Origin of the sequence: Streptomyces tanashiensis, assembly GCF_014648895.1 — a bacterium.
Lineage (GTDB): Bacteria > Actinomycetota > Actinomycetes > Streptomycetales > Streptomycetaceae > Streptomyces > Streptomyces tanashiensis.
In genome coordinates, this window is record NZ_BMRZ01000019.1 from 1 (window position 1) to 57,671 (window position 57,671).

Here is a 57,671-nt window from a genome sequence, read left to right on the forward strand (position 1 = left end):
TCCTTCGTTTCCGACTCTATCAGATCTTTCCGATCCGATTTCCTCGGTGCTTTCCGGTCTCGAATTTGTTTTCTTCGAGGCCTTCCGGCGTGTTCCGACTTTATCAGAAGTTCTGAGTCGGATTTCCCGCCTCCCGGTTCATCCTCCTGGCGCACGGCGGCGCCGGGGACTTCCCGATCTGGCGGAGCCGTAAACGTACTGGAGCGGGGCGCCCCGATGCAAATCGAGGGGCCCCGCTCCGGTGACGCGCTGGTCAGACCTCCACGACGACCGGGAGGATCATCGGGCGCCGGCGGTAGGTGTCGGAGACCCACTTGCCGACGGAGCGGCGGATCAGCTGCTGGAGCTGGTGGGGTTCGACGACGCCGTCCTGGGCCGACTTGTTGAGGGCCTGGTCGATCTTCGGGATCACCGCGTCGAACGCGGAGTCGTCGATCCCGGAGCCGCGGGCGTGGATGTGCGGGCCGGCCGTGATCTTGCCGGTCGAGGAGTCCACGACCACGAAGACCGAGATGATGCCCTCCTCGCCGAGGATCCGGCGGTCCTTGAGGGAGGTCTCGGTGACGTCGCCGACCGAGAGGCCGTCCACGTACACATAGCCCGCCTGGACCTTGCCGGTGATGCGGGCGCGGCCGTCGACCAGGTCGACGACGACGCCGTCCTCGGCGATGACGATGTGGTCCTTGGGGATACCCGTCATCGCGCCGAGCTCGGCGTTGGCACGCAGGTGGCGCCATTCGCCGTGGACCGGCATGAGGTTCTTCGGCTTGCAGATGTTGTAGAAGTACAGCAGCTCGCCGGCCGAGGCGTGGCCCGAGACGTGGACCTTGGCGTTGCCCTTGTGGACCACGTTCGCGCCCCATCGGGTCAGGCCGTTGATCACGCGGTAGACCGCGTTCTCGTTGCCCGGGATGAGGGAGGACGCGAGGATCACCGTGTCGCCGGGGACGATCCGGATCTGGTGGTCGCGGTTGGCCATGCGGGACAGGGCCGCCATCGGCTCGCCCTGGGAGCCCGTGCAGACCAGCACGACCTCGTCGTCCGGCAGGTCGTCGAGGGTCTTCACGTCCACGACGAGGCCGGCCGGGACCCGGAGGTAGCCCAGGTCACGGGCGATGCCCATGTTGCGGACCATCGAGCGACCGACGAAGGCGACCCGGCGGCCGTACTCGTGGGCGGCGTCGATGATCTGCTGGATGCGGTGCACGTGGCTGGCGAAGCTGGCCACGATGATGCGCTTCGGGGCGTTCGCGAAGACGTTCCGCAGGACGTTCGAGATGTCCCGCTCCGGCGGGACGAAGCCCGGGACCTCGGCGTTCGTGGAGTCGGAGAGGAGGAGGTCGATGCCCTCCTCGCTCAGCCGCGCGAACGCGTGGAGGTCGGTGAGGCGACCGTCCATCGGGAGCTGGTCCATCTTGAAGTCGCCGGTGGCGACGGCCATGCCCGCGGGGGTGCGGATGGCGACGGCCAGGGCGTCCGGGATGGAGTGGTTGACCGCGACGAACTCGCAGTCGAAGGGGCCCAGGTTCTCGCGGTCGCCCTCCTTCACCTCGAGGGTGTAGGGGCGGATGCGGTGCTCCTGGAGCTTCGCCTCGATCAGGGCGAGGGTCAGCTTGGAGCCGATGAGCGGGATGTCCGGCTTCAGCCGGAGCAGGTACGGGACGGCACCGATGTGGTCCTCGTGGCCGTGCGTGAGCACGATGCCCTCGATGTCGTCGAGGCGGTCCCGGATGATGGTGAAGTCCGGCAGGATCAGGTCGACACCGGGCTGCTCCTCCTCCGGAAAGAGGACGCCGCAGTCGACGATCAGCAGACGGCCGTCGAACTCGAAGACCGTCATGTTCCGGCCGATCTCACCGAGGCCGCCGAGCGGGATGACGCGCAGGCCGCCCTTGGGCAGCTTCGGCGGGGCGCCGAGTTCAGGATGCGGATGACTCAAAAGACTCTCCTCACCATACGCGCCACGTACCGGTCGGGCACGTGGCGCGCATGACAATCGTGCACTTGCTGTTGTCAGTGTTCAGTTGTGAAGTCTGTTGTCAGAGTTCTACCCCGCCGGCGGCCAGGTCGACCTTGAGCTGCTCGGTCTCCTGCGCGGAGAGCTCGACGAGCGGCAGTCGCAGCGGGCCGGCCGGGAGGCCCTGGAGGGCCAGGGCGGCCTTGGTGGTCATGACGCCCTGGGTGCGGAACATTCCGGTGTAGACCGGGAGCAGCTTCTGGTGGATCTCGGTGGCCTTCTGGACCTCTCCGCCGAGGTGGGCGTCGAGGAGGGCGCGGAGCTCCGGGGTGACGAGGTGGCCGACGACGGAGACGAAGCCGCAGGCGCCGACGGAGAGCAGCGGCAGGTTGAGCATGTCGTCGCCGGAGTACCAGGCGAGGCCGGAGCGGGCGATGGCCCAGCTGGCGCGGCCGAGGTCGCCCTTGGCGTCCTTGTTGGCGACGATGCGCGGGTGCTCGGCGAGGCGGACGATCGTCTCGGTGTCGATCGGGACGCCGCTGCGGCCGGGGATGTCGTAGAGCATCACGGGGAGGCCGGTGGCGTCGGCGATGGCCGAGAAGTGCCGGTACAGGCCCTCCTGCGGGGGCTTGTTGTAGTAGGGCGTCACGGCGAGGAGGCCGTGGGCGCCGTCGCGCTCGGCCGTCCGGGCGAGTTCGATCGAGTGGTGGGTGTCGTTGGTGCCGATGCCGGCGACGACGTGGGCGCGGTCGCCGACCGCCTCCAGTACCGCTCGTACGAGCTCCGATTTCTCCGCGTCGCTGGTGGTGGGGGACTCGCCGGTGGTGCCGTTGATGACGAGGCCGTCGTTGCCTGCGTCCACCAGGTGGGTGGCCAGTCGCTGGGCACCGTCGAGGTCGAGTGCGCCGTCCGCCGTGAAGGGCGTGACCATGGCGGTGAGGACCCTCCCGAAGGGGGTCTGCGGAGTGGAGATCGGAGCCATGGGTAACACGCTACTCGCTGCTCAGCGCCGGGTGTCCCCGAGGGGGACAGGAGAAAAGGAGCCCGGCGCTGCCTGCTCGGGGGTTCAGGCAGCGCCGGGTCCGTTTGATCAGCCTAGATGAACTTCGTGAAACGTCGCAATACGGACACTTCGCATGGTGTGTTCGGACATGTGTGCCCTGTGGGGCCACTTGGCCGCCCCTGTCGCGGACGACACACGCGCGGTCGTACCCGAGGCGTCCTACTGGAGGATGAGATTCGGCCGCTTTGATGAAAAAGGGCACCAAAACCCCGGTTCTGTCGTCTGTACCTGTGACGCATGACGACGAAGAAGGAGAGTGGCTCTGATGTTCAGCCGGAGAGAGGCCGTACCGTTCGCGTTCGTCGCGGAGGCCGACCACTTCCGCAGTAACGTCACTCCACCGCCCCGGGAGCGCCTCAGCGCCTCGCAGATCGTGGGCCGCGCCCTGCTCGGGCTGACCGTCGTGGCCGGCCTCGCCGGGTCCCTGATCTTCGGGATGCCCTCGCTCCAGTCGGGTGACTCGGGCACTCGTCAGCAGCAGTCCGAGGCCTCCGACAACCGCTGAGGTAGCCTCACCGGGCACTGCCCCTTCGAGCGTGCTTGTGAGTGAGGACCTGTCGTGCCCCTGCCCTTCCTGACGGCCGACCGTGCTTTTGACACGACCGACCATGTCGCCCTGCCGTTCGACGACCACGATCAGTGGCGCCGTCCGTACCGGCCGGGGTCGTGGCGGGTGGGGGCGGCGGCACTCGCGCTGCTGCTCGCCTCGTTCGTGCTGCTCGCCGCCGTGATCATCGCGGTGGCCGGTGCCTTCGGCGGCGCGGGCGTCACGTTCGGCGTCGCCGTGCTCGTGATCGCGTCCGCCCTGCGGATGCTGCGCATGGGCACCTGGGTGAGCCGCGCCGGCGTGCGGCGCGTGGGCTTCTTCGCGACCGTCACCGTGCCCTGGTCCAAGGTGACGTCCGTCCGGACCGCCCAGCAGCCGGTGCGCTGGCTGGGACTCCCCCGCACGGTCCAGGGCCAGGCCCTGGTGCTCGACCGGCGGGGTGGTGAGCAGCTGATGCTGCTCACCGACCACAACGCCGACTTCCTCTCCCGCGTCGAGGCCTTCGACCGGGCGGCCGACACGGTCGAGGCCTGGAACGCCGAGTACGGCACGGCCCCGGCCGCTACGCGCTGACCGGACGCCCCGCGTGGAGCGCGATGGCCCGCTGCATCGCCTTGCGGGCCCTGGGGGTGTCCCGGGCGTCGTGGTAGGCCACCGCGAGCCGGAACCAGCAGCGCCAGTCCTCGGGTGAGTCCTCCGTCTCGGCCTTGCGCCGGGCGAAGACCTCGTCGGCCGAGTCCCGGTCGATCCGGCCGCCCTGGGTGCGCTGCAGCTCGTCGACGGGCAGGCCGCCCTCGGCCTCCAGCTCCGCGGCCAGGCGGTTCGCCCGGCGCGCGAAGCTGGTGTTCTTCCAGAGGAACCAGCCGCCGACGAGCGGCAGCAGGAACGCCACCGCGCCCATGCCCATCGCCGCCGGCTCGCCGGTCAGCAGGAGCAGGACGCCCTCCATGGCCACCACGCCGAAGACCAGGACGAGGACGGTGGCCAGGAAGACGTACGTGATCTTTCCGCCCATGACCGTCAGCCCAGGTCCAGGAAGTGCTCCAGGCCGAAGGTGAGGCCCGGAGCGGTGCTGACACGGCGGGCGCCCAGGAGGATGCCCGGCATGAAGCTGGAGTGGTGCAGGGAGTCGTGCCGGACGGTGAGGGTCTCGCCCTCGCCGCCGAGCAGCACCTCCTGGTGGGCGAGCAGGCCCGCCAGGCGTACGGAGTGGACGCGGACGCCGTCGACGTCCGCGCCGCGCGCGCCCTCCAGGCCATGGGTGGTGCTGTCCGGCTGGGCGCCGAGGCCGGCCTCGGCGCGGGCCGCGGCGATCAGCTGCGCCGTACGGGTGGCAGTGCCCGAGGGGGCGTCCACCTTGTGCGGGTGGTGCAGCTCGACGACCTCGACCGACTCGAAGTACGGGGCCGCGATCTGCGCGAACTTCATGGTGAGGACCGCGCCGATGGAGAAGTTCGGCGCGATGAGGACGCCGGTCTCCGGAGAGGCGGCGAGCCAGCCGTCGAGCTGCGCGAGGCGGTCCTCGGTCCAGCCGGTGGTGCCGACGACGGCGTGGATGCCGTGGCGCACGCAGAAGTCGAGGTTCTCCATCACGGAGGCCGGGGTGGTCAGCTCGACGACGACCTGGGCGCCCGCCTCGGTGAGCGTCTCCAGGTCGTCGCCGCGGCCGAGGGCCGCGACCAGTTCCATGTCCTCGGCGGCCTCGACGGCCCTGACCGCCTCGGAGCCGATGCGGCCCTTGGCTCCGAGGACCGCGACGCGCAGCTTGCTCATTGCTCTTCCTTAGGGGACTCGTGGGTCAGGAGACCGCGTGGTGGAGGCGGTCCGCCTGCTTGTCCTTCAGCGGGCCGATCACCGACAGCGAGGGCCGCTGCTCCAGTACATCGCGGGCGACCTCGCGGACATCGTCCGGGGTGACCGCCGCGATGCGGGTGAGCATGTCGTCGACCGACATCTGGGTGCCCCAGCACAGCTCGCTCTTGCCGATGCGGTTCATCAGCGCGCCGGTGTCCTCCAGGCCGAGCACGGTCGAGCCGGAGAGCTGGCCCACGGCGCGGGTGATCTCCTCGTCCGTGAGTCCGTCGGAGGCGACCTTGTCGAGCTCGTCCCGGCAGATCTTCAGGACGTCGTGGACCTGGCTGGGCCGGCAGCCCGCGTACACGCCGAAGAGGCCGCAGTCGGCGAAGCCCGAGGTGTACGAGTACACGCTGTAGGCCAGACCGCGCTTCTCCCGGACCTCCTGGAAGAGGCGGGAGGACATGCCGCCGCCTAGGGCGGTGTTCAGCACGCCGAGGGCCCAGCGGCGCTCGTCCGTGCGGGCCAGGCCCGGCATGCCGAGGACCACGTGGGCCTGCTCGGTCTTGCGGTTCAGGAGCTCGACGCGACCCGCCGTGCGCAGGGTGCGCCGGCCGTCGCGGGGAGCGACGGGGACGGCGTCGGTACGGGTGAGGGCGCCGGCCTTCTCGAAGGCGCGGCGGACCTGGCGTACCACCGTGGCGTGGTCGACATTGCCCGCGGCGGCGACGACCAGGTGGGTCGGGTCGTAGTGCTTCTTGTAGAAGCGGGCGATCTGGCCGCGGCTGAGCGCGTTGATCGTGTCGACGGTGCCGAGGACCGGGCGGCCCAGCGGGGTGTCGCCGAACATCGTCTGCGCGAACAGCTCGTGCACGACGTCACCGGGGTCGTCCTCGGTCATCGCGATCTCTTCGAGGATGACACCGCGCTCGGCGTCCACGTCCTCTTCGAGGATGAGCGAGTCGGTGAGCATGTCGCAGACGACGTCGATCGCCAGCGGCAGGTCGGTGTCGAGGACCCGGGCGTAGTAGCAGGTGTACTCCTTCGCCGTGAAGGCGTTCATCTCGCCGCCGACCGCGTCGATCGCGGCGGAGATGTCGAGGGCGGACCGCTTGTGGGTGCCCTTGAAGAGGAGGTGCTCCAGGTAGTGGGTCGCTCCGTTGAGCGTCGGGGTCTCGTCGCGGGAGCCGACGTGCGCCCAGATGCCGAAGGTGGCGGAGCGCACGGAGGGGAGGGTCTCGGTGACGATCCGCAGGCCCCCGGGGAGGGTCGTGCGGCGGACCGTGCCGATGCCGTCCTTGCCGGGAAGAAGCGTTTGGGTACGGGCGACGGCCCGCCCCTCCGAGGAGGGGCGGGCCGTCGCGCGGGAACTACGGGACGTCACTTGGCAGCGTCGTCCTTGTCACCCTCGGCGTCCTCGTCCGCGATCACGGGGATCAGGGAGAGCTTGCCGCGCTGGTCGATCTCGGCGATCTCGACCTGGACCTTGGAGCCGATCGCCAGCACGTCCTCGACGTTCTCCACGCGCTTGCCACCGGCGAGCTTGCGGATCTGCGAGATGTGCAGCAGGCCGTCCTTGCCCGGGAGCAGGGAGACGAAGGCACCGAAGGTGGTGGTCTTGACGACCGTACCCAGGTAGCGCTCGCCGACCTCCGGCATGGTCGGGTTGGCGATGCCGTTGATCGTGGCGCGGGCGGCCTCGGCGGCCGGGCCGTCGGCGGCACCGATGTAGATGGTGCCGTCGTCCTCGATCGTGATCTCGGCGCCGGTGTCCTCCTGGATCTGGTTGATCATCTTGCCCTTGGGGCCGATGACCTCACCGATCTTGTCCACGGGGATCTTGACGGTGATGATCCGCGGGGCGTTCGGGGACATCTCGTCCGGCGTGTCGATCGCTTCCATCATCACGTCGAGGATGTGGAGGCGGGCGTCGCGGGCCTGCTTGAGGGCCGCGGCCAGGACGGAGGCCGGGATGCCGTCCAGCTTGGTGTCGAGCTGGAGGGCGGTGACGAACTCCTTCGTACCGGCGACCTTGAAGTCCATGTCGCCGAAGGCGTCCTCCGCACCGAGGATGTCGGTGAGGGCGACGTAGTGCGTCTGGCCGTCGATGTCCTCGGAGATCAGACCCATGGCGATACCGGCGACGGGGGCCTTCAGCGGCACACCGGCGTTCAGCAGCGACATGGTCGAGGCGCAGACCGAGCCCATGGACGTCGAACCGTTGGAGCCGAGGGCCTCGGACACCTGGCGGATCGCGTAGGGGAACTCCTCGCGGGTCGGGAGGACCGGCACGAGGGCGCGCTCGGCGAGGGCGCCGTGGCCGATCTCGCGGCGCTTGGGCGAGCCCACGCGGCCGGTCTCGCCGACGGAGTACGGCGGGAAGTTGTAGTTGTGCATGTAGCGCTTGCGGGTCACCGGGGAGAGGGTGTCCAGCTGCTGCTCCATGCGGAGCATGTTGAGGGTGGTGACGCCCAGGATCTGGGTCTCGCCACGCTCGAACAGCGCCGAGCCGTGCACGCGCGGGATGGCCTCGACCTCGGCGGCGAGCGTACGGATGTCCGTGATGCCGCGGCCGTCGATGCGGACCTTGTCCTTGATGATGCGCTCGCGGACCAGCTTCTTGGTCAGCGCGCGGTACGCACCGGAGATCTCCTTCTCGCGGCCCTCGAAGGCCGGGAGGAGCTTCTCGGCGGCGAGCTCCTTGATGCGGTCGAGCTCGGCCTCGCGCTCCTGCTTGCCGGCGATGGTGAGCGCCTGGGCGAGCTCACCCTTGACGGCGGCGGAGAGCGCCTCCAGGACGTCGTCCTGGTAGTCGAGGAAGACCGGGAACTCGCCGGTGGGCTTGGCAGCCTTGGCGGCGAGGTCCGACTGGGCCTTGCAGAGGACCTTGATGAACGGCTTCGCGGCCTCGAGACCGGCGGCCACGACCTCCTCGGTCGGCGCCTCGGCGCCGCCCTTCACGAGCTCGATGGTCTTCTCGGTGGCCTCGGCCTCGACCATCATGATCGCGACGTCGCCGTCCTCCAGGACGCGACCGGCGACGACCATGTCGAAGACGGCGTCCTCGAGCTCGGTGTGCGTCGGGAACGCGACCCACTGGCCCTTGATCAGCGCGACACGGGTGCCGCCGATCGGGCCGGAGAAGGGCAGGCCGGCCAGCTGCGTGGAGCAGGAGGCGGCGTTGATCGCGACCACGTCGTACAGGTGGTCGGGGTTGAGCGCCATGATCGTCTCGACGATCTGGATCTCGTTGCGCAGGCCCTTCTTGAAGGAGGGGCGCAGCGGCCGGTCGATCAGGCGACAGGTGAGGACGGCGTCCTCGGAGGGGCGGCCCTCACGGCGGAAGAAGGAGCCGGGGATCTTGCCGGCCGCGTACATCCGCTCCTCGACGTCCACCGTCAGGGGGAAGAAGTCGAGCTGGTCCTTGGGGCGCTTCGAGGCGGTGGTCGCAGAGAGGACCATCGTGTCGTCGTCCAGGTAGGCGACGGCGGAGCCGGCGGCCTGCTTGGCCAGACGGCCGGTCTCGAAGCGGATGGTGCGGGTACCGAAGACGCCGTTGTCGATGACGGCCTCGGCGTAGTGGGTCTCGTTCTCCACTATGGGTTTCTCCTACGTGTTCGTCTTTGCGTCCTTCGGCCCGTGTGGCCGGGGACGGTGTGCGACGGCGGCGGAGAAGCTCGCCTCGGGTGCGGGCCGGTCTTCGATCGAAGCACCCGGGCATTCGTTTCCGGGGGCCACTACCGAGGACCGGCGGCTGGCCGGCGGCTTCGCGCTCGTCGTATGGGGTTGTGCGACCAGACTAAGTGCCGATGCGCACTTTGTGCACGTACAGCAAAGGGAGCGGCCCCCTGAAAGTGGGAACCGCTCCCTCCGCAGCGTTCACCGTGGAACGGACTTACTTGGCGCCACCGGCCGCACCGCGGCGGATGCCGAGGCGGTCGACCAGCGTACGGAAGCGCTGGATGTCCTTCTTGGCCAGGTACTGCAGCAGGCGGCGGCGCTGGCCGACCAGGATCAGCAGACCACGACGGGAGTGGTGGTCGTGCTTGTGCTGCTTGAGGTGCTCGGTCAGGTCCGAGATGCGGCGGGACAGCATCGCGACCTGGACCTCGGGAGAGCCGGTGTCGCCCTCCTTGGTGCCGAACTCGGCAAAGATCTGCTTCTTGACAGCGGCGTCGAGAGCCACGCGGTTCTCCTCGTTGGTTCGTGCGCCCGCGAGTGCCCCTGGTCTAGGTCTCAGGGGAAGCTTCCGTGACTCGACGGGCGAAGGTCCGATGGGCGCAGCTTCCAGAGGCGTCCGAGTGATCTCGGTTGCTTTCCGGGAGCGCGTACACAAACGGCCGTCACACAGCGTACCAGCTCGCCGGAGCGGCCCCGTATCGCTTTCCTACTTGCTGGTCAATGCGCGCACCGAGGTGAAGACGTCGAGGACCGCGAGGCAGAGCGGGACGAGGGAGAGCAGGACGAAGCCCTCGGTCAGGTCGAGGAGCCGGCCCCAGAAGGGCGAGAGGCCCTTCCTCGGGATGATCAGGCCGATCGCCGTGATCAGCGCGGCGCCGGCGGCGACGGCGGCGGTGAGCCAGATCGTCCGGACGTCGAGGCCGCCGCGGTCCCCGTACATCAGGAGGTCCTTGACCAGGTCGGCCGGCGGGTTGAGGGAGAGGCCCAGGACGAGCAGCGCGATGGCGGCGATGCCGGCGACGAGGACGCAGGCGACCTGCGAGGTGTACCGGAAGAGGCGGGCGCGCAGCAGCATCGCGAGGCCGGCGGCGAGGGCGAGGAACTGGCCCCAGACGTTCCCGGCGAAGCCGAGGACGGCGGCGGAGCCGACGACGACCGCCGCGCAGCCGCCGACCAGGCCGAGGAGCATCTCGTGGCCGCGGCGGGCCTGGAGCGCGATGCGCTCGCCGTCGACGGGCTGCGCCTCCTCGCCCTGCTGCTCGCCGGAGAACTCGTCGTCGGCGGCGCTGCGCGGGGCGGCGTAGCCGATGGGCAGCCGGGCGAAGCGGGCGGAGAGGCCGGGCAGGAAGGCGACGAGGCCGATGGCGACCGGCGCGCAGACGGCGGCCGTCTCGGTGGCGGAGGTCTCGGTGAGGATCTCCAGGAAGGTGGCGAGGGTGCCGACGCCGGCGAGGAAGGTGGCGGCGACGAAGGGGGCGTCGCCGCTGGGGGTGAGCGCGACGAGCGCCACGGAGGCGACGAGGACGGTCACGCTGCCGAGCAGGAACTGCAGGCGGCCGGGGCCCTGACCGGCGTCGGCGGCGATGATGCCGGAGCCGGCGATGAGGAGCAGGGGCAGCGCGCCGAGCCCGAGGGCGACGGCCGTGGCCCGGTCCGCGTAGACGCGGGCGCGGACGCCTGCGAAGGCGGTGAGGAGGAGGCCGGCGGCGCCCGCGATGATCCCCGGGAGGCTGTGCATGTCGTGGCGGACCGGATCGGCGAACCACAGGACGAAGCCCATGAGGACGAGGAGCAGGACGCCGCCGACGAGGCCGGCGCCGCGCAGCAGCTCGTCGCTCCACAGGTGCCGGTCGCGGGTGACGGCGGAGGCGACGGCGTCGGAGACGTCGTCGTAGACGGCCGGCGGGAGCGACTGGGCGAAGGGGCGCAGGGAGAGCACCTCGCCGTCGAGGACCTGCTGGGCGGCGAGGGTGCGGGCGCCGTCGAGGACGGATCCGTCGCGGCGGACCAGGTGGTAGCCGGTCGGGGTGCCCGCCGCCTGGGTCTGCCCGGTGAGCCGCAGGATCTCCGGGTAGACGTCGGCGACGGCGATGTCCTCGGGGAGCGCGACGTCGATGCGGCTGTCCGGCGCCACGACGGTGACGCGGCAGAAGCCGGTCGCTGCGGTCGTACTCACGTGTGTGGACCCCCTGATTCGCGGTTGCGCCCGTTCTGATTCGCGGTTGCGCACGATGCGCGCGCCACCCTACCGGGGACGGCCGGTGGGGGCTGCAAGTAGGATCGCCGTCCCATGGGGGAAGTCCGCGCACTCGGCTGCCGACAGGGGTCGCGTGCGGATGCTCCCGCCACGAGCCCGCCTCCAACGAGGGATTGATGCGCCGGTGAGCCAGATCGTCGTCAAACGCCCGCCGAGGTCCCTTCCTCCGGAAGTGCCCGGTGAGGAACTGGTCCTGGAGTCTCCGCCGGAACTTCCGCGGGGACAGCAGGAGTCGGCGTTGATGCAGCTCCTGCCGATGCTCGGCATGGGCTCGTCGGTCGTCTTCTTCTTCATGACGCCGTCGCCGATCATGCGGATCATGGGCACGCTGATGCTGGCGTCGACGGTCGCTATGGCCGTGGCCCAGTTCGTGAGATTCCGTCGCGGTACGCAGGGGCAAATGGCCGATGTCCGCCGCGACTACCTCAAATACCTCGCGCAGACCCGGCGTACGGTCCGGCGCACCGCGCGCAAGCAGCGGGACGCGCAGCTGTATCTGCACCCCTCCCCCGAGCAGCTGTGGTCGGTGGTGGCCGAGGGTTCCCGGGTGTGGGAACGCCGGGTCGGCGACCACGACTTCGGGCAGGCGCGGATCGGCCTCGGGGCACAGCAGTTGGCGACGCCGCTGGTGGCGCCGGACACGGCTCCGGTGGACGAGCTGGAGCCGCTGTGCGCGGGTGCGATGCAGCAGTTCCTGGCGGTGCACGGCACGCTGGACGGGCTGCCGATGGCGGTCTCGATGCGGGCGTTCTACCACGTGACGGTGTCGGGCGAGCCGGAGTCGGCGCAGGCGGCGGCGCGTGCGCTGGTGGCGCAGCTGGTGACGCTGCACTCCCCCGACGACCTGATGCTCGCCGTCGTGGCGGCGCGGCCGGCGCAGGAGCGCTGGGACTGGACGAAGTGGCTGCCGCACACGCAGGTGCCGGGGCAGGTCGACGGGGCGGGCACGAAGCGTCTGTTCGGCGACGACCTCGGTGAACTGGAGCAGCTGGTCCGCTCGAAGCTGGACGGGCGGACGCGGTTCTCGCGGGAGAGCCAGCCGGTGCTCGACCAGCCGCACGTGGTGGTGGTCCTGGACGGCGGGATGGTGCCGCCGGACTCGCTGCTCGCGGCGGCCGAGGGTCTCCAGGGCGTGACGATCGTGGAGGTCGTCTCCGGTGAGCTCGACGAGCCGCGCGGTGGCCTCTCGGTGGTCGTACGGCCGGGCCGGCTGCGCCTGGAGTCGGGCGGCGGCTTCGCGTACGAGGGGCTGCCGGACGGCATCTCGCTGCCGGCGGCCGAGGCGCTGGCCCGGCAGCTGGCGCCGCTGCGGATGGGCGGCGGGGACGACGACGAGCCGCTGCTGGCCAACCTGGACTTCACGGATCTGCTGAACCTGGGCGACGCGGCCTCGGTGGACGTGACGCGGACCTGGCGCCCCCGGTCGGTGGCCGAACGGCTCCGGGTGCCGATCGGCGTCGGCGAGGACGGCCTGCCGGTCATGCTGGACCTGAAGGAGGCGGCGCAGGAGGGCATGGGCCCGCACGGTCTGTGCGTCGGTGCGACGGGTTCCGGAAAGTCGGAGCTGCTGCGCACGCTGGTGCTCGGTCTGGCGGTGACGCACTCCTCGGAGACGCTGAACTTCGTCCTCGCGGACTTCAAGGGCGGCGCGACCTTCGCGGGCATGTCGCAGATGCCGCACGTGGCGGCGGTCATCACCAACCTCTCCGACGACCTGACGCTCGTCGACCGCATGGGCGACGCGATCCGCGGCGAGCTCCAGCGGCGGCAGGAGCTGCTGCGCTCGGCGGGCAACTACGCGAACATCCACGACTACGAGAAGGCGCGGGCGGCGGGCGCTCCCCTCGAACCGCTGGCCTCGCTGGTCCTGGTGATCGACGAGTTCTCCGAGCTCCTCACCGCCAAGCCGGACTTCATCGACATGTTCATCCAGATCGGCCGCATCGGCCGTTCGCTCGGTGTGCATCTGCTGCTGGCCTCGCAGCGCCTGGAGGAGGGCAAGCTGCGCGGCCTGGACACGTACCTCTCGTACCGGATCGGTCTGCGGACCTTCTCGGCGGCGGAGTCGCGCACGGCCATCGGTGTGCCGGACGCGTACCACCTGCCGTCGGTGCCGGGTTCGGGCTATCTGAAGTTCGGTACGGACGAGATGACCCGCTTCAAGGCCGCGTACGTCTCGGGGACGTACCGGACGGGCGGGCCGCGTCTGGAGATCGGTCAGCTGCCGGTGGAGCGGCGGCCCGCGCTGTTCACGGCGGCGCCGGTGCCGGTGGTGTACGCGGCGCCGGACCCGGCCTATCTGACGGCGCAGCGCGCCGAGGAGGACGACGCGCTCGCGGACACGGTCCTCGACGTGATCGTGCGGCGTCTGGAGGGACAGGGGGTGCCGGCGCACCAGGTGTGGCTGCCGCCGCTCGACCAGGCGCCCTCGCTGGACCAGCTGCTTCCGGGGCTCGCGCAGACGGCGGACCGGGGGCTCACGGCGACGGAGTACACGCGTCAGGGCGGGCTCACGGTGCCGCTCGGGCTCATCGACAAGCCGTTCGAGCAGCGGCGCGAGGTGCTGTACCGGGACTTCTCGGGCGCGGCCGGTCACATGATGGTGGTCGGCGGTCCGCAGTCCGGCAAGTCGACGATGATGCGGACGCTCGTCTCCTCGTTCGCGCTCACGCACACCCCGGCCGAGGTGCAGTTCTACTGCCTGGACTTCGGTGGCGGCGGCATGGTCTCGCTGGCCGACCTGCCGCACGTCGGCGGGGTCGCGTCCCGGCTCGACCCGGAGCGGGTGCGCCGGACGGTCGCGGAGGTCATGGGCGTCCTGAACCGGCGGGAGGAGTTCTTCCGCTCGCACTCCATCGACTCGATCGCGACCTACCGGCGCAAGCGGGCGGCGGGCGAACTGCCGGGCGAGGCCTGGGGCGACGTCTTCCTGATCGTGGACGGCTGGGGCGGCTTCCGCAACGACTACGACATGCTGGAGCCGATCGTCGCCGACATCGCGGCGCGCGGTCTGGGCTACGGCATCCACGTGGTGATCACCGCCGCCCGCTACATGGAGGTGCGGGCGGCGCTCAAGGACCAGATGCTGGGCCGCCTCGAACTGCGGCTCGGTGACGTCATGGACTCCGAGTTCGACCGCAAGGTCGCGGCGAACGTGCCGACCGGCGTGCCGGGTCGCGGCCAGGTGCCGGAGAAGCTGCACTTCATGGGGGCGCTGCCGCGGATCGACGGGTCGAGCTCGGCCGCCGACCTGGCGGAGGGCACGTCGGCGTTCGTGCAGGCCGTGAAGGCGAGCTGGACCGCCGCCCCGGCCCCGGCGGTGCGGCTGCTGCCGCGCAGGCTGCCGGCGGAGCAGCTGCCGAAGGGCTTCGAGTACCCGCAGCACGGCATCGCGATCGGCATCGACGAGACGAACCTGGAGCCGGTGTTCGTCGACTTCGAGTCGGATCCGTTCTTCCTGATCTTCGGTGAGAGCGAGTCCGGCAAGACGGCGCTGCTGCGGCTGATCGCCAAGCAGCTGTGCGAGCGGTACTCGCCGGAGCAGGCGCGGATCGTCGTGGGCGACTACCGGCGGACGATGCTGGAGGCCGTGGCGCCCTCGCACCTCCTGGAGTACGCGCCGATGGCCTCGGCCATGCAGATGCACATGGACGCCATCAACACGGTGATGACGAAGCGGGCGCCGAAGCCCGACATCACGCCGCAGCAGCTGCGCGACCGCAGCTGGTGGACGGGTCCGCAACTGTTCGTGCTGATCGACGACTTCGAGCTGGTGGCCACGAACTCGGGCAACCCGCTGGCGGTCCTGGTGGAGAACCTGCCGTTCGCGCGGGACGTCGGCATCCGGTTCATCGTGGCGCGCAGCCAGGGCGGTGCCTCCCGGGCGATGTACGAGCCGTTCATGCAGCGGATGCGGGAGCTGGGCGCGCAGGGCGTGATCCTCTCCGGCGATCCGCAGGAGGGCGACATCCTCGGCAGCGTCCGGGCGCGGCCGATGCCTCCGGGCCGGGGCACGTTCGTGTCGCGGAAGCGCGGGACGCCGCTGGTGCAGCTGGGCTGGCTGCCCGAGCAGCACTGAGCTGCCGCAACAGCCCTGAGCGGAGCGGTCCCTCCCACTACTGTGGGAGGGACCGCTCCGTCGTACCACCGCGAAGGGAAAGCGCCGATGACCGACGCCGCCGAGACCACCACCGAGAGCGCGGACGCCGCCCTGGCCGCCGAGAAGGAGCGCCAGAAGGAGGAGTTGTACGCGCTCGACATCTCGGGCGTCGCGTGGGAGGGCGCTCCGGGGACGAGCCCGGACGAGGAGCGCGTGGAGATCGCGCGGCTGCCCGGGGGCGCGGTGGCGATGCGCTCGTCGCTCGACAAGGCGACGGTGCTGCGCTACACGAAGGCCGAGTGGGACGCGTTCGTCCTGGGCGCCAGGGACGGCGAGTTCGACCTGCGGTGAGGCACGACGCGTGAGGGGGTGGCCCGTAGGAACGGGCCACCCCCTCAAGCGTGCTGGCAAGGACTCACATCATGCGGAAACGAGCCGCGTTGCCCTTGTCGGTGTCCTGGTAGCCGGCGACCGACTCGTCGAGGAGCTGGGCGATGCGCGCCAGGTCCTGGTTCATGCCGGCCATGTCGCGGGTCAGGCGGTCCTGGCTCTCGCGGTAGGCGACCTTCGCCTCGCCTTCCCAGTTGGAGGCGACACGGTTGACCTCGGCCATGAGGTCGTCGAGCTTCTGCGTGAGCGTGCTGGAGGTGAGGCGGGTGTCGGCCGCCGCCTGCGTCACGGTGTCGTAATTGACCGCAGTGGTCATGGTGATGACTCCTGAAGTGAGAGTGGCGCGGAGGACTGGTCGGGTCGGACGGCTCAGACGCCGAGGATGGCGCTCTGGCCACCACCGGAGCTGCTGTCCATCTGACGGAAGGACCGCAGACGGTCCTCCTCCTCCTGCGAGAACCCGTCGGCGCTCATGCGCATGATCTCCTCGAGCTTCGTGAGCTCGGCACGCATGCTGCGCAGACGCTGGTTCAGGTCGTTCTGGACCCGGTCGTACTCCTTGCTCGCAGCGCCCTGCCAGCCCGCCTGAACGCGGTCCACCACACTGTTGAGGGAGGTGATGCGGGCCTGGAGCTCGTCGGAGAAGTCCTGGATCCGGCCGGCGAGCTTGACTTGTTCGGCACTGGTTACGTTCAGGTCTTTCGACATCTTGCCCCTTCTTCCTTCGGTGGCTGCGACGGACCGGCCGTCGGGCCTTCCGGTCTTGATGCGGACGGGAATCTTCTGATGCCGCCCCCGTGCTGGGTTCGCACTGCCGTGCCCCCAGCGGTCACTGTAGCCATTGACGGCGGCAGTTCCAACTGCAAAGGAAGGTCCCGATACTTGACCGAGACACGCGTCACCGGGCCTCCCTTCTGCGGCGGCTGTCGCGGATCACGGTGGCGGTCCCGGCGACCACGGCCACCAGGACACCTCCGATCCCCAACGTGTAGGTGGCGAGCCGTTCGGAGCGCTCCTGGGGCGTCTCCGACAGCGCCAGACGGGCCGGCTCGGGAGCCGGCGGCTTGGGCGGGGCCGGGTCGGGCACGGGCGAGGAGGCCGGCGTGCCGGGGAGGTCGGCCAGCGCCCGCACCGGGTCGACCACGCCCCAACCCACGTAGCCGTCACGGCCGTTGATGGAGCGGACGGCGGTCTGCTCGATCCGGGTGACGACCTGGGCCGCGGTCCACTTCGGGTACTTGGCGCGGATCAGGGCGGCGACGCCGGCGACGTACGGGGCGGAGAAGCTGGTGCCGTTGTCGACGCACTGGCCGCCGCCGGGGACGGTGGAGACGATGTCGACGCCGGGCGCCGCGACGCCCACGAAGGTCCCCGGCTGGGAGAAGACGGCGCGTTCGTTGTTGCGGTCGGAGGACGCGACGGCGAGGACCCCGGGGAAGGCCGCGGGGTAGGTCTTCTTGAACGTGCCGTCCATGCCGTCGTTGCCCGCGGAGGCGACGACGACGATGTTCTTCGCGATCGCGCGGGCCACGGCCTTGGCCATGGGCGAGTCGGGGCCCAGCGGCTGGGTGGTGTCCTGCGAGATGTTGATGACGTCCGCGCCCTTGGCGACGGCCCAGTCGATCGCCAGGGCCATGGTGTCGGACTTGCCGCTGTTCTTCTCGTCGTTCTGCCGGATCGGGATGATCGTGGCCTCGGGGGCGAGGCCGACGAAGCCGGTGCCCGGGCGGGGGCGGGCGGCGATGATGCCGGCGACCTTGGTGCCGTGGCCGACCTCGTCGACGGTGCCGTCGGTCTTGCCGCGCTTCTCGTCGCCGAAGGACGGGTTGTTCTTGTCGGGCTTGAGGTAGTCCTTGCCCGACTTGGCGTCGACGGCGTCGCGGAGCTGCGGGTTGACGTCGTCGACCCCGGTGTCGATGACGGCGACCTGGACGCCCTTGCCCTTGGTGTCCTGCCACAGCTCGTCGAGGAGGACCCGCTGGAGCGGCCAGGGGATGCCCTCGATCTGCTTCTTCATGGGGAAGGTGCACTCGCCGCTGCCGTCGAGGGCCGGGCCGTCGTGGCCCGCCCGGCCGGGCGCGGCGGCCGCCGCGGGGGCGGCGAGGAGGGCCGTGAGGGTGCCCGCGGCGAGCAGGGCGGCCGTGCGGTGGGTCGTCGTCGTCACCGGTGCCACCCCCTAGGAACCCTGCGGCTGACGCGCGCTGTTGGTGTCGAGCCGCGGGCCCTTCGACAGGAACTCCGACCATTCGATCGGGACGAGGACCGGGACGACCTTCTCGTAGCCGAGACGCTTCTGGGCGTCGCTGGGTTCCGGCCGCCCGTCGGTCTGCTTCTGCTCGCCGGCGCCGATCTCGGAGCGGGCGGAGTCGCTGTCCCCGTTGGCCTGGACGGCGTACCGCAGGCCGGTGTCGGTGACGAGGAAGAGGGAGCCGGAGCTCTCGGGCGTCTTCTGCCTGCCCTGGATCTGCGTGTAGAGGAGGCCGGTGCCGGGGGTGACGTACGTGCTGGAGCCGCCCGCCGTGATGTCGGCCGGGTAGTCGGTGCCGGCCCAGGTGGTGAGCGTGGTGTCGCCCTTCTCGCCGACGGCGGTGAGGACGTTGCACACCGTGTCCCGGGCACCGGTGCCGGTGGAGGCGTTGATCGGCTTGGACTGCTTGGACTGCTGCGTCGGCCAGTGGACGCCACCGTTGAAGACGGTGGGATCCGGGACGAAGGAGGAGGCGTCGACGTTCACGCGCTCGCCGTCCATGTCGAGGACGCCGGTCTGCGGGGAGTTGATGAGCAGCCAGGCCGTGAAGGGCGTGACGGGCTGGACCTTGCCCGCGAGCACGACGTAGTCCTGGGGTCCCGCGCCGGTCTGGGCGCGGAGGACCATGCCGATCCGGTTCTCGGTACCGGTGAGGGTGTTGCCGGGGATGCCGGCGGAGTCGCCGACCTTGCCGTCGATGTGCGGGAAGTCGATCGGGTCGCCGGTCTTCAGGGTGGCGAGCCAGTCGTCGGTGACGGCCTGCGGCTGCGTGCCGAGACCCACGAGGGCGGTGAGGAGCCCGGGCCGATCGGCCTGCACCGGGTACTTGGTGCCGGTGTGGTCGATGAGGAACTGGGCGTTCCCCTTCTGGCCCTTGACGTACAGGATCTGGCCGTCCTTCAGCCGGCCGGCGCCCTCGGTCCGTGCGGCGTCGCGCTTGGCGAAGAGGAAGGTCGCCTTCTGGACGCTGGCGCCCTTGCCGCCGCCGGGCTGCTCGCAGACTGCCCAGCGCTTGGCCGTGCCCGCGTCGTCCGCGACGGGCAGCCGGTCGGGGGCGTACGGGATGCCGAGGATGGGGCCGCGCGGCGGCTTCCCCTCGTCGAGCTTCTTGTCGTCGACCTGGATGACCTGGAACTGGTCGGGGTTGAGGAGCAGCCGGGCCGAGGCGAGGTTGAGGACGGGGTGGAGCAGGGTCTTCTTGTCCTTGCCCTTGCCGGTCTCGAGGACGACGTACCGGGTCGTCGACTGCTTGCCGACGATGACCCGGGTGCCGGGAGTGTCCCAGCCCTTGGGGGCGCTGGGCTTGAACATGCCCCAGGCGCCGAATCCGGCGACGACGAGCGCGGCGACGATCAGGCCGGGGATGACGGCGCGCAGCGGCTTCGGCGCCCCCTCCTCCGTACCGGAGGGCGAGGGTTGGAGGAATGCCGCCACCGTGCGCTTCTTCGCAAAGGTGTACGCGTTGAGCTCGTCCCGCCGCGATGCCATGAGTCCCCATTCTCGTCAGGCTCGATCTTCGCGCGGAGCCCCGGGGTGGTGACACCCGGGCTCCGGCCTTCGGACCGGCCCCCTACTATGCCTGCTGTCCCGTGGGGTTCGTGGGGCGGGTAGGGTGATCCGGCCGCCAAAGCCCTGGCGGGCCAGGGTCATCGGGATGAATTGAGGGGGATTCTCCATCATGGCTTCCGCGAGGCGGAGGCGGCCCGCCGCGGCCGCTGCCTCCACACCCCCGTCCACGGGACCCGTCCCCGCGGTCTCACCGAGGCTCCAGGCACGTCCCGGACACTTCGGTTCGTTCCGATTGCAACAGCTCGTACTGGTCGAAGTGGCCGCGGCCCTTCTGCTGCTGGCCTGGGTCGTCGAGCCGATGCTGCTCGTGCCCGCCGGCGTGGTCGCCGTCGTGCTGGTGCTGCTCGCCGTGGTGCGCCGGCACCGGCGTTCGCTGCCCGAGTGGCTCGGCACCTTCCTCGCGCTGCGGGCCCGCTCGCGCCGGGCCTCCTCGTTCACGGTGCCGGAGGGCACGGAGCCGGGGCTCGCGCCGCTCGTGGAGTGCGACCCGGCGCTGCGCACGTACGCGTACAGCGACCGTGACCGTCGTCCGGTCGGGATGGTCGGCGACGGCACCTTCCTGACGGCCGTCCTGCGGGTCGAGTCCGACGGCACGGCGCTGCGCCCGGACCGCGCGGCGAATCCGCTGCCCGTCGGTCTCGTCCGGGACGTGCTGAGCGTGGACGGCATCCGGCTGGAGTCGGCGCAGATCGTGCAGCACACGCAGCCGGCGCCCGCGCCGCACCTGCCCGCCCAGTCGATGGCCGCCCGCAACTACGGGCCGCTCCAGGCGCAGACGGGTTCGCCCGCGGTGCGGATCACCTGGATCGCCCTCAAGCTCGACCCCGAACTCTGCCCGGAGGCGGTCGCCGCGCGCGGCGGCGGCATGACCGGCGCGCAGAAGTGCGTGGTGCGGGCGGCGGACCAGCTGGCGAGCCGGCTCGCGGGCGCCGGGTTCCGGGCGAGCGTGCTGACGGAGCAGGAGCTGACCTCGGCGCTGGCCACGTCGAGCTGCGCCAGTCCGATGGCGATAGCGCAGGCGGGCCGGGGGCAGGCGCAGGGGCGCCGGACCCAGGAGACCGCGCGGACCTGGCGGGTCGACGACCGGCGGCACACCACGTACTGGGTGGGGCGCTGGCCCCAGTTGGGCGGCCGGAGCGGCGGCGCGGGCGCGTCGATGCCGCAGCTGGTGGCTCTGCTGACCTCGCTGCCCGCGCTCGCGACGACGTTCAGCCTGACGCTGAGCGGCGGGGACCGGCAGGAGGTGACGGTGACCGGACACGTGCGGATCACCGGGCGCAGTGACGAGGAACTGGTGGCCGCGCGGCACGAGCTGGAGCGTGCGGCGCGCGGAGTGAGGACGGGTCTGGTGCGACTGGACCGGGAACAGGTGCCCGGCATCCTGGCGACGCTTCCGCTGGGGGGTGCGCGCTGATGTCCACCGCTTCCTTCGGTACGTCACCGGCCTCGGGCGCGCCTTCCGCCCGGCGTACGGGGCGGGTCGCCCGGCCCCGGTTCGGATTCGGGCTCGTCGGGCCGCGCCGTGACCGGCACTCCGTCCCCCTGGAGCAGCTGGAGGCGCTGGCCCTGCCGGTCGGCGACGACGGCATGGTGATCGGCGTGGACGCCGAGAACCGCCCGGCCGTGCTCGGCATCAACCGGCCCGTCCCGTACGACGTCACCCTCATCGGCGGTCTGTGGACCGCGCAGGTGCTGGCCCTGCGGGCGGCGGCGACCGGCGCCCGGGTGGCGGTCGAGACCGGCCGCGCGCAGGCGTGGACGGCCCTCGCGCAGGCCGCGGGCGGCGGCCAGCCGTGCATCACGCTGCACGACGTGGGCCGGGTGCCGCCGCAGGGCGCCTCGGCCGGCAGTCCGGTGGTCGTGGTGCGCGACTGCGGCATGCGGCCGCCGCGCGGCCGTGTCGTGTCGGCGCCCTGGCAGTCGGTGGTGACGCTGCTGCCCTATCTGAGCCCGGTCGCGCCCCGGCTTCTGGAGAAGTCCTCGCTCGTCGGGGTCCAGCGGGTGTCGCCCGACGAGGCGGCCCAGATCGGCCGCATCATGAGCCTCCCGCAGCACGAGTACGAGGCGCTGTCCACGCTCGCCGACGGGGTGACCCTCTGGTGCACGCCGAACGACCGGCAGTTCGTGATGACGCAGGCGACGGACGCCGAGACCGGATTGTTGGGCGGCGCGCGCCGGATGGACTGAGCGGCGACCGCACGGCATGAAGTCGTTCAAGTACGTCCGTTTTTGGATCGTTTTGGACGGTGGAGCTTCTCACTCTGCGGCGCGGCCGGGTCACTTGGGGCCCGGACCCGGTCGCGGAGGCGGGCGCGGAGGGGCCGTCGGCCCTGCCCGGGGGCGGCCCGCGGCGTTTAGGGTGGAAGGGCCCCGCCCACAACGGCACAAGGGTGCTCGACCACACCAGGAGGCAAAGTGAACGGCGATCGCGACGAGATCCACGGGGGTTGGAATCCGCCCGCCGACGATCAGTCCGACGCGGATCCCGCCGAGATGACGGGTGAGTTCACCATCGACTACACCCCGCCCGCCTGGTACACGCAGAACGCGTCGGGCGGTACGGGGGCGGGCGGAGCCACTCCGCCGCCGCCGAGCGGGGCGCCGGTCGCCGTGCCCGGGCTCCCGGCGGGCGGCGGCTTCGAGCCCAGCTGGAACGTCGCCCCGCCGGCCCCGCCCGTGGTGCCCGCCGCTCCTGCGCCCACGCCCGTTCCGCCGGTCGCGCCCGCCCCGGTGCAGCCCGCCGCCGTGATGCCCCCGGCGGGAGTTCCTCCGTACGGCGCGCCGGACGTGCCCGCGGCCGCCGCGCCCGGTCCCGTCACTCCCGGTCCGGTCACTCCCGGTCCCGTCACTCCCGGTCCGGTCACTCCCGGTCCCGGCACCCCTGCCGCCGGAGTTCCCGCGGCGCCCTTCGCGCCCGGTGCGCCGGTGCCTGGGCAGGCGGGGCAGCCGGTGCCGGGTCAGCCGGCGGCGGGTCAGCCGGTGGCGGGGGCGCCGTTCGGTGCGCCGGTGCCGGGCATGCCCGTGGCCGACGCCTCGCTTCCGCCCGTTGCCGCGCCCTCCGTCCCTGCGCCCGCGCCGGAGACGGCCGCACCCGCGGCCTCGTTCGGCGGCGGGGACGTCGAGAGCGGCGCCACCATGCGCTTCTCCCCCGCCCAGCTCCAGCGCGAGATCGCCGAGCGCTCGGCGGAGAACGCGGGGAACGCGGAGGGCTCCGCCGACTCCGCGACGCCCGCCGCCGACGAAGCGGCGGAGCCGGCCGCGACCGAGGGGACCGCCGAGCCCGTCGGTCCGGCGGACACCGCACAGGACTCCCCCGCCGTCTCCGGCGAGTTCGCCGCCTCCGGCGCGGGACCGGCCGGAATCACCGCCGACAGCGCGGACGGCGCTCTCGCGGGGAGCACGGCGGACACCGACGACGCCGCGGCCGACGAGCCGTCGGACCCGTCGAACCCCTGGGACGGCTCCGACGGCACCGACAACTCGGGCGGCGCCGACGGCCCGACCGGCGCCGGGACGGCCGAGGCCGCCGGTGACGCGGCCGGGTCCGAGACCGCCGGTCCCACCGCGAGCCCGGAGGACGAGCCCGCCGCACCCGCCGCGGAGGCCGAGCCGGACTCCGCGACCGGCACCGAGCCGGAGGCCGGGGCCGGCGTCGCCGCCGACTCCGCCGCACCCGGCGCCCTCCCGGCCGCTCAGCCGGCCGCCGACGCGCCGCAGGGCTTCGGTCCCGGCACGGCTCCCGGCCCGTACGACACCGCGGGGCAGCACGCCGCCGGCGCTCCGGGCCCCTTCGGCACCCCGTACCCGGACCCCCACGCGGCGGCCCCCGGGCCGTACCCCGCGCCGTACCCGGCCGCGGGTCCGCAGGCCGGAGCGGGGCTGCCTCCGCTGCCCCCGTCCTTCCAGCCGGCCGCCCCCGAACCCGCGCAGCAGTGGCCCGCGCAGCCGGCCCCGGGCGCCCAGCCGGTGCCGCAGGCCGCGCCGATGCCGCCCACCGCCGCCTGGCCGGCCCCGGGAACACCCGTGCCCGGCGCGCCCGGCCCCGTGCCGCCGCAGGCCCAGCCCCAGGCGCCCGGCGCCTACGGCTACCCGCAGGCCCCGGTGGCCCCGCAGGAGCCCCAGGCCTCGCAGACCCCCCAGCCCCCGGCGCCGCAGGGCGGTTACGGCTTCCCGCACCCCGGGACTCCGCCGCAGCAGGCCGGCTACGGCTACCCGCAGCAGCCCGGGACGCCCGGTGCCGTGCCACCGCAGGCTCAGGCCCCCGGCGGCTACGGCTACCCGCACCCCGGAGCCGTACCCCCGCAGGCGGCGCAGGCTCCGCAGCCGCCGTACGACGGTCAGCCGCCGGTGGATCCGCGGACCGGTGCCGCCTGGCCCTCGCCGGTGACGCACGACCAGCGGGAACGGTCCGTGCCGGGCGCCCCGCTCGGGTACAACGCGGCCGTCGAGCTGTCCTCGGACCGGCTGCTGCGCAACAACAAGCAGAAGCCGAAGTCCAGCCGGAACCCCGGGGCCGCCAACCGCTTCAAGCTCGGCGGCAAGAAGGAGGAGGCGGAGCGGCAGCGGAAGCTGGACCTGATCCGGACGCCGGTCCTCTCCTGCTACCGGATCGCGGTCATCTCGCTCAAGGGCGGCGTCGGAAAGACCACGACGACCACCGCCCTCGGCGCGACCCTCGCCACCGAGCGGCAGGACAAGATCCTCGCGATCGACGCCAACCCGGACGCCGGCACGCTCGGCCGCCGGGTGCGGCGCGAGACCGGGGCGACCATCCGCGACCTGGTGCAGGCGATCCCCTACCTGAACTCGTACATGGACATCCGCCGGTTCACCTCGCAGGCGCCGTCCGGCCTGGAGATCCTCGCCAACGACGTGGACCCGGCCGTCTCGACGACGTTCAACGACGAGGACTACCGGCGCGCGATCGACGTCCTGGGCAAGCAGTACCCGATCATCCTCACCGACTCGGGCACGGGCCTGCTGTACAGCGCGATGCGCGGGGTCCTCGACCTCGCCGACCAGCTGATCATCATCTCCACGCCCTCCGTGGACGGTGCCTCCAGCGCCTCGACGACGCTGGACTGGCTCTCCGCGCACGGCTACGCGGATCTGGTGCAGCGCTCGATCACGGTCATCTCCGGGGTCCGCGAGACCGGCAAGATGATCAAGGTCGAGGACATCGTCCAGCACTTCCAGACCCGCTGCCGCGGTGTCGTGGTCGTGCCCTTCGACGAGCACCTGTCGGCCGGCGCCGAGGTGGACCTCGACATGATGCGGCCGAAGACCCGGGAGGCGTACTTCCACCTCTCGGCGATGGTGGCCGAGGACTTCGTGCGGGCACAGCAGGCGCAGGGGCTGTGGACCGGTGACAGCCAGGGCGCGATGCCGCCGCACATGGCCCCGCCGATGCCGGGCCAGGGGATGCCCGGACAGCCGATGCCGGGTCAGCCGCTGCCCGGCCAGTTCGCGCCCGGCCAGCCCGTCCCGGGTCAGGTGCCCGGGCAGGGGATGCCCGGTCAGCCGATGCCGGGCCAGCCGCTCCCCGGTCAGTTCGCGCCCGGCCAGCCGGCCCCCGGTCAGCCCTACGCGCCCCAGGCGCCGCAGCCCGGTCAGCCGTACCCGCAGCAGGCGGCCCAGCAGCCCTACCCGCCGCAGGGGTACCCGCAGCCGGGTCAGCCGATGCCGGGTCAGATGCCGGGGCAGGCGCCCGGTCCGATGCCGGGTCAGTTCGCGCCCGGCCAGCCCGCCCCGGGTCAGCCGTACGGCCCCCCGGCCGGGCAGCCGTACCCGCCGCAGCCGGGGCAGCCCGGTCAGCCGGGCATGCCGCCGTCCTGGCAGCAGCCTCAGGACGGAAGCGAGTCGCAGCCCGGGCAGCCGGGGCAGCCGATGCCCCCGCAGGCGGACCCGCAGGGCCCTCCGCAGGCGCCGCCAGCCCCTCAGCAGTAGGGCGTCACAGGGCTAGACCAATGAGGCTCCGTATCGGTTCACCGATACGGAGCCTCTTGGCGTTCCCGCAGCCCACAAGGGGTTTGAGGGATCGTTGACGACGGCAGACCACCGCTGATACACCTTCGCTTCACCCATCGTCAGCCCAAGATCCACGACAGTAACTCCGACGCGAGGTCACGTCCCATGGTCATGGTCACGAAGGTTCCACCCCGCCCGACGCCCGTCCGCAGAGCCCTCCGACCGCTGCTCGCCACCGGTGTCGCCGCCGGCCTTGCCGTCGGCTCCCTCGTCGTCGTCCCCGGCACCGCGCAGGCGGAGGACGAGAAGTCCGGCGGCACCACCCTCACGGTCGCGGTCTCGCAGAGCATCGACTCGCTGAGCCCGTTCCTCGCCCAGAAGCTCACCTCGACCAGCATCCACCGGCTGGCGTACGAGTACCTCACGAACTACGACCCGAAGGACGCCCGCACCGTCCCGGGTCTGGCGACCGCGTGGACGTCCTCGCCCGACAAGCTGACGTGGACGTACACGATCCGCAAGGACTCGACCTGGTCCGACGGGCAGCAGGCCACCGCCGAGGACGCGGCCTGGACCTTCAACAAGATGATGACCGACCCCGATGCCGCCACCGCCAACGGCAGCTTCACGGCCAACTTCGCGGCGGTCACCGCGCCCGACCCGCAGACGCTGGTCATCCGGCTGAAGAAGCCCCAGGCGACGATGACGGCCCTCGACGTGCCGATCGTGCCGAAGCACGTCTGGGAGAAGGTCACCGACTTCTCGAAGTTCAACAACGACAAGACCTTCCCCATCGTCGGGAACGGCCCCTTCGTCATCACGGACTTCAAGGTCGACCAGTACATCAAGCTCAAGCCGAACAAGAAGTTCTGGCGGGGCGCTCCCCAGTTCGACGAGCTGGTGTTCAAGTACTACAAGGACGGGGACGCCGCCGTCGCCGCCCTGCAGAAGGGCGAGGTGTCCTTCGTACCGAACCTGACGCCCGCCCAGGCGGCCGCGCTGAAGACCCAGAAGAACATCAAGGTCAACGACGCCCCCGGCCGCCGCTTCTACGCCCTCGCCACCAACCCGGGCGCGAAGGCCCAGGACGGAAAGACCTTCGGCAACGGCAACAAGGCGCTGCTCGACCCGGAGGTGCGCAAGGCGCTCTTCCTCGCCGTCGACCGCACCACCCTCGTCGACAAGGTCTTCCAGGGCCACGCCGTCGAGGGCGAGGGATACATCCCGCCGCGCTTCGGTTCGTACTTCTGGAAGCCGGAGACCACGCAGAAGCGGGCGTACGACCCGGCCGGGGCGGAGAAGGTCCTCGACGCCGCCGGATACCGGAAGAACGCCGCCGGCAAGCGGCTCGGCAAGGACGGCAGGCCGCTGGACCTCCGGATCCTCTGTCACGCCACCGACCCGAACGACAAGGCCGTCGGCAAGTACCTCCAGGAGTGGTGGGGCAAGCTCGGCATCGGCCTGAAGGTCGAGTGCCTGGACAGCGTCTCCGACCCCTGGGTCAAGGGCGACTACGACCTCGCCTTCGACGGCTGGTCGGTCAACCCCGACCCGGACTACGTCCTCTCCATCCACACCTGCGGCACGCTCCCGGCGACCCCGAAGGACTCCGGCGCCACCGACAACTTCATCTGCGACAAGGAGTTCGACGGGCTCTACGCGCAGCAGGCGGTGGAGTACGACACCGCCAAGCGGGCGGATCTGGTGAAGCGGATGCAGTCCCGGCTGTACGACACGGGGTACATGAACATCATGGCCTACCCGAACGCCCTGGAGGCGTACCGCACGGACCAGATCAAGTCCATCACGACCATGCCCGAGGCCGCCGGAAACCTGTGGGGGCAGGACGGCTACTGGAGCTGGTGGTCGGCCGTGCCCACGGACCGGGCCGCGGACTCCGACGGCGGCTCGTCCACCGGGGTGGTCATCGGCATCGCCGCGGCCGTCGTGGTCGTCGTCGGCCTCGGTGTCTTCCTCGGTCTGCGCCGCCGCTCCACCGCCGACGACCGCGAGTAGTACGTGACGACGGCAAGCACCCCCGCCCACGTGGCGCGGGCCGACAAGGCCCGCGCCACGGACGGCGCCTCCCGCACCGGTTCCTCCCTCGGCTACCTCCGCCACGCGGCGGGGAAGCTGGGCGGCGCGCTCGTCTCGCTCCTCGCCGTCCTGGTCACCAGCTTCTTCCTCTTCCGGATCATCCCCGGTGACCCGGTCAAGGCGATGACCCACGGCGTTCCCACCTCGGCCGAGCAACTCGCCACACTACGACGCCAGTTCGGGCTCGACCTGCCGCTGTGGCAGCAGTTCACCGACTACTGCGCCAAAGCGCTGAGCGGCGACCTCGGCACCTCGTTCCAGTTCCGCGCCCCCGTCGGGGACCTCATCGCGGAGAAGCTCCCGGCAACCCTGCTGCTCACCGGGGTCGCCGTGGTGATCTACTCGGCGCTCGGACTGTGGCTGGGCACCCGCTCGGCCTGGCGGCACGGCGGCCTCGGCGACCGGCTGAACACCGGGATCGCGCTGACCCTGTGGTCGGTGCCCTCCTTCTGGCTCGGACTGCTCCTCATCATCGTCTTCTCGGTGGGCATGGGACCGATCCCCGGGCTCTTCCCGACCGGCGGCATGGAGTCCGGGACGGGCGAGACAGGCTTCGCGTACGTCCTGGACGTCGCCCACCACCTGGTCCTGCCCGTGGTCACGCTCGTCGCGGTCGGCTACGCGCAGACCCTCCTGGTGATGCGCTCCTCGCTCCTCGACGAGATGGGCGGCGACTACCTGACGACGGCGCGGGCCAAGGGGCTGCGGGACGACGCCGTGCGGCGCCGGCACGCCGTGCCGAACGCGCTCCTGCCGACCGTCACCATGATCTTCATCAACCTGGGCCATGTGGCGGCCGGTTCGATCCTGGTGGAGACGGTCTTCTCCTGGCCGGGGCTCGGCGGGCTCTTCTACCAGGCACTGAGCGTCCCCGATCTGCCGCTCGTGCAGGGCCTGTTCGTGGTCTTCGCCGGAGCGATGATCCTGATGAACCTGATCGCCGACCTGCTCTATCCGCTGCTCGACCCCCGGGTGGGCCGATGACCTCTCTCACGTGGGACCGCCGCAAGGACTCCGCGACCCGCTTCTGGCGCGGCTACCGCACCCACCGGGCCGGGCTCTACGGCCTGGCCGGCCTCGCCCTGATCGCCCTGCTCGCGCTCGCCGCCCCGCTGATCGTCGGCTCCGACGTGCAGTCGGTGACGGAGGCGCCGGGCACGGCCCTGGAGCCGCCGAGCGCCGAATTCCCGCTCGGAACCGACCAGTTCGGGCGCTCCCTGCTCGGCCTGCTGATCTGGGGCGCCCGGATCTCCCTGCTCGTCGGTCTGCTCGCGGCGGCGCTCTCCGTCGCCATCGGGACCCTGGTGGGCATCATCGCCGGGCACTACGGCGGCTGGTTCTCGACCGTCGTCATGCGGATCACCGACTGGTTCCTGGTGATGCCGACGCTGGTGCTCGCGATCGTCCTCGCCACCGTCATGTCCCGGTCGATGTGGACGGTCGTCCTGGCGATCGGCGTGACCTCCTGGCCGACCACCGCCCGCCTCGTGCGGGCGCAGACGATCGCGGTGGAGTCCCGCCCGTACATCGAACGGGCGACCGCGCTCGGCGGCGGCCACCGGCACGTCATGACCCGGCACGTGCTGCCGAACGTGATGCCGCTGGTGCTCGCGCAGACCACCCTCGGCATCTCGACCGCCATCCTCACCGAGGCGACCCTCGCCTTCCTCGGGCTCGGCGACCCGACGGTGGTCTCCTGGGGCGGGATGCTCCAGGACGCCCGGGAGGCGGGCGCCGTCTCCTCCGGGCACTGGTGGTACCTGGCCCCGCCCGGGATCGCGATCGCCCTGGTCGCGCTGGCGTTCACACTGTGCGGCCGGGCCGTGGAGTCCGTGCTGAACCCGAAGCTGGGGGTGGGGCGATGAGCCTCCTGGAGGTGCGGGACCTGAGGGTGACGTACGGCTCGGGGCCGGGCGCCGTACCCGCCGTGCGCGGGGTCGACCTGACCCTGGAGTCGGGGACCAAGCTGGGCGTGGCCGGCGAGTCGGGCTGCGGCAAGTCCACGCTCGCGCTCGCGCTGCTGCGGCTCCTCCCGGCCTCCGCGCGGATCGAGGGCCAGATCCTGCTCGACGGCGACGACGTCCTCGCCATGTCGTGGGGCCGGCTGCGGGCCGTGCGCTGGGCGGGCGCGTCCATCGTCTTCCAGGGCGCGATGCACTCGCTGAACGCCGTGCACCGGATCGGCGACCAGATCGCCGAGCCGCTGCTCGTGCACGGCCGGGCGACCCCGGCCGCGGCCCGCACCCGGGTCGGAGAGCTGCTCGAACACGTCGGGCTCCCGGCGGCCCGGGCCGCCGCCTACCCGCACGAGCTCTCCGGCGGGCAGCGGCAGCGCGTGATGATCGCGATGGCGCTCGCCTGCGATCCGCGCCTGATCGTCGCGGACGAGCCGACGACCGCGCTCGACGTGATGATCCAGGCTCAGATCCTGCGGCTGATCGAGCGGCTCGTCGCCGAGCAGTCCATCAGCCTCCTGATGATCAGCCACGACCTGGCGGTCCTCGCCGACACCTGCGACCGGCTCGCCGTGATGTACGCGGGCCGGGTCGTGGAGGAGGGGCCCGCGCGGGCGGTGTACGAGGCGGCCGAGCACCCCTACGGTCGGGCGCTGTCCTCGGCGTTCCCGCGCATCGGTGACCTCGCGTCCCGGCGGGCGCCGCGCGGACTGCCGGGCGACCCGCCGGACCCGGCGGACCTGCCGGGCGGCTGCACCTTCCACCCGCGCTGCCCGGTGGCGGTGGACGCCTGCGGGGAGCTCGATCAGGAACTGCGGGAGGCGGGCGCGGGGCGCCGGGCCGCCTGCGTACACGTGGGGAGCACGTCATGAGCCTCCTGTCGGCGCGCGGACTGCACGTCACCTTCCCGGGGCGCCGGGGCGCGCCGCCCGCGCGCGCGGTGGACGGCGTGGACCTGGACATCGGCGCCGGCGAGATCGTGGCCCTGGTCGGCGAGTCCGGCTGCGGCAAGACGACGCTGGCCCGCTCCCTGCTCGGCCTGGTCCGGCCCACGGCGGGGGCGGTGGCCTTCGACGGGCAGCCGCTCGGGTACTCCTCCGGGGCGCTGCGGGCCTACCGGAAGCGGGCTCAGCTGGTCCTCCAGGACCCGAGCGGCTCGCTGAACCCCCGGCACACCGTGTACGACGCGGTGGCGGAGGGGCTGCGGATCCACGGGATCCACCGCTCCGAACGGGACGAGCGGACGGCCGTCGCCGAGGCCCTCGCACGGGCCGGCCTGCGGCCCCCGGAGCGGTTCTTCCTCCGCTACCCGCACGAGCTGTCCGGCGGCCAGCGGCAGCGCGTGGTCATCGCGGGCGCGCTCGTCCTGGAGCCCGAACTCATCGTCGCCGACGAACCGGTGGCCTCCCTGGACGCGTCGGTACGGGGCGAGATCCTGGCGCTGCTGCTGCGCCTGCGCGACGAACTCGGCCTGTCCGCCCTGGTGGTGACGCACGACCTGGGGCTCGCGTGGAACATCGCGGACCGGGTGGCCGTGATGTACCTGGGCCGGGTCGTGGAGACCGGCACGGTGGAGTCCGTCCTGACGCGCCCTCAGCATCCGTACACGCGTGCGCTGTTGTCGGTACTCCCGGAGTCGGAGGGCGCCCCGGTGGTGCTGACCGGCGAGCCGCCGGACCCGTCCCGCATCCCGTCCGGCTGCCGCTTCCACGCCCGCTGCCAGCTCCTCGCCTCGGGCGAGGCGACACCGGTCGCGGACCGCTGCCGGGGCGAGGACCTGCCGGTCCTGGGCGGCGGCGGGGAGCAGGCGGTGGCGTGCCACTGGGTGACGACGGCCTGAGCCCCACCCGTTGTGGGCTGCGCCCCGCCGCCCGTTGTGGGCAATCGTTCCGCTGGGGCGGAACGGGTGGGCACAGCGGACGGCGCCCTTGCCGGCGCCAGAGGCTGCTGTGCCTGAACCCGCACCCCTTCATGCGGCGCACTGGCGGTGCGGGTCCAGGCGCGGAACGCGGAGGCGCCGCTGGAGGCGCCGTCCCGTGTGCCCACCCTCCCCCAAGCTCTCGGCTTCGCTCGAGCAGGGGGGACCCCCATCGCCCCCGCGGGACACCTGCCCACACAGGCGCACCGTCAGGCGCGGTCGTACTCCTCCGTCAGCTCGCGGCAGCGCTTCACGTCGCCCGCCATCGCCTGGAGCAGGTCGTCCAGGGTGTCGAACTTGAGCATGCCTCGCACGTACGCCAGGAAGTCCACGGCCACGTGCAGGCCGTACAGGTCGAGGCCCTCGCGGTCGATCGCGTAGGCCTCGACCGTCCGCTCCGTGCCGTCGAACTGCGGGTTGGTGCCGACCGAGATCGCCGCCGGCATCCGCTCCCCCGCGGCCGTCAGCCAGCCCGCGTAGACGCCGTCCGCCGGGATCGCCGTGTGCGGCAGGGTCTCGACGTTGGCCGTCGGGAAGCCGAGCTCGCGCCCGCGCTGCGCGCCGCGGACGACGATGCCCTCGACCCGGTGCGGGCGGCCGAGGATCTCGCCCGCGCCGGTCATGTCGCCCTCGGCGACGAGGCGGCGGGTGAGGGTGGAGGAGAAGGGCTCGCCACCGCCGGCGGTCCCGCTGACGTACAGGTCGATGACCTCGACCTCGTAGTCGTAGGTGGCACCGAGCTCGGTCAGGAACGCGACGTTGCCGGCGGCCCGGTGCCCGAAGCGGAAGTTGGGGCCCTCGATGACGGCCTTCGCGTGCAGCTTGTCGACGAGCACCTTGACGATGAAGTCGGCCGGGGACAGCTGGGAGAACTCGGCGGTGAACGGCAGCACGAGCACCGCGTCCACACCGAGCTCCGCGATCAGCTCGGCGCGCCGGTGGTGCGGGGCGAGCAGCGGCGGGTGGCTGCCGGGGCGGACGACCTCGGAGGGGTGCGGGTCGAAGGTGACGACGACGGAGGGGACACCCAGCTCCCGGGCGCGCTCGACGGCACGCCCGATGATCAGCTGGTGCCCGCGGTGCACCCCGTCGTAGGAGCCGATGGTGACGACGCTGCGTCCCCAGTCCTGGGGAATGTCCTCCAAGCCACGCCAGCGCTGCACTGTGACCGCTCCTCGTCCGCCTGTTCGCCCTGTTCGCCTTACGCAGGTCTAAGACTGCCATGTCCACGGCCGTCGGTACGCATCGGCATGGCGGTGCCGGGACTCCGCAGCGCCCTGAGGGTCTCCGGGCCGAGCAGCGGGGCCCAGCCGCCGGGGTCGGCGACCGTCCAGGCGGTGAGCAGCGCGGCGAAGGCCGGCAGCTCGCGGACGGCTCCCGCCAGGGCCCGGTCGAGCCGCCAGGCGCCTTCGGGGGAACGGACGCAGAGCCCGCCGACCCGGTGCACGAGCTCCCGGGTGCGCGGCACGCTGCGCCGCTCCGCCCCCTCCGCGGCGGCCCGCAGGAGGGCCTCCAGGACGGTGAGCTGCCCGGCCTCGGCCTCGTACCGCTCGTGCTCCAGGAGTACGTCGAGGAGCTCGGTCCGCAGATGGCGGGAGGCACCGGTGCCGGGGGCGGCGAGGACGGGCGCGAGGGCACGCCGGAGCGGCGCGGGCCGGCCCCGGATCAGGCCCGTGACCAGGGGGAAGAGGATCGCCCTCGCCGCCGGTCCGTCCTCTAGGCGGCGGTCGACGAAGGCGGCTACGAGCGGGGCGCCCTCGGGGTGGCGGGCGGCGTGGTCGCGGACGAGGGCGGCGATCCTGCGGGCGAGGGCGGGCGTGTCGACCTCCGCGAGGGCCCGCAGGGCGGCGGCGGGCGCCTCACCGGTGCCGCCGAGCCGGGTCCGGAAGGCCGCGAGGACCTCCTCGGGGTGGGTCGCGAGTGCTTCGGCGAGGGCGGTCGCGGGCACCTGGGGCTCGGCCAGGGCCCGGGGCAGGTGGCGGGCGCGGCTGTGCGGGTCGCGGACGAGGAGTCCCAGGGCGGCGCCGTGGAGGGACTGGTCGCCGGGGCGGGCGAGCAGGGCGAGGGCGGCGTAGCGGAGGAGCTCGCGGTCGGCGGAGGTGGTGGCGTGTCCGGCGACGAGGTGGCCGTAGGCGGCGGCCGCGACGCGCCGCTCCGGGCGCCCGTCGTCGTGGGCCCAGCGGTCGACGGCCCGGCAGAGGGCGGAGGGCTCGTCCTCGGCGAGCGCGGCGAGGAGGCCGTCGGCGAGCGGGTGGGCGGTGGCGACGAGCGCCTCGCACAGGTCGTCGACGGCGAGCCCCCGGTGGGTGTGCAGGAGGCCCTGGGCGGCGCCTGCGACGGTGGCGTGGGGGGCGGCGGGGAGGGGCCTGTCGTCGCCGAACCATCGGCAGAGGAGCGGCTGGACGCCCCGGGGGTCGGCGGTCAGCATCGCCGCGACGGCGTCGAGGCTCCGGTCGCCGCCGTGCGCCTCGCCGCCCGGCGGGGGGTCGGCCGGGACGAGGCGGCGCAGCAGGTCGATCCGCTCGTCCTCGCCGAGCGGCAGGCCCAGCCAGAACGCGGGCCCGAAGGCGGCGAAGACCGGGTGCGGCTCAGGGCGGTCCCCGACGAGGTCGCCGAGCAGCCGCAGGGCGGGCAGGTACGGCCGCGGGTCCGGCAGTCGCCGTACGGTCTCCCCGAAGAGCCGCGCGGCCCACCAGGCCCCGTCACCGCCGGTCCCCTCGTCGGCGAAGCGCCCGAGCGCCCGGGCGAGCGCGGCGAGCCGCGGCCCGAGCCCGGCGGGGCCGCGCTCCCGGTGCGACAGCAGCAAGGCCTGCAGCACGGGCCCGATCCGATGCCGGGGAACGGGCAGCGGCGCCCCGGCCGTGGCGTCCCCGGCGGCCCGCTGCCGGGGGACGCCGGGGAGGGGGCCGCCGGGCGGGACGGACACGTCGGGTCCACCGGAAGAACCGCGCCCGGCGGACCTGGCGGGGGAGCCGAGCCCTGCGGGTCCGGCGGGGGAACCACGTCCGGCAGACCCGCCAGGCGAACCGCGTCCAGCAGACCCGCCAGGCGAACCGCGTCCAGCAGACCCGCCAGGCGAACCGCGTCCAGCAGACCCGCCAGGCGAACCGCGTCCAGCAGACCCGCCAGGCGAACCGCGTCCGGCAGACCCGCCGGGAGAACCGCGTCCAGCAGACCCGCCAGGCGAACCGCGTCCGGCAGACCCGCCGGAAGAACCGCGTCCAGCAGACCCGCCGGAAGAACCGAGCCCGGCGGACCCGCCGGACTCGGCAGGTCCCTCGGCCGAGGCCTGCGGATCGGGCGCCGAGGGCGTCCGGGGCCCGCCGGGGGCACCGGAGGCGCGCGGCCCGGCGTCCGCGCCGGACCCGCCCGGCCCGGAGGCCACCGGCCCGGCCGGCGCGCCCGATGGGTCCGGCGCGCCCGGTGCGGCCGCTTCGGGCGGCCGGGCCGAGCTCGGCGCCGGGTCCTCGTGGTGGGCGTGGACCAGGGCGTGGAGCGCCGTGTCCAGGTCGAGGTGGGCGGCCTGGACCCAGTCGGCGAGTTCCTCGTGGGCGAAGCGGTAGCCGGAGCCCGCCGGGACGAGCAGGCCCTCGGTAAGGACGGCCGAGGCCCAGCCCTCCCGCCACGGGAAGAGCTCCTCGAAGGAGGCCCGGTCGAGGACTCCGTGCCCGGGGCCGAGGCACCGGCGGGCGGCCTCGTGCAGCCGGCCGGTCACGCGCGCGGCGAGCCGGCGGACGGCGGTCCCCCGCAGGTGGGGGCGGGAGCCCGCGGCGATCCGGACGGCGGCCCGCAGGCACATCAGGTCCAGGTAGGCGGTGAAGATCTCCTCGCGCCCGGGCCGCCCCGGCACCTCCCCCGGCAGCGCCGCCCGCACCTCGGCGAGCAGTCGCAGGGCGAGGGGGTGCCGGGCGTCCGCCGGGGCGAGGTCCGTCTCCCCGATCCCGTACCCCTCGCGTACGGCGCGGGCCTCGGTCGCGGAGTACGACCCGAGGACCAGGGCGGCCGGCAGCTCGCGGCCGTTGCCGGCCGGGGCGTGGTCCCGGCCGGTCGCCGGGCGGTGCAGGGCGCCCGGGGTGTAGAGCGCGCCGGCCTGTTCCCAGTGCTCGGGGCGGCAGGCGGTGACGAGGTGCACCTGGTGGGTGCGGAGCCATCGCTCGGTGGCCGCCGTCCAGTCGGCGAGCCGGTGGGCGAGGAGCGGTGGCATCTCCTCGGGGCCGTCGAGGAGGACGAGGAGCGGGCGGCCCGCGTCGCGGGCGAGGGCGGCGGCCCGCTCCGGGGTGGCGGTCGTGGTGTCGCCGAGCGCCCCGGAGGCGGCGACGATCCGGCCGGCCTGGTGGAGGGCGCGGCCGACGGCGTCGGCGAGCGAGCCGTCCTCGGCGCGCAGGTCGGCGCCGCGGAGCCGGACGGTGGGGGCGGGTGCCACGCCCCGGGCGCGGCGGGCGCACAGTGCGGCGAGGGCGGTGGTGCGGCCGGTGCCGGGGGCGCCGACGAGGGCGAGGACGGGGGTGTCGCCGGCCGTGAAACGGGCGAACTCGCGGACGCAGTCGGGCCGTTCGACGGGTTCGGGCCAGGGGCCGGGGTCGGGCACGGGTCCGGTGGAGGTGGCGGTGAGCTCCAGGATCGCGGCGAGGTTGAGGTCGGGTCCGTAGGCGGGGACGGTGGCCGCGTTGCGCCGCAGGAGCGCGGTGAGCGGGCCGGCGGGGCGGAGCGGCACGGCGTATCCGGCGGCCTGGCGGTCGCCGTGCAGGGCGGTGCCGAGGACGGCGAGGACGGTACCGGTGACGGTGTCGAGGACGGGGCCGCCGGCGGCCTGTCCGCCGCGGCGGAGCGCCTCGGCGCCCTCGGTGCCGATGGCGAGTTCGAGGGCGTCGGCGAGGGCGTGGAAGCGGTCGGTGGCGGTGTACGTGACGGAGGCGGGGCCGAGGACGCGGGCCTCGCGCCAGCCCTGGGCGGCGATCCGCACGTACGTGCCGGGTTCGATCTCGGGCCGGGTCGCGAGCGGCAGCGGCCGGCCTCCGAGTCCTTCGGTCCGTACGAGCGCGAGACCGCTCTCGGGCAGCGGGGTGACGGCCTCGGCCTCGGCGAGCCAGGTCCGGTCGCCGGGGGCGTGCAGGACGACACGGCTGAGCCCGTCGACGGCCTCGTGGCTGGTGACGATCGTTCCGTGGTGGTCGGCGAGGAAACCGGTGCCGCGTGGCCGGCCCGCCAGATCGCAGATCCGCACCAGCGTCGCCCGGTCTCCGCGTCCCATGGTGTCGACGGTAGGCGGCCGGTGATCACCCGGAGGCGCTCGCGGGGAAACGCGCCCCCTCACACTCCCCCGTTCGCTCCGAGCGCCTCCCCGATGGGGTGAAAACGGCGGCTCCGTGGGACAGAGTCTTCCCGGGGGAAACCGAGGGGGGAAAGACGTGGGGCGGGCACGCGCGCGTGCCCGCCCCACGACGGAGTCGCCGGCTCGGCGACAGCGGCCTCGGCTCAGCCGAAGACGGCGAGGCTCTTCGCCTTGCCCCGCTGGTCCTCGACGAGCGCGAGCAGCCCGCCGTCCGGTCCGAAGACCGCGACGGGCCCCTTCGGGTACTCCGGCATCTCCAGGCGGACGCCGTTGAGCAGCAGCTTGGCCCGCTTCTCGTCGACGTCCCAGCGCGGGAAGGCCGCCGCGGCCGCCTCGGCGACCGGCATGACCGTGAGGTCCTCCTGGAGCTGGTCCAGGGTCCTGGCCGCGTCCAGCTTGTACGGGCCGACCCGGGTGCGTCGCAGGGCGGTCAGGTGGCCGCCCACGCCGAGACCGGCGCCGAGGTCCCGGGCGAGCGCCCGGATGTACGTGCCGGAGGAGCAGACCACCGAGACGACCAGGTCGACGACGGGGGTGCCGTCCTCGGCGGTCGCCTCGCGGACGTCGTACACCCGGAAGGAGGAGACGGTGACCGGGCGGGCCGGGATCTCGAACTCCTCGCCGCCGCGCACGCGCGCGTACGACCGCTTGCCGTCGATCTTGATCGCGGAGACCTTCGACGGCACCTGCATGATGGCGCCGGTCAGCTCGGCGACGCCCGCGTCGATCTGCTCCCGGGTGACCTTCGAAGCGTCGACCGACGCCGTGATCTCGCCCTCGGCGTCGTCGGTGATCGTCGTCTGGCCCAGGCGGATGGTGCCCAGGTACTCCTTCTCGGTCAGCGCGAGGTGACCGAGCAGCTTGGTCGCCCGCTCCACGCCGAGGACGAGGACGCCCGTGGCCATGGGGTCGAGCGTGCCCGCGTGGCCGACGCGGCGGGTCCTGGCGATCCCGCGCATCTTGGCCACGACGTCGTGCGAAGTGAAGCCCGACGGCTTGTCGACGATGACAAGGCCGTCGGGCGTCTTCTGTACGGTGCTCATTCGGCGGCTTCGTCCTCGCCCGGCTTCTTGTAGGGGTCGGCGTCGCCCGCGAAGGTGGCGCCCGAGGAGGCCTGCCGCACCTGGGCGTCGGAGGCGCGCGCCTTGTCGAGGAGGTCCTCGATGGTGCGGGCGTTCTCCGGGAGGGCGTCGGCCACGAAGGTCAGGGTCGGGGTGAACTTGGTCCCCGCCGCCCGGCCCACGGCCGAACGGAGGATGCCCTTGGCGCTCTCCAGGCCGGCCGCGGCGCTCGCGCGCTCCTCGTCGTCGCCGTAGACCGTGTAGAAGACCGTGGCCTCCCGCAGGTCGCCGGTGACGCGGGTGTCCGTGATGGTCACGTGCGTACCCAGGCGGGGGTCCTTGATGCCGCGCTGCAGCTTCTCGGCGACCACCTCCCGGATGAGGTCTGCCAGCTTCTTCGCCCGCGCGTTGTCGGCCACTGGTCCTTCTCCTTCTTTGCCTTGCTCAATCAGTCTTCATCAGTGTGGAGCCTGCGGCGCACCGACAGCAGCTCCACCTCCGGACGCGCGGCGACGAGCCGCTCACAGCGGTCGAGCACGTCCGATACGAACCCCGGGTCCCCGGCCACCAGCGCGACGCCCAGCCGGGCTCTGCGGTGGAGGTCCTGGTCGCCCACCTCGGCCGCGCTCACGGAGAACTTGCGCTGGAGCTCGGCGACGATGGGCCGGACGACGGAGCGTTTCTCCTTCAACGAATGAACATCGCCGAGGAGCAGGTCGAAGGACAGAGTCCCCACGTACATGTGGTGCCGGATGTCCCGCCGGTTCGGGTTCGGTGGCCTGCCACGCCGTCGCTTGGCAGGGACACCAGAACCGTACACGCAACGGCCGGGGCCGATCGACGGAATAACTTCCGCCGACCGGCCCCGACTCAGTGCTGCGATCGGACGCGATCAGGCGCGCGGCTTCTCGCGCATCTCGTACGTCGCGATGACGTCGTCGATCTTGATGTCGTTGAAGTTTCCGAGGTTGATACCACCCTCGAAGCCTTCGCGGATCTCGGTGACGTCGTCCTTGAAGCGGCGCAGACCGTGGATCGTGAGGTCCTCGGCGATGACCTTGCCGTCGCGGACGAGGCGCGCCTTGGTGTTGCGCTTGACCTCGCCGGAGCGGATGAGGACACCGGCGATGTTGCCCAGCTTGGACGAGCGGAAGACCTCGCGGATCTCCGCCGTACCGAGCTCGACCTCTTCGTACTCCGGCTTGAGGAGACCCTTCAGGGCCGCCTCGATCTCCTCGATGGCCTGGTAGATCACCGAGTAGTACCGGACGTCGACGCCCTCGCGCTCCGCCATCTGCGCGGCACGGCCGGCCGCACGGACGTTGTAGCCGATGACGATGGCGTCGGAGCCCATCGCCAGGTCGATGTCGGACTCGGTGACCGCACCCACACCGCGGTGCAGGACCCGGATGTCGACCTCTTCACCGACGTCGAGCTGGAGCAGCGAGGCTTCGAGGGCCTCGACCGCACCGGACGCGTCGCCCTTGATGATGAGGTTGAGTTCCTGGACCAGACCGGCCTTGAGCACCTTGTCGAGGTCCTCGAGGGACACCCGGCGGACGCGCTTGGCGAAGGCGGCGTTGCGCTCACGCGCAGCGCGCTTCTCGGCGATCTGGCGGGCCGTACGGTCCTCGTCGACGACCAGGAGGTTGTCGCCGGCACCCGGCACGTTGGTGAGACCGAGCACCAGGACGGGAGTCGACGGGGCCGCCTCCTCGACGTTGTTGCCCTTGTCGTCGAGCATCGCCCGGACGCGGCCGTACGCGTCGCCGACCACCACGGTGTCGCCGATGCGCAGCGTTCCGCGCTGGACCAGGACGGTCGAGACGGCACCGCGACCACGGTCGAGGTGGGACTCGATCGCAATACCCTGCGCGTCCTGGTTCGGGTTGGCCCGAAGGTCGAGCGAGGCGTCGGCGGTGAGGATCACGGCCTCCAGCAGGGAGTCGATGTGCAGACCCTGCTTGGCGGAGATGTCGACGAACATCGTGTCGCCGCCGTACTCCTCGGCCACCAGACCGAACTCGGTCAGCTGACCGCGGACCTTGGTCGGGTCGGCACCCTCGACGTCGATCTTGTTGACCGCGACGACGATCGGGACGCCGGCGGCCTTGGCGTGGTTGAGCGCCTCGATCGTCTGCGGCATGACGCCGTCGTTGGCCGCGACCACGAGGATCGCGATGTCGGTCGACTTCGCACCACGGGCACGCATGGCGGTGAACGCCTCGTGACCCGGGGTGTCGATGAAGGTGATGCGACGCTCTTCGCCGTTGACCTCGGTACCCACCTGGTAGGCACCGATGTGCTGGGTGATGCCACCGGCCTCGCCCGCGACGACGTTCGTCTTGCGGATCGCGTCGAGCAGTCGGGTCTTACCGTGGTCGACGTGACCCATGACGGTGACGACCGGCGGACGGGAGACCAGAGCCTCTTCGCCGCCCTCGTCCTCGCCGAACTCGATGTCGAAGGACTCGAGGAGCTCGCGGTCCTCCTCCTCCGGCGAGACGATCTGAACCTGGTAGTTCATCTCGTCGCCGAGCATCTGCAGGGTGTCGTCGGAGACGGACTGCGTCGCCGTGACCATCTCGCCGAGGTTCATCATCACCGCGACGAGCGACGCCGGGTTGGCACCGATCTTCTCGGCGAAGTCGGTGAGGGAGGCACCGCGCGACAGGCGAATGACCTCGCCGCCACCGCGGGGAAGCATCACGCCGCCCACGGACGGGGCCTGCATGGCCTCGTACTCCTGGCGCCTCTGACGCTTCGACTTGCGACCACGACGCGCGGGACCGCCGGGACGACCGAAGGCGCCCTGCGTGCCACCACGGCCACCCGGACCGCCGGGACGGCCACCGAAGCCGCCGGGACGACCGCCGAAGCCGCCGCCACCGCCGCCGGGACCACCCGGACGACCGCCGCCGCCACCGGGACCACCGGGACGACCGGCGAAGCCGCCGCCGCCACCGCCGGGACCGGCCGGACGACCGGCGAAGCCGGGACGACCGCCGCCGCCACCGCCGGGACCACCCGGACGACCGCCGGGGCCACCGGGGCCACGACCGCCGGGGCCGGGACGCGGGCCGGCAGCGGGACGCTGCGGCATCATGCCCGGGTTCGGACGGTTACCGCCGGGCGCGCCGCCCGGACGGGGAGCCTGCGGACGAGGCATGCCACCGGGGGTGGGACGGGCACCGCCCTGACCCTGCGGACGCGGGGCGCCACCGGGGCCACCCTGCGGACGCGGGGCGCCCGGAACGGCACCGGGGCCACCGGGACGGGGAGCGCCGCCACCCGGACGGGGCGCCTGCGGGCGCGCCATTCCGGTGGAGCCACCCGAGGTGAAGGGGTTGTTGCCCGGACGGGGACCGGCCGGACGGGCACCGCCCGGACGGGGGGCCTGCTGGCCGCCGGGGCGCGGAGCGCCCTGGCCCTGCGGGCGGGGGGCACCCTGACCCGGGCGGGCGGGACGCTCGCCGGCGGGACGGGGACCCGGGGCGGAGCCACCGGGACGCGGACCGGCGGCGGGAGCCGACGGGGGCGCGGTGAACTCCGGGGCGGCCGGAGCCGGCGTGACCGGCTTGGGCGCGGGCTTCGGGCCCGGGCGGGGGCCCGAGGCGGCCGGAGCCGGAGAGGGGGTGCTGCTCGCGGGCGCGGCCGGGGTGGCCGGAGCCGCAGGCGCGGCGGGGGCCGGCTTGGGGGCCGGGGCGCCGGGCTTGGGGGCAGCGGGACGTGCCGCGGCCGCCGGAGACGGCGCCGCGGGGGAAGGCGTCGCCTTGCGGGGCGCGCCGGGCTTGGCAGCGGTCTTGCCGGCGTTGCCACCGGGACCCTGCAAAGCGTCAGTCAACTTGCGCACGACCGGCGCCTCGATCGTCGAGGACGCCGAACGGACGAATTCACCGAGTTCTTGGAGCTTGGCCATGACGACCTTGCTCTCCACACCGAACTCCTTGGCGAGTTCGTATACCCGGACCTTAGCCACTTCGCTCCTTTATAGGTCCGGTTACCGCCGGACCGTCGCTACTTCATGGGCGTACTCATCGCGTACTCATCGAGTGCTCATCGCAATCTCGACCTACTTCCAACTCGCGAGGTACCTGACCGCACGGTGTTCCGTGCCGTACTTCTTGTTCACTGCGGTGCCGCCTGCTCGACGTGGTGGCGGAGTGCCTCCGTGTCGAGCGGTCCCTGGACCTTGAAGGCCCTCGGAAAGGCCCGGCGGCGGACCGCCAGGTCGAGACAGACCACGGCGGGGTGCAGGTACGCACCCCGGCCGGGCAGCGTACCGCGATGATCAGGAACACACTCGTCCTTGTTCACCACGATCCGCAGCAGATCGCTCTTGGCCGCTCGCTCCCGGCATCCCACACAGGTTCGCTCAGGGCACGCGCAGGCATGCGTCCGGCCAGACACGATTAAGTCTACCTCCCCGTACCGACCTCACCTGTTTGGGGCAAGAATCGAACAGTTGTTGGCCAAAAACGGTCTCAGCCCTGGGGCTCGGCCGGCTCCGTGTCGGGACGGATGTCGATCCGCCAGCCGGTCAGACGCGCGGCGAGGCGGGCGTTCTGGCCCTCCTTGCCGATCGCGAGGGACAGCTGGTAGTCCGGCACCGTCACCCGGGCGGAACGGGCGCCGAGGTCGACGATCTCGACCTTGGAGACCCGCGCCGGCGAGAGCGCGTTCGCCACCATCTCGGCCGGGTCGTCCGACCAGTCGACGATGTCGATCTTCTCGCCCAGCAGCTCCGCCATCACGTTGCGGACGCGGCTGCCCATCGGGCCGATGCAGGCGCCCTTGGGGTTCAGGCCCGAACGGGTGGAACGGACGGCGATCTTGGTGCGGTGACCGGCCTCACGGGCGATGGCCGCGATCTCGACCGAGCCGTCGGCGATCTCCGGCACCTCCAGGGCGAAGAGCTTCTTCACCAGATTGGGGTGGGTGCGCGAGAGGGTGACGGACGGACCGCGGACACCCTTCGCCACCCGGACGACGTACGTGCGCAGCCGCAGACCGTGCGTGTACTCCTCGCCCGGCACCTGCTCCTGCACCGGAAGGATGGCCTCCAGCTTGTCGTCCAGCTTGACGAGGACGTTCTTCGGGTCCTTGCCCTGCTGCACCACACCGGCGACGACATCGCCCTCGCGGCGCGCGTACTCGCCGAAGGTCACGTCGTTCTCGGCGTCCCGCAGCCGCTGCTGGATGACCTGACGGGCGGTGCTCGCCGCGATCCGGCCGAAGTCCGACGGGGTGTCGTCGAAGTCCTTGGGCTCCTGGCCCTCCTCCAGGTCGGAGGGGTCCTCCTTCGCCCACACCGTCACGTGACCGGTGGCCCGGTTCAGCTCCACGCGCGCGTGGCGCCGGGCGTCGGGGGTCCGGTGGTACGCGATGAGGAGGGCCGACTCGATCGCCTCGACCAGCATCTCGAAGGAGATTTCCTTCTCCTGTGCCAAGCCCTTCAGGAGCTTCACGTCGATGTCCACGGCTACGCCTCCTCTTCCTTCTTGTCCTTGCGGTTGAACTCGATCTCGACACGCGCCTTGACGATGTCGGCGAACGCGACCCGGCGGGCGGTGGGCTTGCGCCCCTTCACACCCGGCACCTCCATGTCGAGGCCGTCCTCGTCCACGGCGAGGATGCGCGCGACCAGCTCTCCGCCCTCGGCGAGCTGGAGCTTCGCCAGGCGGCCGGTGGCGCGCACGTAGTGACGGTGCTCGGTGAGGGGGCGGTCGGCGCCGGGGGAACTGACTTCGAGGACGTACTCGCCCTCGCCCATCGCGTCGGTCTCGTCGAGCTTCTCGGAGATCGCGCGGCTCAGCTCGGCGCAGGCGTCCAGCTCGACGCCCTCCTCCGAGTCGACGACGATCCGCAGCAGTCCGCGGCGGCCGGCCCGGGACACCTCGATCTCTTCCAGATCCAGGTCCTTCGCGGCGACGAGCGGCTCCACGAGTCCGCGCAGCCTGTCGCTCTGGGTGGTGCTCATCCGGGTGACTCCTCGGCCGCGTGTGCTGTTGTGGTTTCGTCGCGTGTCAGACCAAAGGGTATCCGGTCCAGGAGGGTGTTGCCGTCCATCGCCCCGGGGCCCGCGGGTACGCTCGCCTGCGGTGATCTCGACGATCTTCGACGACGGACCACAGACGGGGAGAGCAGGCGTGAGGACGACGGGCAGACGCGCACTCCTCGTGGCGGGTGCGGCGGCGGGCGCGACCGCCCTCGCGGGCTGCACCTCCCCCTCCGGCGGGCAGGTCCGGAAGCCCAGTGCCGCCGAACGCGAGGCCGAACGGGTGGCGCGCGCCGAGGCGGCCCTGCGGCTGCGGTCGGTGACCGCGGCGCGCGGCCTGCTGGAACGTTACGACGCGACGCTCGCCGCCCACCCCGCCCTGGCACCCCGGCTGACCCCGCTGCGGCGCGCGGTCGCGGCGCACACGAAGGCCCTCGGCGAGGGAGGCACGACGGTCGGGCCGGCCACGGCCGCCACCACGTCCGCCCCGTCAGCCCCCGCCTCCGCCACTCCTTCCGCCTCCGCCTCCGCCGCTCCGTCGGCCTCCGCGTCCACCACTCCGAAGTCCGGCGCCTCCCCCACGCCCGTACGGGTGGCGGCCGAGCCCCGGGCCGCCCTGAAGGAACTCGCCGCCGCCGAGCGGACGGCCGCCGACGGCCACACGACCGCACTGCTCACCGCTCCGCCCGAGTACGCCCGGCTGCTCGCCTCCCTGGCCGCGTCCGGCGCCGCCCACGCCTACCTGCTGACCGAAGGAGCCCGGGCATGAGCGCCCTCGCCGCCACCCAGGCCGCGCTGGCCGCCGAGCACGCCGCGGTGTACGGGTACGGGGTCGTCGGCGGCCGGATCGGCACCGAGCGGCGCGCCGAGGCCACCGCCGCGTACGAGGCGCACCGGGGACGGCGGGACGCGCTGCGCCGGGCCGTACGGGATCTCGGCGGGACACCGGTGGCGGCGGAGGCCGCGTACGAACTGCCGTTCCGGGTCGCGGACCCGGCCGGCGCGGTGCGGCTCGCGGCGGTCCTGGAGGAGCGGGTGGCCGGGGTGTACTCCGACCTCGTCCGGGCCACCGAGGGCCGCGCGCGGGGCGAGGCGGCCGCCGCGCTCCGGGAGGCGGCGGTACGCGCCGTCCGCTGGCGCGGCAGCGACGTAACCTTTCCTGGGCTCGCCGAGCGGGTGTAGTCCCGCCCCGACCGAAGGAACAACGTACGCATGGGTTTCGAACCGCCGCAGCGACTGGCCAGGACGCTCGGTGAGACGTACGGGGACGCCGCGGCGGCCGAGTGGCTCGCGAAGCTGCCCGGGCTCGCCGACGAGGCGCTCGGCCACGCGTCCCTGGACACCGAGCGGGTGATGGCCCCCGGCGGACGGAGCAGTCTCGTCGTCCTCGTCCGGCGCTCCGACGGCTCCCCCGCCGCGCTCAAGATCGCACCCCCGTTCACCCGGCCGGACCTGGAGAGGGACGCGCTGGCGCACTGGAACGGCTGGGGCGCGGTGCAGCTCCTCGACGAGGCCGGGGAGGGCGCGCTCGTCCTCGAACGGCTGCACCCCGAGGTCTCCCTGCGCTCCCTGCCGGAGGCGAAGGCGCTCCTGGAGGCCGCGGGCACCGTGCGGAAGCTGTGGGTCGACCCCCCGGCGGCCCACGGCTTCGAGACGGTGGCCCGGCGGACGGCCCGGCAGGCGGAGGCGATGGAGCCGTACCGCGCGGACCCGGCGGCCGGGGAGCCGACCGCGGCGGCGCTCGCGGTCCGCGAGGAGCTGGTGGCGGCCGAGACGGAGACGGTGCTGCTGCACGGGAACTTCCGCCAGGGCAAGGTGCTCGCCGGTGACCGGACGCCCTGGCTGGCCGTCGGCCCCGAGCCGCTGGTGGGCGAGCGGGCCTATGACCTGGCCCGGCTCGTGCGGGACCGGGTCGAGGACCTCGTGGCCGCGTCCTCGGGCGCCTCGGCGGCCCGGCGACGGGTCAACAAGCTGGCGGACTCCCTGGACCTGGACCGGGAGCGGCTGCGCGGCTGGACCCTGTTCCGCGCGGTCGAGTCGGGGACGCGGGCGCTGACGGCGGGGCGGCGGCAGGACGCCGAGCTGCTTCTGGAGTTCGCGAGCTGGCTGTAGGGGAATACCCTTTTTGTAACGTTCGGCTCGATTGCAGGGGGCCGTGATGCTCGAAGAGGTCCTGATGGCGGCGGCCGGCGCGGCCGCCGTGCTCGCCGTGTACGCGGGCGCGGCCGCGCGGGTGGTCAAGCAGTACGAGCGCGGTGTCGTCTTCCGCTTCGGTCGGCTGCGCAACGACGTCCGTACCCCCGGCTTCACGATGATCGTGCCGCTCGTCGATCGCCTGCACAAGGTGAACATGCAGATCGTCACCATGCCCGTGCCCGCGCAGGAGGGCATCACCCGGGACAACGTGACGGTGCGGGTGGACGCGGTCGTGTACTTCAAGGTCGTCGACGCGGCGGACGCCGTCGTGCGGGTGGAGGACTACAAGTTCGCGGTCTCGCAGATGGCGCAGACCTCGCTGCGGTCGATCATCGGCAAGAGCGACCTCGACGACCTGCTGTCCAACCGGGAGAAGCTCAACCAGGGCCTGGAGCTGATGCTCGACAGCCCGGCGATGGGCTGGGGCGTCGCGATCGACCGGGTCGAGATCAAGGACGTGTCGCTGCCGGAGACGATGAAGCGCTCGATGGCCCGGCAGGCGGAGGCGGACCGGGAGCGGCGGGCGCGGGTGATCAACGCGGACGCGGAGCTCCAGGCCTCGAAGAAGCTGGCCGAGGCGGCGGGGGTCATGGCGACGGAGCCGGCGGCGCTGCAGCTGAGGCTGCTGCAGACGGTGATGGCGGTCTCGGCGGAGAAGAACTCGACGCTGGTCCTGCCGATTCCGGTGGAACTGCTGCGGTTCCTGGAACGGGCCACGCCGACGGGGGCGGCGGGGGCGGCTGACGCGGTGTCGCCGATGCCTCCGGTGCCGCAGCCGCTGCCCCCGCCTGTCTCGCCGCCGCTGAGCGAGGCGTATCTGAAGGGCCGGGCGGCGGCGGAGGAGGCGATCGACGACCTGACGGGCTCGTCGGTGGACCCCACGCCCCAGGAAACCGAGACGTAGCCCTTGGCGGGCGGCACCGTGTGGGCCATCGCCCCGCAGGGCGATGGGGGTCCAGGCGCGGAACGCCTGGGCCCGGCACGGGGCGCCGTCCCGTGTGCCCACCCGTCCCGCCCTGCGGGACGATTGCCCACACGGGGGTGGGCGGGGCCCCGAAAGGCCCCGCCCCCGCGGGTCAGGACGTGAGGCGGGTGAGGGCCTCTTCGACCGTCAGTTCCTCGCGCTCGCCCGTGCGCCGGTCCTTCAGCTCCACGACGCCCTCGCCCGAGCGGCGGCCCGCGACGAGGATCTTCGGGACGCCCATGAGCTCCGCGTCGGTGAACTTGACGCCCGGGGAGACGCCCGCGCGGTCGTCGACCAGGACGCGGAGACCGGCGGCGGAGAGCTTCTCCGAGACCTCGAGGGCCAGCTCGATCTGGAGCGCCTTGCCGGCGGCGACGACGTGGACGTCGGCCGGGGCGACCTCGGCCGGCCAGCACAGCCCCTTCTCGTCGGCGGTCTGCTCGGCGAGCGCCGCGACCGCGCGCGAGACGCCGATGCCGTACGAGCCCATGGTCACGCGGACCGGCTTGCCGTTCTGGCCGAGGACGTCGAGCTTGAGGGCGTCGGCGTACTTGCGGCCCAGCTGGAAGATGTGGCCGATCTCGATGGCGCGGTCCAGCTTCAGGCCGGTGCCGCACTTGGGGCACGGGTCGCCCTCCTGGACGACGACGACGTCGACGTACGCGTCGACCTCGAAGTCACGGCCCGCGACGACGTTCTTCGCGTGCATGCCGTCCTTGTTGGCGCCCGTGATCCAGGAGGTGCCGGGGGCGACGCGCGGGTCGGCGAGGTACGTGACCTTCTCCAGGCCCTGCGGGCCGACGTAGCCGCGGACCAGGTCGGGGCGGGCCGCGAAGTCGGTCTCGGTCACCATCTCGACGGTGGCCGGCGCGAAGTGCGCCTCGACCTTGTCCAGGTCGACCTCGCGGTCACCGGGGACGCCGACCGCGACGATCTCGCCGTCGACCTTGACCAGGAGGTTCTTGAGGGTCGCGGAGGCCGGCACGCCGAGGGAGGCCGCGAGGGTCTCGATCGTCGGGGTGTCGGGGGTGGGGATCTCCTCGGCCGCGGCGACGGCGGACCCGTCGACCGCCTTCAGCTCGTACGTGATCGCCTCGGTGTTCGCGGCGAAGTCGCAGTTCGGGCAGTCGGCGAAGGTGTCCTCGCCGGCCTCGGCGGGGGCGAGGAACTCCTCGGACTTCGAGCCGCCCATCGCGCCCGCGGTGGCGGCGCAGATGCGGTAGTCGAGGCCGAGGCGCTCGAAGACGCGATGGTAGGCCTGGCGGTGCAGGGCGTACGACTGGGCGAGGCCCTCGTCCTCGGTGTCGAAGGAGTACGAGTCCTTCATGAGGAACTCACGGCCGCGCAGGATGCCGGCGCGCGGGCGGGCCTCGTCGCGGAACTTGTTCTGGATCTGGTAGAGGATCACCGGCAGGTCCTTGTAGGACGAGCACTGGTCCTTCACCAGGAGCGTGAAGATCTCCTCGTGGGTCGGGCCGAGGAGGTAGTCGCCGCCCTTGCGGTCCTGCAGGCGGAAGAGCTCGGCACCGTACTCGTCCCAGCGGCCGGTCGCCTCGTACGGCTCGCGGGGCAGCAGCGCGGGGAGGGTGACCTCCTGGGCGCCGATGGCGTCCATCTCCTCGCGGACGATCCGCTCGACGTTGGAGAGGACCTTCTTGCCCAGCGGCAGCCAGCTCCAGATGCCGGCGGCGGTGCGCCGGACGTAGCCGGCGCGGACGAGGAGCTTGTGGCTGAGGACCTCGGCGTCCGCCGGGTCGTCGCGCAGCGTCTTCGCCATCAACTGGGACATGCGCTGGACCGGTGCGTTGGCCATGGTTCTCGTACTCCTGCCGAAACTGACGGTGATGGCCCCGAGGTTAGCCGGGCCGCCCCTGGCAGGAGAAATCAGTTCCGGCGCTTGAGCGGCAGGGGGGCGCCCATGACCGCGTACGGGCGAGGGGCGCTCGGGAAGTGCACCTGGCGGGCGAGGTCCTGGTAGCCGAGGGCCCGGTAGAGGCCGCGGGCCGGGCTGTCGGTGTCGATCGCGGAGAGGATCGAGCGCGGCTCGGCGGCGCCGTCGGTGATCGTGGTGATCAGCCGGCGTCCCACGCCCCGGCCCTGGAAGTCGGGGTGGACGTGGAGTTCGGTGATGACGAAGGAGTCGTCGAGCCAGTCGGCGGTGCCGGTGGCCCTCAGGTAGGTCTCGACGACGGTGGACCACCAGTGGGTGCGGTCGTTGGGCATCCCGTACACGAAGCCGACGAGCCGTCCGTCGGGGGTGGTGGCCCCGTAGGCGCGGGCACCGGGGCTGAGCAGATGGCGCAGCACGATGTGGCGGCGTACGGCGACCTCGCCCGCGTCCAGGCCGAAGGCGACCGCCTGCACGGCGAGGGCCTCGTCCACCCGGGCGGCGAGATTGACCGGACCGACCTCGACCTCTGCGTCATCCATGCGGCGCACCCTACAAGCCGCGCGGGGCCTCAGAACAGCACGCTCATGAAGGCACCGGTCTCGCGGAAGCCGACGCGGCGGTAGGCGGCCCTCGCCGGGGTGTTGAAGTCGTTGACGTACAGGCTGACGACGGGGGCGACGTCGGCCAGCGCGTACCGGAGGACGGCGGCCATGCCCGTCTCGGAGAGGCCCTTGCCGCGGTGCTCGGGGGCGACCCAGACGCCCTGGATCTGGCAGGCCTGGCGGGTGGCGGCGCCGATCTCGGCCTTGAAGAGGACCTTGCCGTCCTCGATGCGGGCGAAGGAGCGGCCGGCGCCGACGAGCTCGGCGACACGGGCCTGGTAGAGCAGTCCGCCGTCGTTGGCGAGCGGGGAGACGCCGACCTCCTCGGTGAACATGGCCACGCAGGCGGGCATGATCGCCTCCATCTCGTCCTTGCGGACGCGGCGCACCAGCGGATCGGGCGTGACGGTGGCGGAGGGCTGCTCGGTGACCATCAGCGGCTGGTGGGCGCGGACGTCCCTCGCGGGGCCCCAGCTGGGCTCCAGGAGCCGCCAGAGCTCGCCGGTGGCCTCGGCGGGGCCGACGATCGAGGAGCAGCGGCGGCCGATCCTGCGGGCCCGGTCGGCGAAGGCGCGGACGGCCTCGGGGGTGGCGCAGATGGGGACGAGGTTGGCGCCGGAGTAGCAGAGCGAGCGCAGTCTGCCCTCGGTGTACCAGCCCCACATCTCGCCGCCGAGGCGCCAGGGGTCGAGCCCGGCGACCTGGACGCGGGCGGTCACGAAGGCGTTCTCGACGGGGGCGCTCTCCAGGACGGCGAGTGCGGCGCCGAGGTCGGCGGGTTCGAGGACCCGAGTGGTGGTCTCTGTCAGCACGAGGGGGCCTCACGGTACGGATCTGCTGGTCTCCGCACTGTACCCCCGTGCCCCTTTCCCGGGCTCGGTTCACCTCCGGGGCGCTTGCGGAGGCGGCCTCCTCCGCACGCGCGAAGCCCCTCCGCCCGGTGGGGTGGAGGGGCTTCTCGTGCGCGGGGGTCAGGCGCCGATGGCGACCGTCGGCTCGCCGCTGGCGACGCCGTCCTTCTCCATCTGCTCGGCGATCTTGAGCGCCTCCTCGATGAGGGTCTCGACGATCTTCGACTCGGGGACGGTCTTGATGACCTCGCCCTTGACGAAGATCTGGCCCTTGCCGTTGCCGGAGGCGACGCCGAGGTCGGCCTCGCGGGCCTCGCCGGGCCCGTTGACGACGCAGCCCATGACGGCGACGCGCAGCGGGACGGTCATGCCGTCGAGGCCGGCGGTGACCTCCTCGGCGAGCTTGTAGACGTCGACCTGGGCGCGGCCGCAGGACGGGCAGGAGACGATCTCCAGGCGGCGCTGGCGCAGGTTCAGCGACTCCAGGATCTGGATGCCGACCTTGATCTCCTCGACCGGCGGCGCGGAGAGGGAGACGCGGATGGTGTCGCCGATGCCCTGGGAGAGCAGGGCGCCGAAGGCGACGGCCGACTTGATGGTGCCCTGGAAGGCCGGGCCCGCCTCGGTGACGCCGAGGTGCAGCGGATAGTCGGACTGGGCGGCGAGCTGGCGGTAGGCCTCGACCATGACGACCGGGTCGTTGTGCTTGACCGAGATCTTGATGTCGCGGAAGCCGTGCTCCTCGAAGAGGGAGGCCTCCCAGAGCGCGGACTCGACGAGCGCCTCGGGAGTGGCCTTGCCGTACTTCTTCAGGAGCCGCGCGTCGAGCGAACCGGCGTTGACGCCGATGCGGATCGGGGTGCCGGCGTCGCCGGCCGCCTTGGCGATCTCCTTGACCTTGTCGTCGAACTGCTTGATGTTGCCCGGGTTGACGCGGACGGCCGCGCAGCCGGCGTCGATCGCGGCGAACACGTACTTCGGCTGGAAGTGGATGTCGGCGATGACAGGGATCGAGGACTTCCGGGCGATCGTGGCGAGCGCGTCGGCGTCGTCCTGGGTCGGGCAGGCCACGCGCACGATCTGGCAGCCGGAGGCGGTCAGCTCGGCGATCTGCTGGAGCGTGGCGCCGATGTCGGAGGTGCGGGTCGTCGTCATCGACTGGACGGAGACGGGCGCGTCACCGCCGACGGCCACGCTGCCGACCTGGATCTGGCGGCTCTTGCGCCGCTCGGCGAGCCGGGTCGGAACGGTCGGGATACCGAGAGAAATCGCGGTCATCTGAAGTGCAACCTCAAGGTTGTGCGTCGGCGGGCTCAGGTCTCCGAGGTTACCGCCCCGGGGGCGGAGGGCCGGACACCACCGGGTCCGGCCCTCCTGGGAGCTACGTGATCTTCACCGGGTTGACGATGTCGGCGGCGAGGACGAGCAGCGTGAAACAGACGAAGACACCGGCCACCACATAGGCGGCGGGCATCAGCTTGGCCACGTCGAACGGGCCGGGGTCGGGGCGCCGGAAGATCCGGGCCGTGTGACGGCGGACGGACTCCCACAGGGCGCCCGCGATGTGACCGCCGTCGAGCGGCAGCAGCGGGAGCATGTTGAACAGGAACAGCGAGACGTTGAACATGACCAGCAGGTTCATGAACCACACGAGGATCGTCGTCGGCGGAGCCTCGACGGTCATCAGCTCACCGGTGATGCGGGCGGCGCCGACGACGCCGACGGGCGAGTCCTCGGCCCGCTCGCCGTCGCCGAAGGTGGCGTCCCACAGGCCGGGGATCTTGCCCGGGAGGGCGATGACGGAGTGGACGCCGTTCTCCAGGAGGTCGGTCATCCGCTCGGTGGTCTCGCCGAAGGTGAGCGGCGCGACCTCGGTCTTGGAGGCGAAGCCGAGGTAGCCGGCCTGGATGTAGTCCACCGGCTGGACGACCTTGCCGTCCGCGTCCTTCTTCGGGACCTCGTTGGGGACGAGGGTGGGGTGCAGGTCGAGGCGCTGTCCGCCGCGCTCGACGGTGATCGTCGCGGGGCCGATGGTGTCGCGGATGTGGTCCGAGAGGGTGTCCCAGTCGCCGACCGGGGTCCCGTCGAAGGCGACGATCTTGTCGCCCTCCTTCAGGCCGGCCCGGAACGCCGGGGAGGCGGGGTCGCCCGCCTCGCACTTCTGGCGCTTGTCGCTCAGCTTGATGACGCACTTCTGGACGCCGCCGACCTGCGTCGTCTGCTGCGCGGTGCCGATCGTCATCATCGAGCCGAAGAACAGCAGCGCTGCCAAGACCAGGTTCATGAACGGTCCGGCGAACATCACGATCACGCGCTTCCACGGCCTGCGCGTGTAGAACAGCCGCGTCTCGTCGCCGGGCTGGAGCTCCTCGTACGAGGCCTCGCGGGCGTCCTCGATCATGGAGCGCCAGGGCGAGGTGGAGCGGGCCTCGATCTTGCCGTCCTCGCCCGGCGGGAACATGCCGATCATGCGGATGTAGCCGCCGGCCGGGATGGCCTTGAGGCCGTACTCGGTGTCGCCGCGCTTCTTCGACCAGATCGTGGGGCCGAAGCCGACCATGTACTGCGGCACGCGGATGCCGAAGAGCTTGGCCGTGGAGAGGTGGCCGAGCTCGTGCCACGCGATGGAGACGAGGAGGCCGAGGGCGAACAGCACGATGCCCAGGGCGTACAGGAGCATTTCGTTCATGCGCGGGCCTCCGCTGTTGCCTTCGCTGCGAGCTCTCGGGCCCGGGCGCGTGCCCAGGTCTCCGCTTCGAGGACGTCCGACACGGTGAGGGAGGTTCCCGTACGGGGAACGCCGTGCTCCGTGACGACCGCAGTGACGGTATCCATGATTCCGTTGAACGGCAGCCGTCCCGCGAGAAACGCCTCGACGCACTCCTCGTTCGCGGCGTTGAAGACGGCGGGGGCCGTGCCGCCCAGCTCGCCCACGTGCCGCGCCAGACCCACGGACGGGAAGGCCTCGGTGTCGAGCGGGAAGAACTCCCAGGTGGAGGCCTTGGTCCAGTCGAAGGCGGGGGCCGCGTCCGGGACCCGCTCGGGCCAGCCGATGCCGATGGCGATCGGGCCCCGCATGTCCGGCGGGGTGGCCTGGGCGAGCGTGGATCCGTCCGTGAACTCGACCATCGAGTGGACGTACGACTGCGGGTGGACGACGACCTCGATGCGGTCGAAGGGGATGTCGTACAGCAGGTGGGCCTCGATGACCTCCAGGCCCTTGTTCACCAGGGTCGCGCTGTTGACCGTGATCACCGGGCCCATGGCCCAGGTCGGGTGGGCGAGAGCGTCCTCCCGGGTGACATGGGCCAGCTGCTCGCGCGTACGGCCGCGGAAGGGACCTCCGGAGGCCGTCACGACCAGCTTGCGGACGTCGGCGCGGGTGCCGGCGGCGAGCGCCTGGAAGAGCGCCGCGTGCTCGGAGTCGACCGGGATGATCTGGCCCGGCTTGGCGAGCGCCTTCACCAGGGGGCCGCCGACGATCAGCGACTCCTTGTTGGCGAGGGCGAGGGTGCGGCCCGCTTCGAGGGCGGCGAGGGTCGGCGCGAGGCCGATGGAGCCGGTGATGCCGTTGAGGACGGTGTGGCACGGCGAGGCGGCCAGCTGCGTCGCGGCGTCCGGCCCCGCCAGGAGCTCGGGCAGGGGCTCGGAGCCGTACAGCGCCTCCAGCGCCTCGCGCAGCTCGGGCAGCGCCTCCTCGCGGGCCACGGCGACCGCGGCGACCTTCAGCCGGTGCGCCTGCTCGGCGAGCAGTCCGATCCGGCCGCCGGAGGCGGCCAGCGCGGTGACCCGGAAGCGGTCGGGGTTGCGCAGCACCAGGTCGATGGCCTGGGTGCCGATGGACCCGGTCGAGCCGAGGACGACGATGTCCCGGCGTCCTTCGGAGACGTCGAAGGCGATGTGCGGGTCGGCGAGAGGAGAGGGGCGGTCGCTCATGCCCCCCATTCTTGCCGCAAAGACTGTGCGGTCTTCACGGGGTGCGGGCGAAAGCGTCGAACACGCGATGGAAGTCGGGGAACGTCTTCTTCACACAGCCGGGGTCGTCGAAGGTGATTCCCGGGGTGCGCAGCGCGGTGACCGCGAAGGACATGACGATCCGGTGGTCGCCGTGGGTGGCGATCTCGACGGGTCCGGCGGGGGTGCCGGGGTGGATCTCGATCCAGTCCGGGCCGGTCTCGACGGTGATGCCGAGGCGGCGGAGGTTCTCGGCGCAGGCGTCGAGACGGTCGCACTCCTTGACCCGGGTGTTGGCGACGTCCTCGATGCGGACGGGCCCGTCGGCGAACGGCGCGATCGCGGCGAGGGTCGGCATGGTGTCCGAGATGTCCCGCATGTTGACGGTGAGTCCGCGCAGGGTGCCGGTGGAGCGGACGGTCGTCCCCGTGTCGGTGATCTCGACGTCGGCGCCCATCCGGCGCAGGACGTCGACGAAGGCCAGGTCGCCCTGGAGGGCGCCGGTGCCGAGGCCGGGGACCGTGACGGACCGGCCCGGTTCGAGAGCGGCGGCGGCGAAGAAGTAGCCGGCGGTGGAGGCGTCGGGCTCGATGCCGTACGTGCGGGCGCGGTAGCCGGTCGGGGCGACGCGGTACGTGCGGCCCTCCCGGGTGACTTCGGCGCCGAAGGACCGCATCATCGCGAGCGTGATCTCGACGTACGGCTCCGAGACCAGGTCCGTGACGGTGATGTCGAGGCCCTCGGCGGTGAGCGGGCCGAGCATCAGCAGGGCGGTGAGGTACTGGGAGGACTGCCCGGCGTCGAGGGTGAGCGCGCCGCCCTTCACGCCCGCGGCGTGGACGCTGAGCGGGTGGTGGCCGTCCTTCTCGCCGTGCCGGAGGTCGACCCCGAGGTCGCGCAGGGCGGTGCTGAGCGGGCCGAGGGGACGGCGGCGCATCTGCGCGGAGGCGTCGAAGCGGTACGTGCCGTGGCCGGCGGCGGCGAGGGTCGGCAGGAAGCGGGCGGTGGTGGCGCCGTCGCGGCAGTAGACATCGGCGGTCTCCACGCCGGGACCCGCGGGCCGGCCCTCGATGTGCCAGGCGTCGGGCTCGCGGCGGACGGCATAGCCGAGGGCGGCGAGGCCCTCGGCGAATCCCTCGGTGTCGTCGGAGACGAGCGGGCGCAGGAGGGTGGTGGTGCCCTCCGCGGCGGCGGCGAGGAAGAGCGCGCGGGCGGTGACGGACTTGGAGCCGGGGATGTCGATGACGGTCACGGACCTCATCCTGCCGTGGCCCCCGACCCGCGCGTGGTCCGGTCCGCAACGTGGACGTCGCGGGCTCAACGTGGACGTCGCGGGCTCACGGCGGGCGGGTCACGGCGGGCGGTCAGGGGATCCGGCGGTGGACGTTCTCCCCGGCCGACGGGCCCGGGGTGGCGTCCGCGATCCACGGGGCCTCGCCGCTGGGGTCCACGACGCCCTCCTCCAGCCAGGTGTAGCGCCCCGCCAGCACCCCGTCGACGATGCGCCGGTCGAGGTCGTCCGTGTTGGACCAGAGGCGGGTGAAGAGTTCCTCGACGCGGAGGCGGGCCTGGTGGCAGAAGGCGTCCGCGAGCTGCTGGGCCTCGGGGCCGTGCTCCCCCGTGGTGCGGAGGAGTTCGGCCCGTACGCAGGCCGCGCTCATCGCGAAGAGCTCCGCCCCGATGTCGACGATCCGCCCCAGGAAGGCCTGTTTGAGCTCCATGCGGCCCTGCCAGCGGGACATCGCGTAGAAGGTGGACCGGGCCAGTTTGCGGGAGGTCCGCTCGATGTACCGGAGGTGGCCCGCGAGGGGGCCGAACTCCCCGTACGCCCCCGGCAGCTGCCCCGGTCCGGTGACGAGTCCCGGGAGCCAGCGGGCGTAGAAGCCGCCGGCCCGGGCTCCGGCCCTCGCCTTGTCGGCGAGGGTCTTCTCGGGGTCGATGAGGTCTCCGGCGACGGAGAGGTGGGCGTCGACGGCCTCACGGGCGATCAGCAGGTGCATGATCTCGGTCGAGCCCTCGAAGATCCGGTTGATCCGGAGGTCGCGCAGGAGCTGTTCGGCGGGGACGGCCCGTTCGCCGCGGGCGGCGAGCGAGTCGGCGGTCTCGTAGCCGCGCCCGCCCCGGATCTGGACGAGTTCGTCGGCGATGAGCCAGGCCTTCTCGGAGCCGTACAGCTTGGCGAGGGCGGCCTCGATGCGGATGTCGTTGCGTTCCTCGTCGGCCATCTGGGAGGCGAGGTCGACGACGGCCTCCAGGGCGAAGGCGGTGGCCGCGATGAAGGAGATCTTGGTGCCGACGGCCTCGTGGCGCGCGACGGGCCTCCCCCACTGCTCGCGGACGCCGGACCATTCGCGGGCGATCCTCAGACACCACTTGGCGGCGCCCGCGCAGGCGGCGGGGAGGGAGAGCCGGCCGGTGTTGAGGGTGGTGAGGGCGATCTTCAGGCCGGCGCCCTCGGGGCCGATGCGGTTGCCGGCGGGGACCCGTACGCGGTGGAAGCGGGTGACGCCGTTCTCCAGGCCGCGCAGGCCCATGAAGGCGTTGCGGTGCTCGACGGTGATGCCGGGCGCGTCGGCCTCGACGACGAAGGCGGTGATCCCGCCGGGGTGTCCCTCGGAGGCGGGGACGCGGGCCATGACGACGAGCAGGTCGGCGATGACGCCGTTGGTGGTCCACAGCTTCACGCCGTCGAGGACGTACGCGTCCCCGTCCGGCACGGCGGTGGTGGCGAGGCGGGCCGGGTCGGAGCCGACGTCGGGCTCGGTGAGCAGGAAGGCGGAGAGGTCGGTGCGGGCCAGCCGGGGCAGGAAGGCGTCCTTCTGCTCCTGGGTGCCGAAGAGTTTCAGCGGCTGGGGTACGCCGATCGACTGATGCGCGGAGAGCAGGGCGCCGACGGCGGGGCTCGCGGAGCCGACCAGGGCGAGGGCCCGGTTGTAGTACAGCTGGGTGAGGCCGAGTCCGCCGTACGCCGGGTCGATCTTCATCCCGAGGGCGCCGATCTCCTTGAGTCCGGTGATCGTCTCGTCGGGGATGCGGGCCTCGCGCTCGATGCGGGCACCGTCGATCCGGGTCTCGCAGAAGTCGCGGAGGACGGCGAGGAAGGCCTCGCCGCGGCGGACGTCCTCGGCGGCGGGAAGCGGGTGGGGATGGACGAGGTCGAGGCGGAAACGGCCGAGGAACAGCTCCTTCGCGAAGCTGGGCCGGTGCCAGTCCCGCTCGCGCGCGGCCTCGGCGACCTGCCGGGCCTCGCGCTCGGTGACCTTGGGCCGCTGGGCGGGTG

Annotated in this window: 45 protein-coding genes (1 of these 45 running past the window's edge); 16 read left to right on the forward strand and 29 right to left on the reverse strand. The window is 72.4% G+C overall.

The genetic code is table 11. The features are described 5' to 3' along the window. Positions 1–253: 253 nt before the first annotated feature. Together IE237_RS34550 and dapA are read right to left on the reverse strand one after the other, a co-directional pair. Entirely contained in the window at positions 254–1,939 is a 1,686-nt protein-coding gene (locus IE237_RS34550) for a ribonuclease J (RefSeq protein WP_189806138.1), read from the reverse strand. Between the two features lie 100 nt (positions 1,940–2,039). Continuing rightward, the gene (dapA, locus tag IE237_RS34555; RefSeq protein ID WP_189806139.1) at positions 2,040–2,939 is read right to left on the reverse strand and encodes a 4-hydroxy-tetrahydrodipicolinate synthase; all 900 of its coding nucleotides are present in this window, start codon (positions 2,937–2,939) and stop codon (positions 2,040–2,042) included. A gap of 346 nt (positions 2,940–3,285) precedes the next feature. On the opposite strand from dapA, the gene IE237_RS34560 reads away from it, so the two are divergent. Further along, positions 3,286–3,525, forward strand: a complete 240-nt coding sequence (locus IE237_RS34560; RefSeq protein WP_189806140.1) for a hypothetical protein — start codon at positions 3,286–3,288, stop codon at positions 3,523–3,525. 54 nt (positions 3,526–3,579) lie between these two features. Beyond that, positions 3,580–4,140, forward strand: a complete 561-nt coding sequence (locus IE237_RS34565; RefSeq protein WP_189806141.1) for an SCO5741 family PH domain-containing membrane protein — start codon at positions 3,580–3,582, stop codon at positions 4,138–4,140. Here IE237_RS34565 and IE237_RS34570 read toward each other — a convergent pair. The 6 genes from IE237_RS34570 to eccD all read right to left on the reverse strand — a co-directional run bounded on the left by IE237_RS34570 (position 4,130) and on the right by eccD (position 11,218). Further along, positions 4,130–4,582: a hypothetical protein gene (locus IE237_RS34570; RefSeq protein ID WP_189806142.1), complete on the reverse strand. Its 453-nt coding sequence runs from the start codon at positions 4,580–4,582 to the stop codon at positions 4,130–4,132. The genes IE237_RS34565 and IE237_RS34570 overlap by 11 nt on opposite strands. Before the next feature lie 5 nt (positions 4,583–4,587). Beyond that, a complete protein-coding gene (gene dapB / locus IE237_RS34575; RefSeq protein ID WP_189806143.1) occupies positions 4,588–5,340 on the reverse strand; it encodes a 4-hydroxy-tetrahydrodipicolinate reductase in 753 nt (250 codons plus the stop codon). A 25-nt stretch (positions 5,341–5,365) separates the two neighbouring features. Continuing rightward, entirely contained in the window at positions 5,366–6,745 is a 1,380-nt protein-coding gene (locus IE237_RS34580) for a M16 family metallopeptidase (RefSeq protein ID WP_189806144.1), read from the reverse strand. Further along, positions 6,742–8,958 (reverse strand): polyribonucleotide nucleotidyltransferase, encoded by a 2,217-nt coding sequence (locus tag IE237_RS34585; RefSeq protein ID WP_189806145.1) that lies wholly within the window; start codon positions 8,956–8,958, stop codon positions 6,742–6,744. The genes IE237_RS34580 and IE237_RS34585 overlap by 4 nt, the downstream gene beginning before the upstream one ends. Before the next feature lie 298 nt (positions 8,959–9,256). Further along, entirely contained in the window at positions 9,257–9,547 is a 291-nt protein-coding gene (gene rpsO, locus IE237_RS34590; RefSeq protein WP_189806146.1) for a 30S ribosomal protein S15, read from the reverse strand. A gap of 201 nt (positions 9,548–9,748) precedes the next feature. Next, positions 9,749–11,218, reverse strand: coding sequence for a type VII secretion integral membrane protein EccD (gene eccD / locus IE237_RS34595; RefSeq protein ID WP_189806147.1), 1,470 nt, complete (start codon positions 11,216–11,218; stop codon positions 9,749–9,751). A gap of 205 nt (positions 11,219–11,423) precedes the next feature. Here eccD and eccCa point away from each other — a divergent pair, with 205 nt between their 5' ends. After that, complete coding sequence (gene eccCa / locus IE237_RS34600) at positions 11,424–15,377, forward strand: type VII secretion protein EccCa (protein WP_189806148.1); 3,954 nt, start codon at positions 11,424–11,426, stop codon at positions 15,375–15,377. An 87-nt stretch (positions 15,378–15,464) separates the two neighbouring features. Continuing rightward, complete coding sequence (locus IE237_RS34605) at positions 15,465–15,749, forward strand: DUF397 domain-containing protein (protein ID WP_189806149.1); 285 nt, start codon at positions 15,465–15,467, stop codon at positions 15,747–15,749. Positions 15,750–15,813: 64 nt separating this feature from the next. Here IE237_RS34605 and IE237_RS34610 read toward each other — a convergent pair whose 3' ends face one another. From IE237_RS34610 to eccB, 4 genes are all read right to left on the reverse strand, one after another. After that, the gene (locus tag IE237_RS34610) at positions 15,814–16,104 is read right to left on the reverse strand and encodes a WXG100 family type VII secretion target (protein WP_189806150.1); all 291 of its coding nucleotides are present in this window, start codon (positions 16,102–16,104) and stop codon (positions 15,814–15,816) included. Positions 16,105–16,157: 53 nt separating this feature from the next. After that, entirely contained in the window at positions 16,158–16,496 is a 339-nt protein-coding gene (locus IE237_RS34615) for a WXG100 family type VII secretion target (protein WP_189806151.1), read from the reverse strand. Between the two features lie 190 nt (positions 16,497–16,686). After that, positions 16,687–17,952, reverse strand: a complete 1,266-nt coding sequence (mycP, locus tag IE237_RS34620) for a type VII secretion-associated serine protease mycosin (protein WP_189806152.1) — start codon at positions 17,950–17,952, stop codon at positions 16,687–16,689. 12 nt (positions 17,953–17,964) lie between these two features. After that, positions 17,965–19,524, reverse strand: a complete 1,560-nt coding sequence (gene eccB, locus IE237_RS34625) for a type VII secretion protein EccB (protein ID WP_189806153.1) — start codon at positions 19,522–19,524, stop codon at positions 17,965–17,967. Positions 19,525–19,714: 190 nt separating this feature from the next. Here eccB and eccE point away from each other — a divergent pair, with 190 nt between their 5' ends. The 8 genes from eccE (at position 19,715) to IE237_RS34665 (ending at position 31,464) form a co-directional block, all read left to right on the forward strand. Next, positions 19,715–21,019 carry a type VII secretion protein EccE gene (gene eccE / locus IE237_RS34630; RefSeq protein ID WP_189806154.1) on the forward strand — a complete coding sequence of 435 codons (1,305 nt, stop codon included), beginning with the start codon at positions 19,715–19,717 and terminating at the stop codon, positions 21,017–21,019. Beyond that, positions 21,019–21,792: a hypothetical protein gene (locus tag IE237_RS34635; RefSeq protein WP_189806155.1), complete on the forward strand. Its 774-nt coding sequence runs from the start codon at positions 21,019–21,021 to the stop codon at positions 21,790–21,792. Before eccE ends, IE237_RS34635 begins: the two co-directional genes overlap by 1 nt. Before the next feature lie 228 nt (positions 21,793–22,020). After that, positions 22,021–25,551 (forward strand): SCO5717 family growth-regulating ATPase, encoded by a 3,531-nt coding sequence (locus IE237_RS34640; RefSeq protein ID WP_189806156.1) that lies wholly within the window; start codon positions 22,021–22,023, stop codon positions 25,549–25,551. A 186-nt stretch (positions 25,552–25,737) separates the two neighbouring features. Further along, a complete protein-coding gene (locus tag IE237_RS34645; protein ID WP_370468335.1) occupies positions 25,738–27,588 on the forward strand; it encodes an ABC transporter substrate-binding protein in 1,851 nt (616 codons plus the stop codon). A 3-nt stretch (positions 27,589–27,591) separates the two neighbouring features. Further along, the gene (locus IE237_RS34650; RefSeq protein ID WP_189806157.1) at positions 27,592–28,653 is read left to right on the forward strand and encodes an ABC transporter permease; all 1,062 of its coding nucleotides are present in this window, start codon (positions 27,592–27,594) and stop codon (positions 28,651–28,653) included. Beyond that, positions 28,650–29,534, forward strand: a complete 885-nt coding sequence (locus IE237_RS34655; RefSeq protein WP_189806158.1) for an ABC transporter permease — start codon at positions 28,650–28,652, stop codon at positions 29,532–29,534. The genes IE237_RS34650 and IE237_RS34655 overlap by 4 nt, the downstream gene beginning before the upstream one ends. Continuing rightward, positions 29,531–30,496, forward strand: a complete 966-nt coding sequence (locus IE237_RS34660; RefSeq protein WP_189806159.1) for an ABC transporter ATP-binding protein — start codon at positions 29,531–29,533, stop codon at positions 30,494–30,496. The genes IE237_RS34655 and IE237_RS34660 overlap by 4 nt, the downstream gene beginning before the upstream one ends. Then, on the forward strand, positions 30,493–31,464 hold the full coding sequence (locus IE237_RS34665; RefSeq protein ID WP_189806160.1) for an ABC transporter ATP-binding protein: 972 nt from the start codon (positions 30,493–30,495) through the stop codon (positions 31,462–31,464). The genes IE237_RS34660 and IE237_RS34665 overlap by 4 nt, the downstream gene beginning before the upstream one ends. A gap of 287 nt (positions 31,465–31,751) precedes the next feature. Here IE237_RS34665 and IE237_RS34670 read toward each other — a convergent pair whose 3' ends face one another. The 9 genes from IE237_RS34670 to rimP form a co-directional block, all read right to left on the reverse strand. Then, positions 31,752–32,705, reverse strand: a complete 954-nt coding sequence (locus IE237_RS34670; RefSeq protein WP_189806161.1) for a bifunctional riboflavin kinase/FAD synthetase — start codon at positions 32,703–32,705, stop codon at positions 31,752–31,754. 38 nt (positions 32,706–32,743) lie between these two features. Then, on the reverse strand, positions 32,744–36,793 hold the full coding sequence (locus IE237_RS34675; RefSeq protein WP_189806162.1) for a serine protease: 4,050 nt from the start codon (positions 36,791–36,793) through the stop codon (positions 32,744–32,746). A gap of 224 nt (positions 36,794–37,017) precedes the next feature. Then, positions 37,018–37,917, reverse strand: a complete 900-nt coding sequence (truB, locus tag IE237_RS34680; protein ID WP_189806163.1) for a tRNA pseudouridine(55) synthase TruB — start codon at positions 37,915–37,917, stop codon at positions 37,018–37,020. Next, positions 37,914–38,354 (reverse strand): 30S ribosome-binding factor RbfA, encoded by a 441-nt coding sequence (gene rbfA / locus IE237_RS34685; RefSeq protein ID WP_189806164.1) that lies wholly within the window; start codon positions 38,352–38,354, stop codon positions 37,914–37,916. Before rbfA ends, truB begins: the two co-directional genes overlap by 4 nt. Positions 38,355–38,383: 29 nt before the next feature. Further along, positions 38,384–38,677: a DUF503 domain-containing protein gene (locus IE237_RS34690; protein ID WP_056644720.1), complete on the reverse strand. Its 294-nt coding sequence runs from the start codon at positions 38,675–38,677 to the stop codon at positions 38,384–38,386. A 150-nt stretch (positions 38,678–38,827) separates the two neighbouring features. Next, the gene (infB, locus tag IE237_RS34695; RefSeq protein ID WP_189806165.1) at positions 38,828–41,914 is read right to left on the reverse strand and encodes a translation initiation factor IF-2; all 3,087 of its coding nucleotides are present in this window, start codon (positions 41,912–41,914) and stop codon (positions 38,828–38,830) included. 149 nt (positions 41,915–42,063) lie between these two features. Continuing rightward, complete coding sequence (locus IE237_RS34700) at positions 42,064–42,345, reverse strand: YlxR family protein (RefSeq protein WP_078908518.1); 282 nt, start codon at positions 42,343–42,345, stop codon at positions 42,064–42,066. 74 nt (positions 42,346–42,419) lie between these two features. Next, a complete protein-coding gene (gene nusA / locus IE237_RS34705) occupies positions 42,420–43,415 on the reverse strand; it encodes a transcription termination factor NusA (protein ID WP_189806166.1) in 996 nt (331 codons plus the stop codon). A gap of 2 nt (positions 43,416–43,417) precedes the next feature. Beyond that, the gene (gene rimP / locus IE237_RS34710) at positions 43,418–43,915 is read right to left on the reverse strand and encodes a ribosome maturation factor RimP (protein WP_189806167.1); all 498 of its coding nucleotides are present in this window, start codon (positions 43,913–43,915) and stop codon (positions 43,418–43,420) included. Between the two features lie 169 nt (positions 43,916–44,084). On the opposite strand from rimP, the gene IE237_RS34715 reads away from it, so the two are divergent. Genes IE237_RS34715 through IE237_RS34730 form a run of 4 tightly spaced genes read left to right on the forward strand, consistent with a single transcriptional unit; the run spans position 44,085 to position 47,033 of the window. After that, entirely contained in the window at positions 44,085–44,702 is a 618-nt protein-coding gene (locus IE237_RS34715; RefSeq protein WP_189806168.1) for a hypothetical protein, read from the forward strand. Further along, on the forward strand, positions 44,699–45,115 hold the full coding sequence (locus IE237_RS34720; RefSeq protein WP_189806169.1) for a ferritin-like domain-containing protein: 417 nt from the start codon (positions 44,699–44,701) through the stop codon (positions 45,113–45,115). Before IE237_RS34715 ends, IE237_RS34720 begins: the two co-directional genes overlap by 4 nt. A gap of 30 nt (positions 45,116–45,145) precedes the next feature. Then, on the forward strand, positions 45,146–46,045 hold the full coding sequence (locus IE237_RS34725) for an aminoglycoside phosphotransferase family protein (protein ID WP_189806170.1): 900 nt from the start codon (positions 45,146–45,148) through the stop codon (positions 46,043–46,045). A 46-nt stretch (positions 46,046–46,091) separates the two neighbouring features. Continuing rightward, entirely contained in the window at positions 46,092–47,033 is a 942-nt protein-coding gene (locus IE237_RS34730; protein WP_189806171.1) for a slipin family protein, read from the forward strand. 172 nt (positions 47,034–47,205) lie between these two features. Here IE237_RS34730 and IE237_RS34735 read toward each other — a convergent pair whose 3' ends face one another. The 8 genes from IE237_RS34735 to IE237_RS34770 all read right to left on the reverse strand — a co-directional run. Continuing rightward, positions 47,206–48,906, reverse strand: coding sequence for a proline--tRNA ligase (locus IE237_RS34735; protein ID WP_189806172.1), 1,701 nt, complete (start codon positions 48,904–48,906; stop codon positions 47,206–47,208). Between the two features lie 71 nt (positions 48,907–48,977). After that, complete coding sequence (locus IE237_RS34740; RefSeq protein ID WP_189806173.1) at positions 48,978–49,523, reverse strand: GNAT family N-acetyltransferase; 546 nt, start codon at positions 49,521–49,523, stop codon at positions 48,978–48,980. 29 nt (positions 49,524–49,552) lie between these two features. Next, on the reverse strand, positions 49,553–50,398 hold the full coding sequence (locus IE237_RS34745; protein WP_189806174.1) for a GNAT family N-acetyltransferase: 846 nt from the start codon (positions 50,396–50,398) through the stop codon (positions 49,553–49,555). Positions 50,399–50,557: 159 nt separating this feature from the next. Then, the gene (ispG, locus tag IE237_RS34750; protein WP_189806175.1) at positions 50,558–51,715 is read right to left on the reverse strand and encodes a flavodoxin-dependent (E)-4-hydroxy-3-methylbut-2-enyl-diphosphate synthase; all 1,158 of its coding nucleotides are present in this window, start codon (positions 51,713–51,715) and stop codon (positions 50,558–50,560) included. 103 nt (positions 51,716–51,818) lie between these two features. Continuing rightward, positions 51,819–53,126, reverse strand: a complete 1,308-nt coding sequence (locus IE237_RS34755; RefSeq protein ID WP_189806176.1) for a M50 family metallopeptidase — start codon at positions 53,124–53,126, stop codon at positions 51,819–51,821. Continuing rightward, entirely contained in the window at positions 53,123–54,373 is a 1,251-nt protein-coding gene (gene dxr / locus IE237_RS34760) for a 1-deoxy-D-xylulose-5-phosphate reductoisomerase (RefSeq protein WP_189806177.1), read from the reverse strand. Before dxr ends, IE237_RS34755 begins: the two co-directional genes overlap by 4 nt. A 34-nt stretch (positions 54,374–54,407) precedes the next feature. Beyond that, positions 54,408–55,643 carry a 3-phosphoshikimate 1-carboxyvinyltransferase gene (aroA, locus tag IE237_RS34765; protein WP_189806178.1) on the reverse strand — a complete coding sequence of 412 codons (1,236 nt, stop codon included), beginning with the start codon at positions 55,641–55,643 and terminating at the stop codon, positions 54,408–54,410. A gap of 112 nt (positions 55,644–55,755) precedes the next feature. Beyond that, positions 55,756–57,671: the 3' portion of an acyl-CoA dehydrogenase family protein gene (locus tag IE237_RS34770; RefSeq protein WP_189806179.1), read on the reverse strand. Its footprint extends 7 nt past the window's final position; 1,916 of the gene's 1,923 nt are visible here — the last part of the coding sequence; its start codon lies beyond the right edge, outside the window; it ends in the stop codon at positions 55,756–55,758.

What these genes read in the sequence shown, in the direction of transcription:
- dapB (WP_189806143.1), bottom strand. Translation starts at nt 5,340, where the DNA reads ATGAGCAAGCTGCGCGTCGCGGTCCTCGGAGCCAAGGGCCGCATCGGC.
- IE237_RS34655 (WP_189806158.1), top strand. Translation starts at nt 28,650, where the DNA reads ATGACCTCTCTCACGTGGGACCGCCGCAAGGACTCCGCGACCCGCTTC.
- dapA (WP_189806139.1), bottom strand. Translation starts at nt 2,939, where the DNA reads ATGGCTCCGATCTCCACTCCGCAGACCCCCTTCGGGAGGGTCCTCACC.
- IE237_RS34690 (WP_056644720.1), bottom strand. Translation starts at nt 38,677, where the DNA reads ATGTACGTGGGGACTCTGTCCTTCGACCTGCTCCTCGGCGATGTTCAT.
- dxr (WP_189806177.1), bottom strand. Translation starts at nt 54,373, where the DNA reads ATGAGCGACCGCCCCTCTCCTCTCGCCGACCCGCACATCGCCTTCGAC.
- truB (WP_189806163.1), bottom strand. Translation starts at nt 37,917, where the DNA reads ATGAGCACCGTACAGAAGACGCCCGACGGCCTTGTCATCGTCGACAAG.
- rimP (WP_189806167.1), bottom strand. Translation starts at nt 43,915, where the DNA reads ATGAGCACCACCCAGAGCGACAGGCTGCGCGGACTCGTGGAGCCGCTC.
- IE237_RS34610 (WP_189806150.1), bottom strand. Translation starts at nt 16,104, where the DNA reads ATGACCACTGCGGTCAATTACGACACCGTGACGCAGGCGGCGGCCGAC.
- eccB (WP_189806153.1), bottom strand. Translation starts at nt 19,524, where the DNA reads ATGGCATCGCGGCGGGACGAGCTCAACGCGTACACCTTTGCGAAGAAG.
- eccE (WP_189806154.1), top strand. Translation starts at nt 19,715, where the DNA reads ATGGCTTCCGCGAGGCGGAGGCGGCCCGCCGCGGCCGCTGCCTCCACA.
- IE237_RS34615 (WP_189806151.1), bottom strand. Translation starts at nt 16,496, where the DNA reads ATGTCGAAAGACCTGAACGTAACCAGTGCCGAACAAGTCAAGCTCGCC.
- IE237_RS34735 (WP_189806172.1), bottom strand. Translation starts at nt 48,906, where the DNA reads ATGGCCAACGCACCGGTCCAGCGCATGTCCCAGTTGATGGCGAAGACG.
- IE237_RS34675 (WP_189806162.1), bottom strand. Translation starts at nt 36,793, where the DNA reads ATGGGACGCGGAGACCGGGCGACGCTGGTGCGGATCTGCGATCTGGCG.
- IE237_RS34605 (WP_189806149.1), top strand. Translation starts at nt 15,465, where the DNA reads ATGACCGACGCCGCCGAGACCACCACCGAGAGCGCGGACGCCGCCCTG.
- IE237_RS34660 (WP_189806159.1), top strand. Translation starts at nt 29,531, where the DNA reads ATGAGCCTCCTGGAGGTGCGGGACCTGAGGGTGACGTACGGCTCGGGG.
- IE237_RS34740 (WP_189806173.1), bottom strand. Translation starts at nt 49,523, where the DNA reads ATGGATGACGCAGAGGTCGAGGTCGGTCCGGTCAATCTCGCCGCCCGG.
- IE237_RS34665 (WP_189806160.1), top strand. Translation starts at nt 30,493, where the DNA reads ATGAGCCTCCTGTCGGCGCGCGGACTGCACGTCACCTTCCCGGGGCGC.
- IE237_RS34725 (WP_189806170.1), top strand. Translation starts at nt 45,146, where the DNA reads ATGGGTTTCGAACCGCCGCAGCGACTGGCCAGGACGCTCGGTGAGACG.
- IE237_RS34730 (WP_189806171.1), top strand. Translation starts at nt 46,092, where the DNA reads ATGCTCGAAGAGGTCCTGATGGCGGCGGCCGGCGCGGCCGCCGTGCTC.
- IE237_RS34645 (WP_370468335.1), top strand. Translation starts at nt 25,738, where the DNA reads ATGGTCATGGTCACGAAGGTTCCACCCCGCCCGACGCCCGTCCGCAGA.
- IE237_RS34720 (WP_189806169.1), top strand. Translation starts at nt 44,699, where the DNA reads ATGAGCGCCCTCGCCGCCACCCAGGCCGCGCTGGCCGCCGAGCACGCC.
- IE237_RS34560 (WP_189806140.1), top strand. Translation starts at nt 3,286, where the DNA reads ATGTTCAGCCGGAGAGAGGCCGTACCGTTCGCGTTCGTCGCGGAGGCC.
- IE237_RS34755 (WP_189806176.1), bottom strand. Translation starts at nt 53,126, where the DNA reads ATGAACGAAATGCTCCTGTACGCCCTGGGCATCGTGCTGTTCGCCCTC.
- ispG (WP_189806175.1), bottom strand. Translation starts at nt 51,715, where the DNA reads ATGACCGCGATTTCTCTCGGTATCCCGACCGTTCCGACCCGGCTCGCC.
- IE237_RS34570 (WP_189806142.1), bottom strand. Translation starts at nt 4,582, where the DNA reads ATGGGCGGAAAGATCACGTACGTCTTCCTGGCCACCGTCCTCGTCCTG.
- IE237_RS34635 (WP_189806155.1), top strand. Translation starts at nt 21,019, where the DNA reads ATGTCCACCGCTTCCTTCGGTACGTCACCGGCCTCGGGCGCGCCTTCC.